The following is a 51,299-nucleotide window of genomic DNA, read 5'->3' as shown; positions in this document are numbered from 1 at the left end:
CGTTTTGCTGTTTGCTTTGAAGTTTTAACTAGCTCTGCAAACATATCATTAAGGAATTGTGTGACTACGGGTGGGGCTTTTTCTGGGGAGCCCGCATCGAAGGGTGGTTCTGGGTTATATTCAAGGTAAAGCTGAACAGCTTTTGCGTAATCTTCATTGCGTAACATGGCTACAATTTTTAAACCAAAATCAATGCCAGCAGTCACGCCGCCGCCAGTGATTCTGTTTCTATCAACAACCACTCGACCTTTTGTTGGAATTGCTCCAAGCTCAGCAAGTACATTTAACGTCACCCAATGGGAAGTTGCTTTGTAGCCATTTAACAACCCTGCTGCACCTAAGATGAGCGAGCCTGTGCAGACGCTAGTGATGTATTTTGCAGTTTTTCCTTGCTCTGCTAAGAATGCTAGCACTTCTGGATCTTCCATCATGGTAAGCGTGCCAGGAACGCCACCAGGCACAAACAATACATCTAGGTTTTTAGGACAATCTTTAAATGTGGATGTGGGTGTAACTGGAATGAGCGCTTTGTGCTCAGGCTTTTCATTCGCAATAGGTTCTAGATTTTTCCAAACCAAATGAATATCCCGATTCATCAATGCCTCAAACACCGCCAGCGGCCCGACTAAGTCTTGCAAAAACATGCCAGGGTACACCAGCATGCCAATGACCACCTTGCTGCCACCAGTCAAACTTGCGTAGCGTTGCATTGCATCTAAATGTTGTTGCTCGGCGGAATCGTTTGTCGCTAGATGCGTTTGTTGCTCTGCTTCATCCGCATGACTGACACTAAGTTTTGCAAGCGCAATAGCCGCGCTGGCGCTTGAAGTAAGCTTAATAAATTTTCTGCGGTCCATCTTAATATTTCATTGAGACTGACAGATAGGCTTGTGTGCCGTTATCTGGCGCAATGCGACCACCTAGATAATTATAGAACTGGTAGTAATCTTCATTGGTCAGGTTTTTTACCGTCAAGCCAACATTGTAGCGAGCTGTTTGATAATTAATTGCAGCATCAATCGTGTGGTAGCTATCAGCCTTAAAGGTATTGGCATTGTCTACATAGGCTTCTGATTGCCAATACGCACCTAAGCCTGCACTCAGGCCTGATACACCCAATGATGCAAAATTGTAATTTGCCCAAAGCCGGGCACTATTTTTCGGCACGCCTTGCAACTGGTTGCCGCTGACGACCGTGGTGCTGGCATTCTTGGTAAATTCCGCATCGGTGTAGGCATAGTTGCCAAGGAATTTAAGCGAGGGCGTCGCTTGCCATGTTAAATCGGTTTCAAACCCACGTGAGCGTTGCTCGCCATTGGTTAATGAACGCGTAAGGCTTGCTGGATCTGAAATAGCCACATTGCTTCTATCAATATGATAAATTGCCAATTGACCTGTTAAATTGCCTGTATCAACCTTAATGCCTGCTTCGCGCTGGCGAGTTTCTTCTGGTTTTGGTGTACCGCTAAATAATGCAAAAGGTTGTCCCCGCAAACCTTCACTATAGTTAGCAAATACAGAAATACTATCTGTAACATCAAAAACAGTACCAACTCTTGGTAGCAATTTATTCTTCTCGGTGTTGGCATTAGCTTGTTGATAAACGGATACAAAGTTACCTAGCAGCGCATTGTTAATGGTGGCCGTCATGTCCAGTTCCGGGCCAGTAAAATCAATTTCTACGTGAGCCTGGCGTAAACTGGCCAACAGGTGCAGCCTGTCTGCAATGGTGCTTTGCCATTGCGCGTAGGCACCATAGGTGGTGTTGGTCACAAAGTTGTTGTTCACGCCTGCACCCGGTTTGCTATAAGGTGTAAAACTGGGGTTGGTCAAATCCACTGGCGTTGAGCACGGAAAACTAAAGAGCGCCGCCGTGGCACAATCAGCTGGTGCCGGAAAAACTAATGCACCTGCGGCAAGCACTTTAAGCGTGTCAGCATCAAATGCCGCGTCCAGATCGATAAAGCCTTTGTCTTTGAATTTGCTGTAATCGGCACCAAGCAACACGGTATTTTTAGTGGCTCCCCAATCAAATTTGGCAGTGGCGTTAGCCAATATCGTTTTTTCGGTTTGCTCTTGAAATAACTGCGTGTTGTAGATTGAAAAGCTCGTGGGGCTAATATCAGCACGATCTGGGGAGTTACCACTAAGTGCCTGAGCCTTTTGATCAAACTCTGACTCTGCGTATCTGCCCTTTACATTAAAAGACCAAACATCATTGAGTTTATGGTCCAGCGTTGCCCAAATACCATCAAACTCTGTGGTACTGTCAGGTAAGCCTTTGTCTCCAATGAACAATTTTGACTTGAGTTTAAAATTGCCCGCAACCGTGCCTGTCGCCGGCAAACCTTGATAGTCTTGCTGCCTCCAGCGAGAAACCTTACCCTGCAAGGTCAAAGAAGTTGTTTCGTTATTGGTAAACGTAATGACTGGATTAATGTTGTAGCGTTTTTGCTCAACCACGTCCGTATTGCTATCGGCGCGTGTATATTCACCAGTAATGCGAAACAGCACATTATCATTGATGGGCTGATTAATATCGAAAAACGGCTGTACAAAGCTATCAGTTCCAACTTTAACTCCGAGCTCTCCAAACGCGTTTGCTTGAGGTAACTTTGAGGTAATGTTGACCACACCACCTACTGGCGAGCCAGAACCCCCACTAAATAGAACGGCATTCGACCCTTTTAACACTTCAATTTTTTGCACATTAACTAAACTTTCACGGTCACCTGAATTGTAGTACTGCGTAAAACCGTCGAGAAGTTGTTCAGCTTTGAATCCTCTAATTTTTGTAGCCTCAAATGAGGGGGTTGAGAATGCATCATTTGTTACCACACCACTAACATTTTTAAGTGCTTCACCCACTGTCACATTTTGCTGATCATCCATTAGTTGCCGTGGCAGAACTTGAATAGATTGTGGAATTTCTTTTATTGGAGTATCGGTTTTAGTAGCTGAAGACGAGTTTTTTACCGCATAGCCTGTCTCTTGTGTTGCACGTACTTGAATCGAATCAAGTTGCGTTGCGTTGGCTTCCGTTGCCCCATTCACTGTATCTTCTGCAAGGACTACCTGGCTACTACAAAGCAATAGCGTGCTTAAAGTTAACTTCTTTATCATGACTTTCCCCTTGATCATTATCAACTGGAATTGTATTTGATATAGCCACTTTACGGAATGCGTCAAATTGTCGCAGGGATACAGGTCAATAGTTGTGAATTACTGGCTTGGTTAGGATAAATCAGTGAGGCAAAATAATCTGAGTGATATGGTTAAACTATCTGTTCTTTTGCAGTTGCCGTTTCAGCTCTGTCGCCAAAGTAAAGCGGCCTTCCGTACTTAAATAACGCCCAACCTCAGTCTCACGGCCATGTGAGCGTAGAGCAAGGTACCGGCAATCGCCATGAGATTGGCATTCCATCACCACTTTTGCCCATAAAGGGTTCATTTCAACTTCTTTATTTTGTGCCAGCATTCGGCTTTTTATCTGTAAGGTGCTGTCTTTAATCATGATTTTCTCATAATTCTGCGATTGTTTTAAGGTGTGCTGAAACCCTGCACTTAATCCAAGCAATACCAAAACGGCATAAATTAAAACTGGCCAAGCGCCAATGAATGCGAAACACATCGCTACTACCATCATAACCAGCGCTATGACAGATAAAACATAGAGTGCCGTTTTCTTGGAAATCGAAGCGTGAGGTCTTGTAGTCATTGAAAATTGTTTGCCTAAATCCGTTTTCGCTGCTGCTATCAATGAAGCTTCATACCCCTGCCTAAAATCTTGTTCGTAATCAATATTGTGCATTTGTAAGTTTTGCCTAAATTACATAATGTTAAAATTATAAAGAATTAATACTCCCCAAGTAATATGACAAATTGTCGCGCGTCAATGTGACGCACCGTTGATTTTATTGAAAAAAAACCCAACACCGAGGTGCTGGGCAAAGGGGGAATTCAATAATTTTAATAAAAGTTGATTTATATCAAGAGCAAATTTGCTACGTAATTTAATTTCTAAACACGTACACCCTCACTTGTAAGTAGGTAAGGATATTAAAGCCCTTTACTTTAAGCCGTTAATCCATTCTGCAATCTGCTTAACATCTTCAGCAGGCACTTGCGGCATGGGTGGCATTGGCATGTAACCTGGCCAGTTTTCTGGTTTGGGTGTTTTAACCAATTCCACAATTTGGTCTGCCGTGTAAGCTTTAGCCGCTACGTCTTTGTAGGCTGGGCCAACCACTTTGATGTCTGCATTGTGACAAGCTAAACAACCATGTTTTTCTGCCAAAGATTGACCTGCGTGCACATTGGCTTGTGTTGCCACTGGCGTTGCAGGGGTATTTTTAGCTTCTTCAAACGCTGCGAGTGATTCTCTTTGAAAGCGTTCTGTTTTAGCGTGTGAGGCGTCTAACACAGGTTTAACCAAGCCCATACGCATACCGTGGCGTAAGCTAGCCATTGAAAGAATAGCAACAACCATTACTGCAACCACCGTCCACACACGTTTTGCAGGTAGGTCATCATTGAAAAAGTCTTTCAATAATAGGTATAGCGAAAATAGTGCTAAAGCTACGGTGAGGAGGATGCCCCAGAAATAACCATTTTCAAAAAAAGCTTCAATACCGTAATCAGGAAAGCTAAACAGCACCAATGGGCCTACAAAGAAGTTAAGCACAGTGGGGATAATGAACCATGTTTTACCTGTACGGGTAAGCACCACACCTGCTTCACGGTCTTCTGCATTATCACTTTTGCGTTTGTACATACCATACACCAACATAAACACGCCTGTTACTGCAAAAGTGGCTAAGTAAAAGTGCACCAAGCGGAAGAATGTATCCGCGCGTAGTAGCGCGTCCCAAAAATGAGTGGTGTATGTCCAAGTGCTTGGTGTCATAGCGAGTTGCACGTTAGCCATAAATGCCCATGGAAGGGTGTAGAACAACGCTACTCCAACTGTACCAATAAAAATGTGTAAGGTTTTGCGATGCTCTAGCGTATGCCAAGTATATTTATACAAATACGAGAGCAAGAACGCCACCACGTTACCGTATATGATATGCAACCAATGCGGCGAAATCATAATAGATGACGAGTAAAACAAAGGCGTAAGCAATATACTCACTAGCAAGAGCGGTGCCACCCCCCATAGCGCGCCCATGTTCTCTGAAATGGTTACAGGTGTGGTGAGCAAGTAGGCCACTCGGTCATAGATTGGATTTTTCTCTTTATGCCCTTTACTATTGAAATATACTGAGGCAAGCGACGCCCCCAGCAACACGTTAATAAACAGAATATGCACTACCCAAGCCACAATCAACAGACCGTGGAAAAATGGTTCCATGAACTCCAGCCCCATGGTGGGCAATGGCAACGGAATGTCACCAGGAATGATTCTAAAATCGGTCATTTTTTCACCTCATCTAATTGTTTTTGATAAGCGAGCGCAGGTTTATCGTGCGTTGCCAGTGAAGCTAAATAGGCAGCTAATGCCTTGCGTTCGGCATCAGTGCCTGTAAACGGCGGCATAAACGGCGTAGCGGGTGAGTTTAATGAACCGATACGAATATAGATTGCCTCTTCACTCAAGCCAGCGGTACGCGCTTTCACTGAGTTAATACCATTGGTCGTGTGGCAATAACGGCATTGCATTTGATAGAGATATTTACCTGCCACCAGTTTGTTTTGCTCGTTCACCTCACGGAACTCTGGCGGCACAAACGCAGCGTGTTTTAAGTAGCCCGTTTTGTTGAGGTAAGGTACATCGGCCACACGCACGCCATTGGCATACATGTAGTCGTAGATGATGTACGGCTTACGCACAAATTCGCGCACGCGCTCAAACTCACCAATCAAGCCCATTGAGCCGATTAACATCATCACCGCTAAAAACACAGGTGCGTGTTTTGGTTTGGTATATAAAGAAACCGCGCCAATTAATACCATGCTTGAAAGTGCAACTATTAAATATGTGGCATATTCAGGGTGTGCCGCTAAACGACGTGTAATCGCGCCCATCCAAAATAAGTCTTTGGCGGCTTGTGGAAACTGTGCGTAATACCAAGCGCCAAACAACACAAAAAATGGAATGCAGACCAACAACACCGTGCCGAATAAACGCATGGCTTTTTGGCGTAGTTCCAAATCTTTTTTAGTGAAAAACCAAGTCAGCAACATCGCCATAGCCGCTGCCCAAGCAATTGACCAGAACGTGCGGAAGCCAAGTGAAGGAATCCAAGACGGATTGAACAGCGCTGCCATGTAATCTGGCTCAGCTGGGAAGTATGATTTCAACCAATTACCTGGGGTCATCATAAAGCCTAAAATCGCTGTAATAATCGCCATGGTGAGCCATGAAGCAACCGCATAAGATAGAACCAAATTAAAGACTTTTTTCTTACCTTGTGTGCCAAGCGGATGTTTTTTCCATATCAGGAACAGCCACAGTAAGAGTATCATCTCAGCATTAAAGACAATCCACTCAATAAACCATTTCCAGAAGAATACGCGAAGTAGCGCACCAATCGCAGCAGGGTTGATGATATTAATGTGTATCCAAATACCGATACCCGTCAACGCACCAACGGCAGTAGCTAAAATAAAAAACGTAAATAAAATTTTGTAAGAAAGTGCATCTAGCTTATGGTCGTTATTTTTAATGGCGAGCCACTGGGTGAGTGCCAAAATAATACTGCCGCCCACTGCAGCACCATGCGAGATAAACACATGCAAAATCGCATCAAATGCAAATAGCAAACGATGTCCAATAAACGGCATTTCAAAAATCGGATAGTCAAACATGATATTCCTCCTGACAGCGCTTCATTTTTACTCCCCTTAAAATACAAAAATGGATTTGAACGTAAAACTGGCAGGATATTAAAACTAAAAAAAATGTTGCGGAAGTGACATGATGTCGCGCGGCTACTTGTCGCGCGGCCCCCTGACGCGCGACAATATGTCACATTCTAAAGCGATAAAATCTCTATATAATGCCTATTATGTCTGCCAAAAATCACTCACTATTGCTAGAATCTCTCCACCAACACGCGCTGGAAAATCCCTCACGCCGAAATATGCAGCGCTTGTTTTTACTACGCAATGTGATGATTACCTTCATGCTTGCAGCCACGTTGGCGCTGTTTTATCTGCGCATTCCACTGCCTAAACTACCAATTGCATTTGCAGTTGGCGGCATGTTATTGCTTAACCTCATCACCATGCTGCGCTTAAGGAGGCATAGCAATGTCAGCGATCGGGAGCTGTCATTTCAACTACTGGGAGATTTAATTGCACTTACTGTGCTGTTTTACTTTACGGGCGGCTACAGCAATCCGCTGGTGTGGATGTATTTATTACCGCTTACTGTGGCAGCGGTTGCATTGAGAAGAAAATATGCTTGGCTGCTTAGCGCAACAGCCGTCACGTTTTATTCTATTTTGGTGTTTTATTATGTTCCTCTTTCACACTTACACATGCATTATGTGGCAGGAAAATCGCTTGACATTCACCTGGTAGGTATGTGGCTAGGCTTTGTAGTCAGTGCGGGTATTATTGCGTTTTTTGTCACCCGCATCGGTCAAAGCCTACGTGATTACGACCGCATTGTGGCAACCATCCGAGAAAAATCTTTAGAAAGTGAACGTATGTTAGCACTTGGCACTCTCGCAACCAGTGCCGCACACGAACTAGGTACGCCATTGGCCACCATGGCTGTGATTAGCAAAGAACTATCGAATGACTTTCAAAACCATCCTGAAACATTAAATCAATTGCAAATGTTACGGAATCAAATATCTCGCTGTAAGGAAATTCTATCGTCAATTACGCGTAACGCGGGACAAGCTCGAGCGGACGAGGGGCAAGGCTTGCCACTCTCAGATTTTTTAGAGGATGCCATTCAACGCTGGCGAGATACGCGCCCTGCAACTGAGCTAGTGGTGAATCTTACAAAAAATCCACTTAATCCAATGATTCACATGGATAGAACATTGACTCAGGCCATCCAGAACTTACTTGATAACGCGGCAGACGAATCGCCCGAGCGCGTACTTTTGAACGCCAATTGGAATGAAAAAATGCTGAACATCGCTATCAGAGATTTTGGCAAGGGCTTGAGTGCTGAAATCGAAAAACAACTAGGCAAGCCTTTTTTTACCTCAAAAAATGAGCAAGGCATGGGTTTAGGGCTGTATTTAACTCAAACCACATTGGGACGTTATGAGGGCGAACTCAAATTAGTCAATCACGCGGAAGGCGGCGTGCTCACTACTGTAAAACTACCACTGGCCAAATTGATGGTGAAAAGTTAAAGGAAAATAAATGAATAAAATTATTATGAATTCATCTGACGAAAAACCGACCTTACTTTTGGTAGACGATGATAAAGAATTTTTAAGTGTACTTGCACCAGCGTTGCGTAAGCGCGGTTTTTTAGTGACTACTGCAACGAGTGCTGAAAATGCGTTCGCGCTTGCACAAAAAGATGCCCCTGAATATGCTTTAGTAGATTTGAAAATGGCAGGAAACTCTGGGTTAGTTTTGGTGCGCCAACTCAGCAGCCTTGACGCAGGCACTCGCATTGTAGTGTTGACAGGCTATGCCAGCATTACTACCGCAGTCGAGGCAATCAAACTTGGTGCAACACATTATTTAGCAAAGCCCGTAGATGCTGATGATATTGTTGCAGCCTTTGAAAGAAAGTCAGGGGATGATGCAGTTGAGTTGACGAGTAGCCCACTCACGATTGACCGATTAGAATGGGAACATTTACAGCGCGTGCTGGCCGAGAATGGTGGTAATATCTCGGCTACTGCACGTAGCTTAAACATGCATAGGCGTAGCTTACAAAGAAAATTAAGCAAGCCCCCAAGTAAAAATCAAACTGTAATTGACTAAAAATTAATTAGAAACAATAAAATATTATGGCCGCAGGTAGTTTACTCGCACTTTTAGACGACATCGCAACGATGCTTGATGATGTATCGGTGATGACACAAGTTGCCGCAAAAAAAACCGCTGGGGTACTGGGTGATGATCTGGCATTGAACGCACAACAGGTTTCTGGTGTGGATACCTCACGTGAACTACCTGTGGTTTGGGCTGTTGCAAAAGGTTCATTGCTCAATAAGCTGATTTTAGTGCCCGCCGCCTTAGCGATTAGTTATTTTCTGCCCAGTGCCATTCTCTATTTACTCATGATAGGTGGCGCGTATTTATGTTTTGAGGGTTTTGAAAAAATATTACACAAATTTTTACACAGTGGCAAAGAAGTGAAGCAGCACGAAACAGAAATAGCGCAGGCCATTTCAGACCCAAAAGTTGACTTAGTCGTGCTTGAAAAAGATAAAATTAAAGGGGCTATTCGCACAGACTTTATTTTATCCGCCGAGATTATTGTCATTGCACTTGGCACAGTCGCGGACCAAACCTTTAGTAAACAGGTTGCGGTTGTTTCGATTGTCGCCATCGTCATTACCATTGCCGTGTATGGCTTGGTAGCTGGCATTGTCAAGTTGGATGACCTCGGCCTGCATTTAATGCTAAAAAAAGGCAAAAGCGTCTACAAACAAGTATTGCGTAAAATCGGCAGTTTATTACTTGCCTTTGCACCAAAGCTCATGCGCGGCTTAACAATATTAGGAACGGCGGCGATGTTTTTGGTGGGTGGCAGCATTATCGGGCACGGCATTCCAGCCATACATCACGCCAGCGAGCATCTGGCTGAAACCTTACACCATTTGCCAACTTTTGGCGGATTTTTAGCTGCGATATCCCCCCTAGTGTTGGATGGCGTTATTGGTATATTGGTTGGTGCAGTTTGCGTTGGACTATTTGAAGTGGCAAACAGAATCTTACCTAAAAAGCAGTCTAATCAACCTGCAAACTAAGTAGAATGCACTGACTTTAGACTAAGACTTACTGCTAAATTATTTTGTTTAAATCACACTTTAATCTGAACTATTTTGATTTAATTTTTGCAATTGAAGCTCTAACGTTCGAATACGCTCAAGAAATAACAGTGTTAATGCAAAGGCATTCGGCTCGAGTTCAAAATCCTGTTTAAGCTTACAAAGTGTGCGTATCGAAACGATGCAATGACTATTAAAATGCCAATGATCCTCTGCTGGATTATTCGGTTTAAGCGCACCACTCGCCACCAAGTGTTGTATTTCTTGCAACGACAAGCCTGAAAGCGCGATAAGTTCATCTAACGAAACTTCGTGTTGATTGTCGAGCCACAGTATTTCAGAAAATTCAATATTCATGGCTTGCTCCTATTCAAAATGTGCGCGTGGATTAAATATTGAAGCTTCGGATAATGCTTTAAACAATTCACGCTCTTTATCACTTGGTTTTGCGGGCACCACAATTTGTGCAATAGCAAAAAGATCGCCGTTCTCTTGATTATGTTTTGGCAAGCCGCGTTTGCCAATTCGAAGTTTCTGCCCGCTCGCGATTCCAGCAGGCACTTTGAGATTAACAGCCCCTTCTAAGGTTGGCACTTCAACCGTCGCACCTAAAGCAGCCTCTGTCACTGTTAACGGCAAGTCAATAAAAATATCATGGTCAACCACACGGAATAATCGGTGTGGAATAAAACTGATATTCAAATAAAGATTTCCGTTTGCGCCTCCGTTCGCGCCTTTTCCACCTTTGCCTCGAAGCAACATTTTTTGGCCATCAGTCACGCCCTTGGGAATACGTGCCTTAAAGGTGTGTGGCACACGCTTCAATTGGCCTTGTGCATCATATTCAGGCACCGTAAAACTTAAATCAACGGTCGTTCCGTGATAGGCATCTTCAAGCGTAATCTGTATCGCTAATTCATAGTCTTGCCCAGGAATCGGCATTTTATGGCCTTGATGTTGGCCACCTTGCCGCGCTTTAGTAAAACTTGTGAATAAATCGGCTAAATCTACATCGTCGAACGAATATCCCTGACCACCTTGACTACCAGACCAGTTGGGAGGTGGTTTGAACTCTTGACCAGATGGATAGCGACCTAATTCATCGTAAGCCGCACGCTTCTCCAAGTCTTTCAAGGTGGCGTAAGCTTCTCCAATCTCCTTAAATTTCTCTTCACCTGCGGGGTCTTTTGAAACATCGGGGTGATATTGATGGGCAAGCTTTCGGTAAGCTTTTTTGATTTCATCTTGGCTTGCCGTTTTGGCAACACCTAAAATTTCGTAGTAGTCTTTATATTTCATCGTGCGTGCAAATCCAATCGTGGAAGCATACTTAAAACTGAAGACAAATTACTTATACTAAAATAGAAAAACCAACTGAAGCAAGTTCAGTTGGATCATCATACTACCAAATCAGAGCGAAAAACTTAATCTAGTTTCTCTATCCCCATTGCTTTAAGCACGTACTTTTCATATATAGGTTCTGTACTGCCTATTTTCATTTTGTAAATGAAGTATTTTTCAAAGGCAATTTTCGCTAAATGAACCCATTTACCTTTTTTAATCCAGTTAGCATTACGGGGCGGAATTTGTGGCAATGCAACAAACGCAGCGCCTGTATCGCCCATATCTGCTAAACAAATCGCGTTCCATGTACCTTTTGCATCGGCTACTTCACCGTTCAAATCAGCCACAATATTGTGCACTAGCGCTGTCACCATAGATTCAATCATATAGCCGGTTTTTGGCGCACCTGTTGGCACTGGCGTCACTTCAACAGGCGGAATAGCAACACAGACACCTGCAGAGAAAATGTTTTTATATTTTTTACTACGCTGATGCTCGTCAATAAATACGAAACCTCTTGGGTTGCATAAGCCTTCAACGGCCGCCACCGGGTCTACACCTTTAAAAGCGGGCAACATCATGGAGAATTTGAATGGCAACTCGTGTTCTTTAATCACATTGCCGCTCATGTCATGCTCGGCGACGAACATTTTGCCTTCTTCTACTTTGGTTACTTTGGCATTAGTAATCCATTTAACATCATTGTTACGATATTCAGATTCCAGCATGCCTTTTGAATCGCCCACGCCACCTAAACCTAAATGTCCGATATATGGCTCGCTGGTGATGTATGTGATTGGCACTTTGTTGCGGATCTTTTTCTTACGCAAATCTGTATTCATAATGAAGGTGAATTCGTAAGCAGGTCCAAAGCAGCTTGCCCCTGGCATCGCGCCGATAATCACTGGACCTGGATCTTTAATGAACTCTTGGTAAGCATCCCAAGTTTTTTCTGCATGATCAACAGAACAGATTGAATGGGTGAAGCCACCGTTGGGGCCTGAACCAGGCACTTCTTCAAATGACAATTTTGGGCCAGTGGCAATCACAAGGTAATCATAGGCGAGGTTTTGACCGTCAGCTAATTGCAAAGAGTTATTCTCAGCATCAATTTTAGTCACTGGTTGCGCGATGAAATTAATGCCTTTTTTCTCTAGGTATGGGCGAATCGGGAATGTGATTTTCTCACGAGTTCGCCAGCCCACGGCAAGCCAAGGATTAGACGGCACAAACTGAAAATAATCGACCGAGTTGACTACTGTGACTTGGTGCTTATTCCCAACTTTATCTTTCAATTCATACGCTGTGGGCATTCCACCAACGCCAGCTCCCATCACTACAATATGTGCCATTTCATTTCTCCACTTTTTAATACACCATTAATTTTTCACTAGGATTAACTTCCCTATTTATTGTTATAACTACTTTTCACTTACTACTTACCTACTTAAAACTTACAACTTAAGCGTCAAAAGCGAATTCACTTCCACTAAACGCTTTTCATCTAATGAACCAGCCACTGCGGCTAGATTCAAATAGGACAAAAGCATTTGATAACGCTCACGATACAAAGCAGTTCTCGTCATAAAGTAATCTTGTTCTGCATTAAGAATATCGAGTGTGGTTCTATCGCCAGCATCTTTGCCTAGCTCAGTCGCATCCAATTTCACTTTTGATGAATGCAAGGCTTGCTCGGTTGCTTTAATTTTACTTTTACCGACAGCTACTCCAAGCCAAGCAGCGCGTGCTTGTTGACCAGCGCGTAGTCGCGATGCTTCTGTTTCATCTTTAGCCTGCGCTTCTAGTGCAACGGCTTCTGCGTATTTGGCATCGCGCATACCGCCAGTAAATAAAGGGATGGTTAATTGCAGGCCAACACTCAAACTGTGATTACTCAAATCTGAACGATTACTGCCCACAACACCACGCATTTCTTCACCACCTGCTTGCGCAACCAAGTTCACTACTGGTGAAGTTGATGATCGATGTTTATTGATTTCATCATGTGCAATGCCTTGATGAAGTTGCTGCATATGCAGATATGGGCTGTTAGTTTGTGCTAAGGCTAACCAATCATTCAGTTGCCCTGCATCTAAACTCTGAAAACTGGCCTGCTCTGCAGGGCGAGCCAATGCTTGTTCTGTAGGGCCTGTTAAATCCGCCAGCGCTGCAACTGCAAGCTGATAATTACTATCTGCTTCTAACTCTTGTGAAACTAGCGCATCATCTCTTGCCTGTGCTTCGTGCGTATCAATAATCGCCACATCACCTTCAGCAAAACGGCCCTTGGCGACTTCTAGCGCCTTCGCCACTGCCGTACGCTGCCTTTTCACTGAAGCTAAAGTATCTTCAGCCAGCAACACATCAAAGTAGGCTTTAGAAACGCGTAACATTAATTGTTGCTCTTCCGCGCTAAACTTCACATCGGCTAATTGCGCTTGCTTATTCAACTGTTGCGCCATGCTGCTGCGCTCTGCGTTATAGAGCGATTTTTCAGCATTAATATTCCAACGTAAATCTGCGCCTAAATCTGTCTGCGTTTTGAAAGCCGCGCCACCTGAACTACCAAATCCAGGTGCAGAAAATTGTGCATCACTGATTTTATTGTAAGTATTTGCACCACCAACGCCAACTGATGCGGTCACTTGTGGCTGGCTTAGTGCTTTGGCTTGGTCATTCTTCTTTTTTCCTGCTTCAGCACCTGCACGCGCAGCACTGAAGGTAGGGTCTTTTGCCTGCGCTGCATGCCACGCATCTATTAAGTCCGCTGCTTGAGCGCTGTTTGCGCTGATCATAAACAGTGCGGCGAACAGAGGGCGGAAATGATTTTTTAGAGTTAAATTCAACATTTTCAGCAACTGATTAGCAACCACCACGAACACCAATTTTGCGCAGAATATTTTCCATCAAACACCAGTTGGTAAGGCCGCTTTGAAATAGATTAACACCAATAAAAGCGGTGAAATATAACCAATACTGACTAACGAATAATGGGCTTTCTGCCACACCTAGTGCGAGTGATAATAGAATCAACAAGCCAGCAATAATACGAACGAGTTTCCATGAAGTCATACTTAATTCTCCTAAAATGATGGATGATGTGGATGTTGATGTCGATACGCCACAAAATACAGCAGTGGGATAACGATTAATGTCAGCACCGTTGATACAAAAATACCGAATATCAGTGAAATTGCGAGGCCATTAAAAATGGGGTCGTCTAGTATGAAAAATGCACCTAACATCGCCGAGAATGCCGTGAGCATAATGGGTTGAGCGCGGGTAATGGCAGAGTTCACCACAGCCTCTTTAAATGGCTTACCAGATGCAACCTCTAAGTTAATAAAGTCGACGAGTAGAATCGAGTTTCTAACGATAATACCTGCCAGCGCAATCATGCCTATCATCGAGGTTGCCGTGAATTGTGAGTCTAACAAGGCATGACCTGGCATCACTCCAATGATGGTGAGAGGAATTGGTGCCATGATGATGAGTGGTGTTAAATATGAGCCGAATTGCGCAACCACTAAAAGGTAAATCAATATCAAGCCAACGGCATAGGCCGCACCCATATCACGGAAAGTTTCATAAGTTACCTGCCATTCACCATCCCATTTCAGTGCGTAACCGCGTTGGGTATCTTCTGGTTGCGAGATAAAGGTTTCACCTAATCGACCACCTGGCACTTGGATTTCACTCACCGCATCACGCATGCCAAACATGCCGTACAGTGGGCTATCTAGCTTGCCCGCCATATCGCCTACCACGTAATTCACTGGCAATAAATCTTTGTGATAAATAGGCTGTTCACGCAAGGTATCTTCTATCGTGACCAGTTCACGTATAGGCACTAATTTTCCAGTTGATGTATTGACCGATAATTTCAGTAAATCTTCTGTATCTGCCTGTGATTCAACTGGTAATCGCAAACGTGTACCCGCTGGATACTTGCTGGCATCGTGCATATAGGTCACATCTTCGCCCGCTAAAGCTGTACGCAAAGTGCTCACGATGGCCGCTTGCGTTACCCCCAATAAGGCTGCTTTCTTTTTATCGACAACTAATTCGATTTTTTTCGCGTCGGCTATGCCGCTATCATCGGTATCTACAATACCATCTGCCTTATCAAACACCTGATGAACTTGCCTAGCAATTCTCAATCTTTCAGCGTCATCTGGGCCGTAAATTTCTGCCACTATTGGTGAAATCACAGGCGGTCCAGGTGGAACTTCAACGACCTTCACTTTAACAATTTGTCCATTTTCACTCATCTTTTGAGCAATTTTTTGTAGTGCTGGACGTACGCGGCTAGCAATCACATGGCTCTTGTCGTTTCGATGATGTTTATCCACCAAATTCACTTGAATATCACCGACTTCACCACCGCTTCTTAAATAGTATTGACGCACCAAGCCATTAAAATTGATTGGAGCAGCTAAGCCTACATAAGCTTGGTAATTGGTCACTTCTGGCACGGTTGCCAAATATGCAGTCATGGCATGTAGTACGCTGGCTGTTTTTTCTGGAGGCGTGCCTACTGGCATATCCACCACCACTTGGAATTCAGATTTATTATCAAACGGCAACATCTTCATCACCACCAATTGACCAACAGGCAGGATAAGTGAAATAACGATTAAGCCCAACACGGCAAAGCTTAATTTCCGTCTATTTTTTTTACCGTTTCTATCGTCTAAAAATGGCGCAAATAAGCGCGTGAAGATTGGTGCAATCCGCTTAGTCACAGCATCTTCATGTTGGCTGTGACGCAACCATAGTCGTGATAACCAAGGGGTCACAATGAATGCTACCGCCAGTGAAATGAGCATGCCCATGCTGGCGTTAATTGGTATCGGGCTCATATACGGGCCCATCAAACCACTGACAAATGCCATCGGCAATAACGCAGCAATCACCGCCAGTGTGGCTAAAATGGTTGGGCCACCCACTTCATCAACCGCGGTCGGGATAATCTCAGTCAAACTTAATGAGGGATTAAGCTTCATATGACGGTGAATATTTTCAACCACCACAATGGCATCATCCACCAATATCCCGATTGAGAAAATTAAGGCGAATAATGAAACGCGATTTAGCGTGAAGCCCCAAGCCCATGAGGCAAAGAGCGTCGCCATTAAAGTGAGCACGACAGCAATACCGACGATTGCCGCTTCGCGCTTACCCAATGCAAAAAACACTAAAAGTATGACCGCAGAAGTAGCAAAAATGAGCTTCTGTATGAGTTTTTGCGCTTTTTCATTAGCTGTTTCGCCATAGTTTCTGGTGATTTTAACTTCCACACCTGAAGGAATTAACACGTTCTTTAAGCTATCAATTTGCTTAATCACCGCTTCCGCCACTGCCACTGCGTTTTGGCCTGGTTTTTTAGTGATGCTAATTGTGACGGCTGGCGATTCAACATTATCCTTACCCGCTTCACCATACCAAACATAGCGCTCAGCTGGAAGCGGGCCATCATGAATATCTGCCACTTCACCCAAATACACAGGATGTCCGTCATGCAATCCAACCACTAATTGAGCAATATCTTCAGCATCGGTAAAATATTTACCTACTTCAACCGCAATAGATTGGTTGTTATTCGTGACTTCGCCAAGTGGCGCACCAAGATTGGCTGATTGCAAGGCGCGACGCATATCGGCAATCGTAATATTCGCTGCCGCCATTCTATCTGGGTCAATATCAATATTTACTGCACGGCCTGGCCCCCCAAGCGTGACCACCTCACGCGTACCTTTTACATGCTTAATTTCCGCCTCTAGCGCATGTGCTACGCGCTCAAGCTCATATGCACCATCTTGGTTGTTTTTTGCATACAATGTAGCGGTAACAATCGGCACATCATCGATACCTTTTGGCTTAACAATCGGTGTGCCAACACCTAAATTTTTAGGCAACCAGTCTTGGTTGGATTGAATTGTGTTGTACAAGCGAACCAATGCTTCAGTCCGCGGCACACCGACTTGAAACTGCACGGTAATGATCGACATGCCAGGACGTGAGACTGAAGTAACATGCTCTATATCTGCAATTTGCGACAACACCTGCTCGGCTGGAATAGAGACCATTTGCTCGACATTTTTCGCAGAAGCACCTGGAAATGGAATCAATACATTCGCCATCGTCACATTGATTTGTGGCTCTTCTTCGCGTGGCGTCACCAACACTGCAAATAGCCCTAGCAGCATGGCGACTAGGGCTATTAATGGCGTAATTTGTGCTGTTTGAAAATACTTTGCGATGCGACCTGAGATACCCAAATTGGCGCTTACTAATTTGTCATCATTTGTTGCGGTGTTGTTCTGAATAGTCACAGACATCCCTACTTCAAGTTTGCCGCCGCAATTGGGTCAAGCGCCACAACATCTCCTGCCTTGAGTCCAGCTAACACTTGTACATTGTCACCTTGCTTACGGCCTAAACGCACCTGTCTTAACTGCGGCTTACCTTGCTGACTGAGCACGTACACTGCTAGCAATTCGCTACGCTTAATAACTGCTTTTGTAGGTACTGTAATTTTGCCTTGCGCCTTAACACCAATCACAGGCAACAGCGCTCTAGCAAACATACCTGGCCTCACACTCGTTAAATGCATAGGCAGGCTTAAACGCACTGCGGACATATTGCTGACAGCATCAGCTTTGGGTAACACTGTAAGTTGAGTACTGACCAACTCACGTTCTGCATCATTCGCTGATGAAACCAACACTTTCACACTAGCGCTATAATTAAGATTTTTTAGCTGACTTTGTGGCACATTCACCGTAGCACGCAAACCCCTTGGATCATACATCACTAACAATGGCTGGCCTGGCATCGCCATATCGCCTACTTCTGCTAGTACTTCAGCGACTACACCTGCGTAGGGTGCATTAATCGTATGCAAAGCTGTTTCCACATTCGCCATACCAGCTTGCGCTAACTGCGCTTTAGTTTGTGCTTCCGCTGTTTTAAAGTCAGATTCAGCACGCTCCATCGCAGCTTGGCTGATATATTGTTTTGCATACAGTCTGCTTTTTCGTTCAAACTCCTTACGTGCTACCGATAACTGCGCTTGCGCTACCGCAACCTGCGCCTGATTTGTGGCAGCTTGCTGGTTAGCCATACGGGTATCAATATGCGCCAACAGCTGACTAGCCTTTACCACATCACCTGCTTTTACTGTGAGCAAAGTAATACTGCCTGAAACCTGAGGTGCAATAGCGCTACTTTTAACAGCTTCAATGACACCTTCAGCAGTATAAGTGGCTTCAGCTTCCGTTTGCTTAATTGTGACCGTCGCCAAAGGCGCAGCACAGGATATCGCACTATAACTAGCACCAGTAAGACCAATCATCAACACCAATAAGTACTGGTTTAATTTAACACCTTGATTTATCAAGATAACTATCCCTTAAATTTAATAAAAATCATTGACTCTTTGGCTAATATTTAATTACTATATTACCATATAGCTATATAGTCAACATATAAATTCAGTGTATAATTTCATTAATTTCTAGAACTGTAGTGAGTACTAAATATGAGTAAACTTGATGACAGAGCACTTCAACATGTGGCCAAATACTTTAAGGCACTTGCAGAACCTATGCGCCTTAAGGTGCTTAACGCGTTACAAGATGGTGAAAAAAATGTCAGCCAGTTAACAGAAATGTCTGGCGGCACACAAGCCAACATTTCAAAGCACCTTTCCCTGCTTGATCAATATGGCTTAGTTAAAAGAGAATCACGCGGCACCTGTGTGTTCTACAGCATCGCAGACCCAAGTGTTTACGCGCTTTGTGAGCTAGTGTGCGGCCAAATAGGCGCAAGGTTGAATTCTGAAGCAGATATTAGCAAGTTGTTTACTTTTACTCAGCAGTCCGCTCAATAAGTTAAATGTAAGACTAGATTCTAATTTTTAGCATCACCACTACTTCATCTTCAGCCACGATTTTTTGTTTTCGTCGCACGTCAGCTTTTACGGGCAAGATATAGGAGTCTAGGCTACTTGATGGGAAAATCGAAGTTTCCCATTCAGTTCCACCGACATTCGCCGTCACACGTATCGAACCCCAGCCACGCCTTTTGCCAAAATGGTGATCACTAAAAAACTTAATTTCTTCAGATTTATCTTGCGGCAGAGTAATAAAATGCCAAGTGCCCTTGCCCTGCCACAGCCAGCATTTACCAGTAAACGTAAAATCGATATCAATCATGCAATAGGCCTGAAAATCGCCCTACCAATTTTCACTCGTCACTGAAGCGCTGCTCTAGCCAAGGATCTGCATCATTATGATAGCCGCGCACTTCCCAGAAGCCACATCTATCATGCTCGTGCAGTTCAATAGCTTTTAACCATTTTGTGCCCTTCCAAGCGTAGCGTTTTGGCACCACCATACGTACTGGGCCGCCATGGTCTTTAGTTAAGGTCTGCCCCAACACGCTATGCGCAATCAGCACGTCGTCATCCAGCAAGGCTTCAATCGGCAGATTTGTGGTGTAGCCATCATAGCCATGCATGGTGGCGAATTTAGCGCTACTTAATGGTTTTGCCAACGCAAGTACATCACGAACACGCACGCCTTGCCAATCCATATCGAGCTGACTCCAACGCGTTACACAGTGAAAATCTGAAATATCAGTGATTTGTGGCAAGGCCTTGTAGGCAGCCCAATCTAGATTAAGCTCATTTTCAACAAAGCCAAATACCCTTAATTGCCATTCTGCCGTACCTATCCACGGCTTGATACCTAAATCTAAAATGGGGAAATTACTGACTTGTTTTTGGCCGGCAGGTACGCGAATATTGGCGTTGGGCTTACCTGCTACGCTTCCTTGCACTTTTGATTTTTGGGCTATCGCAATTTTACCTGCAATTAATTTTGTCCAATCCGGCATATTGCACCTTTACAGTGAATTTCGTTTTAATTTGGTTTTTTAAAACTATCCAACAATAGCAGGCCTACGCCTACGCAAATTGCACTATCGGCAACATTGAACGCTGGCCAATATAAGTCTTGGTAGTGAAAATTTAAAAAATCGACCACATAACCCAATGTGAGGCGATCATACAAATTACCAATCGCACCACCTAACACTAGGGCCAATCCGAAACAGAAAAGTTTCTCAGTCCGATGCTTATGCAACAAATAGCTGATTACAAAAATTGCAATTAACGAAACCCCACTAAAGAACCATTTTTGCAGGCCACCAGCCTGTGCTAAAAAACCAAAAGCAGCGCCTTCATTATGATAATGCACCAAGTCAAAAAAGCTAGTGAAGGTAAGCATTTCACCGTAAGCAAAAGCGTCTTGTATCAAATGTTTGGTGTATAAATCAAGCGCAACTACAACGGCACTAATACCGAACCATTTATAAAGTAATCCCATTGTCAAATCCCGTCATTCCCGCGCAGGCGAGAATTCAGACAATTTTCCAAAATCGTCACATTTACAAACATTCCAGCACTCCTAGCCTGACTGGATTTTTGCCTGCGCGTGAATGACGCGGTATAAATATTTTCTTTAAGCATATTTACGCACCTCACCTTTGCCAAATAAGTTGCTTACACATCGACCACAAATATGCGGATGCTCAGCATCGGAACCTACGTCAGCGCGGTAATGCCAGCAACGGTCGCATTTTTTGTGCGCACTCGCTTTAACAACAATTTTCTGTTCAGATTCATTCACGGTTTTGTAAACTTTTGCACTGGAAGTAATCATCACAAAGCGCAGGTCATCATTTAAACTTTGCAACGCATTAAAACTTCCAGCCGCCACATAAAAATCCAACTCAGCTTGCAATGATGAGCCAACCTCACCCGCTGTGCGCAACACTTCAATCTCTTTTGCAGCTTGGCCACGGGTTAAAATAATGGCTTCCCAGTCATTAATACGCTCTGCACTCAGACCATGCTCAGGCAACACATACCAAACATCCTCAAACACAGTGCTATCTGCCTCAATACCTAAAATTTGCCATATCTCATTCGCGGTAAAACTCAAAATAGGTGCGATTAAACGCAACATGCTATGCGTGATGTGATGCAGGGCGCTTTGCGCAGCACGACGCGCATGCGAGCTTTCACCTGCGGTATAGAGTCTATCTTTAAGAATATCTAAATAGAAGCCGCCCAAATCTTCGGAGCAGAAGCTCACGAATTTTTGTACGGCCAAATGAAACTCATAGCGATCATAATCCGCCAGCACTTCTGTCTGCAGCTTTTGCGTTAAATGTAGCGCGTAACGGTCTATTTCTAGCCACTCGCTCACTGGCAACAAGTCTTTTTTTTCGTCAAAATCAGCGATATTTGCCAATAGAAACTTCATGGTGTTACGAATGCGGCGATAGCTTTCCGCAACGCGTTTCAAAATCTCGTCTGAAATGGTGAGTTCACCTGAATAATCCGTAGAGGCAACCCATAAACGTAAAATATCCGCGCCGTAGGTATCCATCACCTTTTGTGGCGCAACCACGTTGCCTTTGGATTTACTCATTTTATGGCCTGAGCCATCCACCACAAAACCGTGTGTAAGCAAGGCATCGTAAGGGGCACGACCATCAATGGCACAACCCGTTAACAATGAGCTCTGAAACCAGCCACGATGCTGGTCTGAGCCTTCTAAATACAAATCTGCAGGGAATTGCAGTTCAGGTCGACGTTTAAGTACAGCCGCGTGTGTTGCACCTGAATCAAACCAAACATCTAAGGTGTAAGTCACCTTTTTATAGTCATGATTAACCGCCCTGGAAGCCGCACTGGTATTGGCTTGCAGGAATGCCGTTTCATCTAGGCTAAACCAGGCTTCAACACCACTTTTCTCAACCAACAAGGCTGCTGCTTCCAATAAATCTGCGGTTTGTGGATGCGGCTCGCCGGATTCTTTGTGCACAAAAAATGGCATTGGCACGCCCCAGTTACGCTGACGCGATACGCACCAATCTGGGCGATTTTTAATCATCGCTTCTAATCGTGCACGACCCCAAGCCGGGAAGAACTCCGTCGCATCTACCGCTTTATTGGCGTATTCGCGCAAACTAATACCAACCGCATCTTGCTCGTACATACCAATAAACCACTGGTGTGTCGCCAATTGCATCAAGGGCGTTTTATGGCGCCAGCAGTGTGGAAAGCTATGATTTAAGCGTGCACTTGCAAGCAAAGCACCACTCTCGGTCATCGCCGCTAAAATCACTTTATTGGCTTCTTGGCGACTTAAACCACGAATCGCCTCAAACTCAACCAATTCACTATTAAAGAATTTGCCGTCACCACCCATTAACACACGTGGCTTTTCATTTGGGAAGTTAGCGCGCATCACCAACCAGTCATCGTTCCCGTGCGCAGCAGCGGTATGCACTAAGCCTGTACCTGCATCAGTTGTAACGTGGTCACCACAGATGATAGGCACTTGGCGGTTATCGAATGGGTGGTTTATTAGTAAACCTTTTAACGCAAGACCTTTACAAGAACCGAGGACTCTATAATTTTCTTCGCCATATCGTTTCAACGTGCTTGCAGCAAGCTCATGGGCAAGAATTAACAGCCCTTTGCTAGTTTGAATAAAATCATAATCAAACTCTGGATGTACGCTTACAGCTTGATTCGCGGGCAATGTCCATGGCGTAGTTGTCCAAATAACAGCATATACTGGACTACCAGAAAAGAAAGACGCGCCTCTTTCATAATCTCTTAATCGACCCGCCTGAATTTGTTCACGAATATCTTGCGCTCCAGTAACGGTAAGCAAATCAAATAATTTGTTAAGCCCTTCCGACTCCACTTTAAACCCCACATCAATCGCAGGCGAGTTCACATCTTCATACTCAACTTCCGCTTCTGCCAGCGCTGAACCGCAATCCACGCACCAATGTACGGGTTTGCTACCTTGATATAAGTAGCCGTTTTTATAGATCTCACCCAAAGCACGCATGATGTCGGCCTCGGTTTTAAAATCCATGGTCAGATAAGGATTATCCCAATCTCCCAGTACACCCAAACGAATGAAGTCTTTCTTTTGTTTTTCTACTTGTTCCGCTGCATAAGCGCGGCATAATTCGCGGAATTTAGCTGGGTCAATATTTTTACCGTGATTCTTTTCAACCACTAACTCAATCGGCAAGCCGTGACAATCCCATCCTGGAACATAAGGTGCATCAAAACCACTCAGAGTTTTAGATTTAATAATAATGTCTTTTAATATTTTATTAACGGCGTGACCAATGTGAATATCGCCGTTTGCATACGGTGGGCCATCGTGCAGAATGAATTTCTTAGCGCCATTACGGGCTTTGCGAATGCGCTCATATAACTTCTTATCTTGCCATTCTTTTAGCCAGGCAGGTTCGCGTTTGGCTAAATCACCCCGCATAGGGAATGTTGTTTCAGGCAAATTTAATTTGTACTTTGAATCTTTAGCTTCTTCAGTCATAGTTTATTTCTTAAGTTAGTTACTTCTCAATATTTTATTTCTTGTATTTTATTTCTTGAAAAAAATTCTAGCTGCTTCTACATCCAGCGCAATTTGTGCTTTTAAGGCATCTAATCCATCAAACTTTGCTTCATCACGTATTTTATGCAGAAACTCGACATGTACATGCTTTCCATATAAATCAGCATTAAAATCAAGTACATGCACCTCTAATTTCAGCTTAGAAATACCGGCTATTGTTGGCCTAATGCCTAAATTTGCCACCGCGTTTAATCCATCTAAATTCACTGCATACACACCAGTTAAGGCTGGCCGCTCGTGGCGCATCAGTACATTCGCCGTAGGAAAGCCCAACTGACGACCAAGTTTGGCGCCATGTACGACTTTTCCGCTGATGCTATAGGGTCGATTTAGCAATAATCTCGCTTCATTTAAATCGCCTGAAGCCAATGCTGAGCGTACACGAGTACTCGAAACCCGTGCATTTTCTAAATCCACTTGAGACAAACTTATCAGATTAAACTTAGCCTCTAAAAAGTCTAAAATAGAGCCAGCGCGCATTGCACCGAATCTAAAATCTTCACCAACTAGAATGGCCTGCGCATTAAGTGCATCTCGTAAAATATTTTGCATAAACGCTTGTGGAGTGAGTCCAGCAAGCCGTCGATTGAAACGACAGACATAGGCGACTTCTACACCCGCTTCAGCAAAATGCTCGAGCTTTTCTCGTAAGGAACTAAGTCGCGCAGGCGCAGTTTCTGGTGAAAAAAACTCGCGCGGATGCGGCTCAAATGTCATTACAGCAGAAGTTAAACCGAGTGATTTTGCTGTTTCAGTCAGTTGTTTCAATAAGGCTTGATGACCCAGATGCATGCCATCAAAATTACCAATCGCCAACGCACACGCTTGCTGTTGCTGGTTTGGAATATGACGGAAAATTTGCATCAGCGTACCACCCTACGAATATAATCACGCGGTCTAAACCCAAGTAACATCAGTGTTGCAAAGTAAGCCCCACCTCCTAAGAGTACCAATCCGCTTAGATACAATAGTCGTTTAGATAATCCAAATTGTAGCCAAGCATTGCCATCACCCATGGCAAAATGGAGCACTATCCCCATAACGCTTAGGCCGACGGCGAGTTTTAGTAAAAAAACAAACCAGCCTGGCTGCGGCTGATAGACATTCGCCTTGCGTAAATGGTAATAAAGCAGCGAGGCATTAATACAGGCCGCTAGGCCAATCGACAAGGCCAACCCTGCGTGTCTTAAATCCAACACAAATACAAATATAAAGTTCATTAGCTGCGTCGTTATTAGGGTAAATATGGCAATTTTAACTGGTGTTTTGATGTTTTGTCGCGCATAAAACCCTGGGGCCAGTATTTTTACAAGAATCAAGCCTAACAAACCTATACTATAAGCAATAAGCGCTTGCTGCGTCATGGCTACATCGTCTGCGGTAAACTTGCCGTAATGAAATAAGGCCGTTACCAAAGGTACCGCCAAAACCGCAAGCGCAACTGCGGCAGGAGCCGCAAGTATAAAGGTCAGGCGTAAGCCCCAATCCAATAATTGCGAATATTCATTCTGTTCTTTACCTGCATAAGCTTTCGATAAGCTTGGCAATAAAATCGTCCCCAAAGCAACGCCTAAGACCCCTGTTGGAAACTCCATCAATCGATCTGCATAATAAAGCCAACTCACACTACCCGTCACTAAAAACGAGGCGAAGACTGTATTAATAATCAGCGAAATCTGCGCGACAGAAACCCCTAAAACCGCAGGCCCCATCAGCTTCAAAATACGCCAAACTCCTTCATCGTTCAGGTGAAAATCAAGTTTCGGCAAGAGTCCAATTTGCCTTAAGAATGGAATCTGAAAAATTAACTGCAAAAATCCACCAAAAAATACCGCCCAAGCCAGCACTTTAATAGGTTCAGAAAAATGCTCGGCAAAAAATAAAACCGCTGCAATCATAGAAACGTTGAGCCAGACAGGCGTAAACGCTGGAATGCCAAATTTATTGTAGGTATTCAACACCCCGCCAGCCATTGAAACTAAGGAGATAAAGAAAATATAAGGAAAAGTAATCCGCAACAACTCAACGGTTAGTTGCATTTTTTCAGGGTTTGCTCGGAAACCAGGCGCAATCAGCGTGACGATCCAAGGTGCCGCCAACATGCCAAGCAAGGTAATAGCCACTAAAAGCACGCCCATCCAAGTAGCTACGCGATTGATGAGATTATGTGTTTCATCAAAGCTACGCTGTGTTTTATATTCGCCCAAAATTGGCACAAATGCTTGGCTAAAAGCACCTTCTGCCGAAATTCTACGTAATAAATTGGGGATTTTAAACGCAACGATGAAAGCATCGCTTAACATTCCCGCACCAAACACGCGTGCAATCAGCGTATCGCGCACAAAACCCAGTATCCGTGAGACAAAGGTCATACTACCAACTTTGGCCAAGGCTTTGAGTAGATTCATAATTGAATTTGAGAAAAATTGCTTATTAACAACATATTTAGGCGATTTTAACATGCTACTTAATAACATGCGGGAATTCGCTAGGATATTTACACGATTTAAACTTGCAATATATTCATAAAATAGCTATGATTATGGGCTTCGTATTTTTAATAGCTTTTAGCACCTTTTAGGAAAGAAACATAGATGGCAAATACCGCACAAGCAAGAAAACGTGCTCGTCAAGCAGTTAAGCAGCGCGCTCACAATGCAAGCTTGCGTTCTACTTTGCGTACCGCGATTAAGAAAATTATTAAAGCTGTAGAGTCTGGCGATAAAGTCGCTGCAGTAGCTGCGTATAGCGAAAATGTTAGCGTGATTGATCGCATTGCAGATAAAAACATTATTCACAAAAACAAAGCTTCACGTCATAAAAGTCGCTTGTATGCCGCAATTAAGGCGTTGCCAGGCGATGCTGTTTTAACTGTAGCGAAAGCTGCGCCAAAAGCCAAGGCTGCACCTAAAGCCGCTGTTGCTAAAAAAGCTAAAGTTGCAGATGCCGCAGCGCCGAAGGCAAAAGCCGCACCAAAAGCCAAGGCAGCCGCAAAAGCTAAATCTGAATAATTAGATTTACACGCAACTAGAAAAAAGCCGAACTTAAGTTCGGCTTTTTTATTTTGTATTTATTTTACTCTACTCAACTCAGTTGCCAATATTCAAATCGGCGCGCGCCTGCATTGCCTGCTTAATTGCTTCATCACGGCTAACATTAATCACCGTAAAGTGTCCCATTTTTCTGCCAGGCCGGGCTTGTTGTTTGCCGTAAAGGTGCATTTTAAGTTGCGCATTAGTTAAAGCTAGTTGCCATTGCGGAGCGGCTTTATCATCTTCAGGCCAGATATCACCCAATAAATTCACCATGACTGCCGAACTATGCTGTCTTGCACTACCTAAAGGTAAGCCTGTCATCGCACGCACCTGCTGTTCAAATTGATTTGTAACACAGGCATCTATGGTGTAATGGCCAGAATTATGCGGCCTTGGTGCTATCTCATTGACCAATAACTCGCCATCACATACAAAAAACTCCACACCCATCACACCTATGTAAGATAATTTTTCAGCCACTAAAATCGCCAACTTTTGCGCTTGATGGCTAATCGCATCACGACCGCGCGCAGGCGCAATGGAAATATCTAATATGCCGTTTAAATGGCTGTTTTCTGATGTCGGGTACGTTGCCACGTTACCGTGCACATCACGTGCCAGCACAACAGAAACTTCATAATCCAGTTTCAACATTTTTTCCAACACACACTCTTCACGCTCAAACTGGGCAAAGGCCGCTTGTGCTTCATGTTGATTTTTTACTCGGGCCTGACCTTTGCCGTCGTAGCCAAATCTCGCCACTTTTAGAATCGCAGGGTAAATATCACTGCCATCTTCTGGCAAGTCTTCAACTTGATTAATAACTTCAAACGGGGCAACTGGCAAACCCGCATGTTTAAGGAAGTTTTTCTCACTTACGCGATGTTGCGCGATGGCGACACTATAAGCTCCTGGTCGCACAGGCTTGGTTTCCGCCAGAAAGGACAAGGAATCTGCTGGCACATTTTCAAACTCGGTGCTGATTGCTTCACAAGTATTGGACAGCTTTAGCAATGCAGACTTATCATCAAAAGCTGCACAAATATGCACATCTGCAATTTTTCCAGCAGGACTATTGGCGTCCGGGTCTAACACCGTAACCTTATAACCCATCTCGTGTGCCGCAATGACAAAAAAACGACCGAGCTGACCACCGCCTAACATGCCTAGCATGGCGGGTGGCAAAATGACTGGAATTGGATCTTGAAAATTGTGGCTCATATAGTTTGTATGCTAATAAATTTAGATTTTTAACGAAATTTCACGCATGGAATAAGACATTAGGGCTTATCCGTAAGCTCCATCGCTTCAACTTTAGCAGCCTGCTTGGCACGAAACTCAATTAACTTCTGTGCCAAGGCAGCGTCATGATTGGCTAATATTGATGCTGCAAATAACCCTGCGTTGGCAGCGCCCGCCTCGCCTATCGCAAAGGTTGCGACAGGAATCCCTTTGGGCATCTGCACAATAGAAAGCAGTGAATCTTGTCCTTGCAAATGTTTAGAAGGCACTGGCACACCTAGCACTGGCAACGTGGTTTTGGCTGCCACCATACCTGGTAAATGTGCCGCTCCGCCAGCACCGGCAATAATCACCTGATAGCCTTTTTTTGCGGAAGTTTCTGCAAAAGTAAACATCAAGTCGGGGGTGCGGTGCGCAGAAACTACTTCCGCCGTGTAGGCAATGCCAAAATCTGCCAACATTTGCGCAGAAGCTTTCATAATTGGCCAATCGCTATCTGAACCCATAATAATTGCCACTAAAGGTTGTTTACTCATTGATGTTTTCCTTGCCATACTTTACTTATTAAAGTGACCAAAAATTCAAACTTAGCTATATTCAGTAAAAATTTTATAACAACACAAGATTATCGCGGTGTATCAATTCGGCTTCCTCGACATAGCCCAATATCTGTTCTATATCTCGACTAGATTTGCGCATAATTCGGCTAGCCTCAATCGCAGAATAGTTGACCAATCCACGCGCCAGTTCCACACCATCTTGGCCGAAGCAGGCAACCACTTCGCCACGCTCAAAATTACCCTCAACCGCAATCACACCAATAGGCAGCAAGCTTTTTCCATCCTGCTTGATTACCTTTACCGCACCTGCATCTAAAGTTAATTTTCCGCGCAATTGCAAATGATCGGCCAGCCATTGCTTACGTGCTGTTGTTTTCATCTCTGTGGTTTGTAAATGTGTACCAATCACCTCGCCAGCTGACAATCGAACAAGCACATTTTTTTCACGACCTGACGCGATAATCGTATTAGCACCACTGCGCGACGCCCTTTTTGCTGCCAGTATTTTAGTTAGCATACCGCCCGTACCCACACTAGTGCCTGCGCCACCCGCCATCTTTTCTAGTGCGACATCTCCTGCAGTAGCATGCTGTATGAATTTCGCATCGATATCTTTACGTGGATCAGCAGAATACAAGCCCTGTTGGTCCGTTAAAATCACCAATGTATCAGCTTCAATCAAATTAGCCACTAAGGAGCCTAGGGTATCGTTATCACCAAAACGAATTTCGTCAGTCACAACCGTATCATTTTCATTGATGATTGGAATAACCTTCAAGTCGAGCAAAGTGCGTAAAGTACTGCGTGCATTTAAGTACCGCTTTCTATCCGCCAAGTCATCGTGTGTCAGCAAGACTTGCGCCGTATGCAACTGATGTAGAGTAAAGCAACTTTCGTACATCTGCACTAGCCCCATTTGACCAACTGCTGCTGCCGCTTGCAATTCATTTACTGCAACTGGGCGCTTTTTCCAACCTAACCGCTGCATGCCTTCCGCTACTGCACCACTTGAAACTAACACAATCTGCTTACCTTGTTGCACCAAGGCGGCAATTTGCGCAGCCCAAGCAGCAATCGCCACTTTGTCGAGGCCGTTACCGTTATTGGTAACCAAGCTGGAACCAACTTTTACCACAATAACTTTTGCATCAAGCAGTAACGATTTCATTGCTATTCTTCTTTTTTACTCACAACTACAGTCGCCGCACCTTCATTGATTAGTCCGCTATTCTTTAAAGCGTCGTCTTCTAATGCTAACTGTTTGTTTTCTTCAATATGCTGCATGATGGCATAGGTTAGCTCTTTACAGCCAATGCCGCTGATAGCAGAAATGGCAAATACACGCCCTTTCCAGCCATACGCTTTTACGAATTCTTTTACGACATTTGCAGACTCTGGCAACATGTCAATTTTATTTAATACAAGCCAGCGCGGTTTATCATAAAGCGCCTCATCGTATTTCCGAAGCTCTTCGACAATCGCTTTCGCCTCATGCACCGGATCAACTGCCTCATCATAAGGCGCAATATCTACCAGATGTAATAATAATGAGGTGCGTTGCAAATGCCTTAAAAACTGATGCCCAAGACCAGCACCTTCGGCGGCACCTTCAATAATGCCGGGAATATCCGCAATCACAAAGCTACGCTCAGCATCTACTCGCACAACACCCAAATTGGGGTGCAATGTGGTAAATGGATAATCGGCTACTTTTGGTTTTGCCGCAGAAACTGAACGTATAAATGTAGATTTTCCAGCATTCGGCATTCCCAGCAAACCCACGTCAGCCAAGACTTTAAGCTCCAAATAAAGCTCAAACTCTTCGCCCGCATCGCCCTTGGTACATTGGCGTGGCGCACGGTTCAGGCTGGATTTAAAGTGCACATTTCCCAAGCCACCTTTGCCACCTGCAGCCATTTGCGCACGCTGGCCATGCTCACTTAAATCCACCAGCATTTGCCCACTGGCTTTATCAGAAATCACCGTACCCACAGGTACGCGCAAGAGCATGTCTTCACCCTTTGCGCCATAACACTCTGCACTACGGCCATTTTCGCCACGCTGCGCTCTAAAAGTGCGCGTGTAGCGATAATCAACCAGCGTATTGATATTGCGATCTGCCTCTATCACAATAGAACCGCCACGACCGCCATCGCCGCCACTCGGACCGCCTAATGGTTCGTATTTTTCACGACGAAACGTGGCAACGCCATTACCGCCATCGCCTGCGTAGATTTTAATCGTTGCTTCGTCTATAAATTTCATATGTTAGAGTTTACCAAATAAAAAAGCCCCATCAAACGATGAGGCTTTAATAAAGTTATATTAACTTAAGCTGCAACAATAATGCTTACAGTGTGGCGTTTTAAAGCGCCTTTAATTGCAAAAGATACTTTACCGTCTGCTTTAGCGTACAAAGTATGATCTTTACCCATGCCAACGTTTTCGCCTGCGTGCATTTTAGTGCCACGTTGACGGACAATAATACTGCCAGCTGTTACAACTGTTTCGCCAAAAGCTTTAACACCTAGTCGTTGTGAATGAGAATCGCGACCGTTACGTGAACTACCGCCTGCTTTTTTGTGTGCCATGATTTAATCCTTAAGTCTTATTGATTCAGTCAATTATGCTACAGCTTTAGTAGCTTTCGCTTTTGCTGGCTTTGCTGCTGTTTGTCCCGCAGCTAAAATCTCGCCGATTTGGATTTCAGTAAAACTTTGGCGATGACCTTGTGTTTTACGATAATGCTTACGACGACGGAATTTGAAAATCATCACTTTATCACCACGGCCATGTGAAAGCACGGTAGCTTTAACAGTGGCGCCGTTAATGATAGGCGCACCGATAGTTGTATTGTCGCCATCTGAAACCACTAGAATTTGATCTAGCGTTACTGTGCCGCCAACTTCAACTTCTAATTTTTCAACTTTTAATCTTTCGCCAGGAACTACGCGATATTGCTTACCACCAGTTTTAATTACAGCATACATGATTGAGCCTTAAATTACGCTTTCTAAAGAACTCGGCATTATACGCAAATAATCTAGCAAAGCAAATCATAATGTTCATCTAAATCAAAAAAATACAGCGATGCTACGACTGCGCCTAAAACCATGAAAAATAATCTTACTATTTATAAACTTGTTAGCAAACAGCAACACATACATAAAAATTGCCTGTGTTAAAATGTCCACTACTTTTTTAGGTTTATTATCGTGACGCAAAGCAACACTCTAACTAATTCTTCACCTTTAGACGCCATACAATCCTGCGTCTTGGCAGATATTCAGGCTGTCAATGCTGTCATACAACATTCGCTTCATTCTGACGTTACCCTAGTAAATCAGGTTGCGCATTACATTATCAATAGTGGCGGAAAACGCTTGCGCCCCATGCTGGTATTACTTTCCGCTGGCCTATTTGGCACAATTAAACCTGAGCATCACCAACTGGCAGCGGTTGTTGAATTTATTCACACTGCCACCTTGCTACACGATGATGTCGTGGATGAATCAGCCAAACGCCGCGGCCAAAATACCGCCAATGCTATATTTGGCAATGCCGCTAGTGTACTAGTGGGCGATTTTGTTTATTCGCGGGCTTTTCAGATGATGGTTGCAGTGCAAAATATGCGAGTGATGGAAGTGTTGAGCAACGCGACAAATATCATTGCAGAGGGTGAAGTGTTGCAACTGCTCAATGTGCATAATGCAGATATTACCGATGAAGCTTATCTACAGGTCATACACTACAAAACCGCCAAGTTATTCGAAGCCGCAACCCGACTTGGCGCTATTATTAGCAACGCCTCTGCCGCCGAGGAATCGGCTTTAAGCAAATATGGCATGCACATCGGCACGGCTTTTCAGCTCATTGATGACGTGTTGGACTTAAGTGGCAATGTAGTGGAAATCGGTAAAAATCTAGGTGACGATTTAAGTGAAGGAAAACCCACTTTACCCTTACTTTATGCCATGCGTCATGGCACAGCGAAAGAAACAAAAATCATTAAAAACGCCATTGAAAACGGTGGCCTCAATGATTTACCCTCTGTGCTAAGCGCGGTTGAGCGCACAGGGGCGCTACAACATGTGCGGACAATAGCAACAAAGGAATCTGCATTGGCTTGCGATTCAATCGCACACTTTAAAGATTCTAACTACAAACAAGCCCTCTACACATTAGCAGAATTTGCCGTATCGAGAAGCTATTAAGCTTGTAAATCAGAAATTAACTATTTTTTCTAGTAACTTAAACTACTCAATCTTGAATAATTAATTTAGCGTAATTTTTTCACCACTATCCGCATGAAAATAAGTTAAATGCGCGCAATCGTTAGCCCCTGAAGTCAAAGTGCCATCAAACAAAGATTTTCCATCCACGTCCACAATGGCGTAGCCGTTGTGATACAAGGTTACTTCAGCCAGTTTTGGCGTTTGTTTTGGGTTACGAGTAGAACCTTGGCGCATGGCAAAACTTACACAGTTTTCTTCCTCTGCTTCTGAATAAACTTCCCAATCTCGGCCACCCGCCAACTTTGAGAGCCAAGCAGGCAAATCCACCTCTACTCGGCAGACAATAGGCTCATCCCACTCAGGATGATTATGTTCAGCTTGCAAAAGCTCGATTATATTTTGTTGGTTCATTTCCATCATGTTGTTTCCTACTTACTGATGCTGCAATTATTACTTATGCACCTATTATAATATGACATTATACTTGTGGCAGTGAGTTGCAATTTCAAGAGGCTAGGTTTAAAAGCACGATTAAAATTGCTGCTTATATAATCTTTACGGCAATATTTCTGAAAATTTTACTCTATTTAGCTTTATACCAAATAGAGCTTTAAATTAAATGGAGCTTTAAATTTAATCGTCACTGTTTTAATCACCACTGTTGCCACAACCCTATTAACGATGCGATGATGCCTTTAGTTTACAAAATGATGATGTTCTAATTTTTAAGGATTGTTATGTTCAGCGGATTTTCAGATATTTCTAATATTTTGCAACAAAATACCACGTTATTTATTTCAGTTTCTGTTATTTTTGGTTTAATGGTCGGCAGTTTCTTAAATGTGGTTATTCATCGACTGCCAAAAATAATGGAGCGTGAATGGAATAACAACTGCCTTGAATTGCAAGGTCAACCCGTACCAGAATCTAGCAAATACACACTGGCACACCCACGCTCAGCCTGCCCAACTTGCGGTCACAAGATTACTGCACTGGAAAATATCCCTGTAATTAGTTACTTATTTCTTAGGGGAAAATGTAGCGGATGCAAGTCTCTTATCAGCCTGCGTTACCCACTGATAGAAGCCCTTACTGGTGCATTGATTGGCTTAGTAAGCTGGAAGTTTGGCTATACCAGCATCACCATTTACGCTTGGATTTTAACTTTTGCGCTGATATCGCTTACTTTCATTGACTTCGACACACAATTATTGCCTGACGACATCACGCTACCTTTGTTATGGCTAGGCCTGTTATTTAATCTAAATTATGGCTTTACCGACTTAAAATCTGCCGTAATAGGCGCAGTGGCTGGCTATCTCATTTTATGGACCATCTACTGGCTATTTAAGCTCGTCACGGGCAAAGAAGGCATGGGTTATGGTGACTTTAAATTATTGGCAGCCATTGGCGCTTGGTTTGGCTGGCAGTTATTGCCAGCGGTGATTTTACTCTCCTCCGTATTAGGCGCAGTGATTGGCATCAGCCTTATTGTGTTCACAAAGCGCGGGCGTGAAATACCCATGCCATTTGGCCCATTTTTAGCCATCGGGGGCATTGCGGCACTATTTTTTGGGCCACAACTTGCCAGCTATTACTTAACCTAAGTGCATGACGGTAATCGCATTAACAGGCGGCATTGGCTCGGGCAAAAGTGAAGCCACGAAAGAGTTTGCAGCCTTAGGCATACCCATTGTCGATGCCGATGTCATTGCACATGAATTAACCGCAACGAAACAGCCCTTGCTTAATGAAATCCGCCACATTTTTGGTGCAGACTTTATTGATGCTGAAGGTACTTTAAACCGCGCAAAATTACGCAAGCACATATTTGACAACCCAGCAGAGCGGATAAAGCTTGAGGCCTTGATGCATCCGGCTATTCACCAACGTGCGCTAGAACTGCTTGCAGACAACCACCAAAAATTTAATCCTCCCTACCAAATTCTGGCGATTCCACTGTTGTTTGAAAATAATCGCTACAACGATGTCATTGACCTCATTTTGGTAATAGATTGCGATGAAAATTTACAACTAAAGCGTGCACTAGCAAGAGGCAACATGACAGAAGCAGAAGTTCGGGCCATGATGCGCGCGCAAACCTCAAGAGCCACTCGCGTAAACGGCGCGGACGAGGTGATTTTAAACAACGAATCGATTACAGAATTTCATGAAAAAATACGTGAAATTCATAAAAAGTTCATTAAAACTTGCATAGTTAGCAAATACATTTGATAATTCAGCTCAACTTTAAAAGTCAGGCAATACTTCATGATGTATAATTTGCGATTTTGCTAAGAATTTGCTGATTCATGCCTAGCTACGATTATCCATTTAACGAGCGCATTCGCACATTTTTACGTGTAGAGGATTTGTTCGCCAAGGTTTTGTACAACGTCGACGCAAGTCATGAATATCAACACCACAGCGCACTTCTTACACTATTACAAATACTGGATATTGTTGATCGCTCCGAGTTAAGGTCCGATTTGTTGCAAGAATTAGTGCGTCAAAGAACCGTCATGGAAACTCTGCGAGGCAACCCTGCGATTGCTGCCTCCAAATTAGAAGCCATACTTAAAGAAATTGATGTAGCTACCGATGCTCTGCGTATCGAGACTACTAAACTCGGGCAAACGTTGCGTACCAACGAATGGTTAATGAGCATCAAACAGCGTGCTGGCATTCCTGGTGGCGTCTGTGAATTTGATGTGCCTTCTTACCATTACTGGCTTGGCTTAGGCGAAACTAGCCGAAGAAATGACCTGCAAAATTGGCTTAATCCTTTAATTCCGATGCATGATGCTATTATGATTATTTTACGCATATTGCGTGGCAGTGGCACTAGCACTAAATTAGTCGCGCCCAATGGCACGTATCAACAAATGTTAGGAGGGTCAAAACCAGCGCAAATGCTCAAAATTGACATCCCTGTTGGCGTTGCTTGCTTCCCTGAGGTTAGTGCCAATAAATACGCGATTAATATTCGATTTAACATACTCGATTTTATGCAAAAACCTCAAAAGTTCGATGAAGATGTCAACTTTACATTAACGCTTTGCAACTTATAAATCGCTTAAGTGACTAAACGCTAGACTCTGTTAAAACAGTCTACTAAATTGGCATTACTTTTGTTTTACATAACCGCTCCTACACATCATTTACAATTTTGATTCAAATGCTTACCACTAAAAAACGTCTAGTCGCTTGCCCTAACTGCAAAAATTTATCCGAGTTTTCTCCTAGTAATGCTTTTCGGCCATTTTGTAGCGAGCGTTGCAAACTAATCGACCTTGGGCTGTGGGCCAGTGAGCAATATGCAATTCCAGTAACGGCCAAACCAGATGACATTGGTAATGAAGATTTTTAATAATTAAGTGAATATTATGAATATTGATAACTTTCCGCAGCCAAAACAAGCAATGCGAAAGCTCAACCAGTACGCTGTATTTTTATTGCTTGCGATCAATAGCACATTCGCTTTTTCCTTAGGCAACACCGCTACCAATGATATTGTTGCAATAAGTGAGGCTTGGGTGCGCCCGACCAACCCTGGGCAAGAAGTTGGTGCGGCTTACATGACCTTAACCAGCAAAGAAAACCTTGACTTGGTCAGCGCCATCAGCGATGCGTCTGGAAGTGTTGAAATTCATAGCATGACCATGGAAAATGGCATCATGAAAATGCGCAATCTGGACAGCCTAGCGCTGGAAGCTGGTAAGCCCTACCGTTTGGCTCCTGGCGGATTCCATTTAATGCTATTCGACTTAAAAAAACCGCTGAATATTGGCGAACATGTAAATTTTGTACTGACTTTTAAAAACAAAAACAATGAACAGTTCAAACAAAATATAAAAGCAAATATACAAGCGCCTAAAGAGTCCGCCTCACACAAGCATTAACGCCACACACCGCGCAACATAGCAACCCCATGTGCGCCGTTTTGCTTAGCTTCATGTAAGTCTGCCAACTGCATTCCACCCAGTGCATACACTGGGAGCGAATACCCCTGGATTAATTTCGCGAAATTTTTCCAGCCCAACGGGGTTACTTCAGCATGACTCTGTGTTGCATGCACAGGTGAGAGCAGGACGTAATCCAAACCGAGTATTTCTGCCTGCGCTAAGTCTTGGCGATTATGACAAGAAGCCCCACAGAGTATGTTAGCGGGCTTTTGTTGTGCCCGCATTAAATCATTCGACGTCAAATGCAGCCCTGTAGCCCCTAAGCTCAAAAGAGTAGATTCTTCTAACAGATTTGCTGAGTTCAAAAAAACTTTAGCGCCATACGGCTCTGCCATTGAGATTACCTTCCTAGAAAATTCCAAGAAATCTTCTGCTGACAATTGCTTCTCACGAATTTGCATCATACGCAAACCGCCATTTAAGGCGGTTTTCAGGCGCGCAAAAAACATGGTTTCACCCAGTTCATGCAAGTTGGTAATCGCGTAAACTTGGGGAAGGCCCAAGGCAGATAGAATAGGTGCGTTTGCTGGCAGCATCGGCGAAACCGTTAACTTTTCTGGCGTCTGCCAGCTTAAGGTTTGATTCTCCAATCCTTGCGGCTCGCCGTCCCATTGTGTCACGATAAAAAAATGGAGTTTAACGATTTTTGCCGCCGACTCTAACCGGCCTTTTGCATCCAGTTTTTCGGGGTAATCAAAGGTGCGGGTCAGCCATGGCGAATGCGACTTAACCGTGATGCCGAGTTCTTCACGCAGCTCGCGCACTAAGGCCTGAATCGGCGTTTCATTGACTTCGACTTTACCCCCAGGAAATTCCCAGTAACCTGCCCATGGCTTGCCAATCGGCCGTTCACCCAACAGCACCGCACCATCGCCGCGTTGAATAACACCAACAGCTGCGTGTGTAACATTAAGCTTATTCATCTATCAAACTGATTGCGTAGCTTCAAACTGTTTTCTGCCTGCATAATCTCGCGCAAATTGGTACGCGATTCGACCACTACGCGAGCCGCGTGTATGCGACCACTGCAAGGCGGCGGTTCGAGCCGCTTCATCAAATGAAGCTAGGCCATAATAGCGCAACCATTGTGCGGCAATGGTCAGATATTCCTCTTGGTCAAACGCGTAAAATGCCAGCCACAGGCCAAAGCGGTCGGATAAGGAAGTTTTTTCTTCCACGGTATCCCCAGGCCTAACCTCACCGCCTAAATGCTGTGTTTCTAGACTTTCGGCCATAAACTCGGGTATCAAATGACGGCGATTCGACGTGGCGTAGACTAAAATATTATCAGCAGTGGTTGCCACCGAGCCGTCCAGCACCACCTTCAGCGCTTTATAGCCGCTATCTCCCGCCTCAAAAGACAAGTCATCGCAAAATACAATAAATCGTTCAGCACGCGCACGAAGCAAGGCAGTAATTTGTGGCAAATCGACTAAGTCTTGCTTATCAACCTCTACGATACGCAGGCCTTCGCTTGCAAACTGGCTTAACAAAGCTTTGACGATAGACGATTTACCTGTGCCACGCGCGCCTGTCAGCAAGACATTATTGGCAGTAAAGCCTTTAACGAATTGTGCGGTATTTCGTACGATTTCGGTTTTTTGCTGATCAATGTGATGCAAATCCGTCAGTTGAATCAGGTGTGGATGTGGTATCGCTTCTAAATAACCATAGCCCTTATTGTGTTGCCAGCGCCAAGCAATTGCAGACCAATCGGTTGCAATAAACGAGCTTTTCGCAAAGACTTCTAACTTAGCCAGTAAGCCCTCCGCATGTTGCAACAGTTGATTAAAATCACTCATTTAAGACCGATAATCTGCGTTAATTTTGACGTAATCGTAAGAAAAATCGCAAGTCCAAACGGTACAAGAAGCCTGACCCCGCGCTAAATCCACTCGTACTAAAATCTCAGACTCTTTCATCACTGCAGAACCTTGCTCTTCTAGATAAGCGGCTGCTCTTCCCCCATTTTCAGCCACCAACACATCACCCAAGTATAGCTTTAAAGCGTTCACATCCAGCTTATCAACACCTGCATAACCAATCGCAGCTAAGATTCGTCCTAGATTTGGGTCGGACGCAAAAAATGCCGTTTTAATTAAAGGCGAATGGGCAATCGCATAAGCCACTTTTCGACATTCGGCTTCATCTCGGCCACCTTCAATTTTAACGGTCATAAATTTAGTCGCACCCTCGCCATCGCGCACAATTGCTTGGGCCAGTTCAATTGCTACCGCGCTTAGCGCATCACGCAAAACAATATAGTCAGCACTCGCTTCAGTAATTTCAGCGTTTCCAGCAAGATTAGTCGCCATAAAAATCAAACTATCATTGGTTGAAGTGTCACCATCTACGGTAATACAATTAAAAGACTTATTCACTGCATATTGAATGATGCTTTCAAGTGCAGATTGGCTCACAGCCACATCCGTTGCCACATAACCCAACATGGTCGCCATGTTGGGATGAATCATGCCAGAACCCTTGCTGATGCCAGTAATTGTTATGGTTTTACCGCCAAGCTGAATTTGACGGGAAGTACCTTTGGCAACAATATCTGTTGTCATAATCGCTTCTGCGGCATTCAGCCAGTTGTCTTCTTTTAAATTGGCAATTGCTGCGGGTAAGCCTGCAATGACTTTATCTGCGGGCAACGGCTCTAAAATTACACCCGTAGAAAAAGGTAAGATTTGGTTTGCCTGCAAATTCAACAATCCACCCAAAGCCTCGCAAGTTTGTTTGGCGCGATTTAAACCATCTTCACCAGTACCCGCATTGGCACAGCCAGTATTCACAAGTAAAGCGCGAATTCCAGCTTTTTGCGCTAGAAAATCTTTACACAAAATGACGGGCGCAGCGCAAAACTGATTTAAGGTGAATACGCCAGCCACTTTACTGCCTTCTGCCAACGTTACCACCAACACATCTTTACGGTTTGGTTTGCGTACATGCGCCTCAGAAAATCCTAATTGAACACCCCTGACAGGCAATAGGGACGAGGCTTCTGGGGCAGTTAATTTTACTGGCATAACAAATTCCTTATTCAGTTCTTTTTGTTAATTAAAATCAGGCACGACGCCAGGTCGTTCCTTGTGGCGAATCTTCTAAAATAATACCCGCATCTGCGAGCTCCTTACGAATACGGTCTGCTTCTGCGAAGTTTTTTGCTTTTTTGGCAGCTAAACGCTGCTCAATAAATTGCTCAATACCTTTATTGCTAACAGTAAATTCGCCCACTGCATGTGTTGATTGCGCTTGGCTTGATGTTCCCGTGCCAGTTATTTTTGCAGGAAGCCCCTCTAAGTTTAATTGCCCTACACCTGCATTGATAATGACCTCACCCTGCAAAAACTCATTTGCATCACGCTGCAATAACCCCAAAACCCCAGCCAAATTTTTAAGCAAAGAAGCTGCTTCTACTGCTTTAGTTTTATTCACTTCATTAGCCAAATCAAACAGCACGGCCATTGCTTCTGGTGTGTTGAAGTCATCGTCCAGCGCCTCTTTAAAGCGTGCTGATTGAGGGTGTTGCCAATCAATTGCAGTGTCACTCACTACATGCCCACGCAAAGCCGTGTACAAGCGAGTGAGCGCTAACTTAGCATCGTCTAAATGTTTGTCTGAATAGTTGAGCGGGCTACGATAATGCGCACGTAAAATAAAGAAACGCACGACTTCCGCATCGTACTTTTCCAGCACTGTGCGAATGGTAAAAAAATTACCCAAAGATTTAGACATTTTCTCATCGTCCACACGCACAAAACCATTGTGCATCCAATAATTCACCATTTGGCATGCCTTACCATCATGGCTATGCGCAGCCTCAGATTGTGCGATTTCATTTTCGTGATGCGGAAATTGCAAATCCTGCCCGCCTCCGTGAATATCAAACTGCTCACCCAATAAATTTGAGCTCATCACCGAACATTCAATATGCCAACCTGGGCGCCCCTTACCGCCATTAGGCCCACCGAAGGGCGAATCCCAGCTTGGCTCGTTTGGCTTTACCGATTTCCACAACACAAAGTCCATCGGGTCTTTTTTATGCGTATCAACCTCTACGCGCTCTCCTGCACGCAAGTCTTCAAGCGACTTACCAGATAGTTTGCCGTAGCCTTCGAAGTTATTTACCGAATAAAACACATCGCCATTGGCGGCAACATAAGCAAAGCCTTTTTTAATTAAGGCCGAAATCATTTTTATCATGCCATCGACGTACTTTGTTGCCTTGGGTTCAATATTAGGCCGCAGTACGCCTAATTTAGCAGAGTCTTCATCCATCGCCTCAATAAAACGCTGCGTTAACTGACCAATCGTCTCATTATTCTCATTGGCGCGTTTAATGATTTTATCGTCAATATCGGTAATGTTACGTACATAAATCACCTCAAAACCAGAAGTTCGCAGCCATCGACTAACCATATCAAACACCACCATTACGCGCGCATGGCCTAAATGGCAGTAGTCATATACGGTCATACCGCAGACATACATACTGACTTTACCTGCAACAATGGGTGTGAAAATTTGCTTTTCACGCGCGAGGGTATTGTAAATTTTTAGCATGTTGTGAATTTGAAGATAAAATTTAAATGGAAGATTGGTTAAGATTTAAATGAAAAATAATGTTAAATATTACTTAAGTAAGTGAATTATCTAGAAATTATTACGAATATAGTACATAAATCCCAAATGAGCTATTGGATGTTAGCTAGGCTATTGATAGAATTATGCTTTGTCAGTTAATCAGAAAAAGTATATCACAATGAATAAATTAATTTCTTTGCTAAACTCTTTAATCACAAGGTCATTGTTCGTGTTCTCGGTAAGCCTGTTGGCACCCGTTGCGCATGCTGACGAGCTTAAAGACATTTCGCAAATGGCCGACCAAGGCCAGGCGGTGGCGGCGATTGACCGGTTAAACGTCTACATACAAGCCAACCCAAAAAATGCACAGGCATTGTTTATGAAGGGCGTATTACTAGCAGAACAAGGCCGCCGCGATGAAGCCATCAGAACATTTACCGATGTGACAGAAAAATTCCCTAATTTGCCTGAACCTTACAACAATTTAGCCGTACTTTATGCCGACCAAGGCCAGTTTGATAAAGCCAGAAAGGCGTTAGAAACCGCGATAAAGACGCATCCAAGCTATGCCACCGCACATGAAAACCTAGGGGACATCTATGCACGCATGGCTTCTGAAGCTTACGATAAGGCATTGCAGTTGGATACCAGCAACAGTCGTGCTGAAGGCAAGTTGTCATTGATTAAAGATTTGTTTGGCACTGGCAGCAAAACCTCACTTGCCTCTAAAGGGCAAGCCAAGACTGATGCAAAAGTAGCGGTTGCCAACCCGATTCGTCCAGCTGATAGCAAAACTGCTGACACTAAATTGGCTGACAGCAAACCAGTTGAAGTTAAAAAAGCTGACGCTACAGCGGCTAAACCAACTGCCGCAGCAATAAAACCCACGACTGAGACAGCAAAACCAACAGTGGATGCTTCCAAAAACAATGACGAAGCACTAACTTCTGCGGTCAACGCTTGGGCGCAGGCATGGTCATCCAAAAACTTGGAGCAGTATTTTGCCAGCTATGGCGCTAGCTTTAAGCCAGCCAAAGGTGAAAGCCGCAAGTCTTGGGAGCAGCAACGCCGTGAACGCATCAACCGACCCGCTAAAATCAATGTTGAAGTATCGAATATCAACATTAATGCCATCGACGAAAACAATGCTAAAGTACGTTTTAAGCAATCGTATCAAGCTGATGGCAAGCCGATTTACACCACCAAAACACTGGTGTTGAAAAAAGAAGGTAATAACTGGTTCATTCAACAAGAGATTGCAGGTAGCTAGACTAAAGCCTATAAACAGGAATTTTGAATTGCTAACTTTAGGGTTAGCAAGCGGTCTACCTGTTTATTACTAGTTTGTTTCTTTAGGATAATTTGTTGAAAATATGGTTTTAAATAGAACACTAAGCTATATCATATTGGCGGCGATTACACTCTTGCCGTGGAACGCTACGGCAGTCAATAGCTATAATTTAGGTAATTTACTGCCTAAGCCTAAATTGAACCAGTTGACTGGTTTAGCAGAAAACTTGCTGGTAAAAAGCTTGCTGGAAATTACCCAAGGTAAAAACCAGCAAGCGTTAAATACCATTGATGAACTAATCAACAAAATTCCAAACTTTAAATTAGCCTATTTAGTACGCGGTGACTTACTCATGGCGCAGGCACAGCACTTGCAGGCATTTGGTAATGCCAATATCAACAAATCCGATGAGGTAAAAGATTTACAAGCTGAAGCGCGTGTGCGCATTGAACGCTATCTTTCAAACGAAAATTTGGATAAGTTACCCAATCTTTTATTAGCACCTAGCGAGCAGCAAACACACATCATTGTGGTTGATACTGATAAATCACGTTTGTACCTGTACAAAAATAACGGCGATAGCCTCAGTTATATCGCTGATTACTATGTCACCGTAGGGAAAAATGGGGTAAACAAACAGGCTGAAGGCGACAAACGCACGCCGATTGGTGTTTATTTTGCTAAACCAAAACTAACACAGCCGCTGGCTGACATGTATGGTGATGGCGCTTACCCACTTAATTACCCCAATGAATGGGATTCTCGATTTAATAGAAGTGGCTCAGGCATATGGCTGCACGGAACGCCCAGCAACACTTACAGCCGCCCACCAAATGCTAGCGATGGATGCGTAGTACTGACCAATCAAGATATAAAAGCACTTTCTCCTGTTTTACAATCTGGCAAAACGCCAGTTGTCATTGCCAACAACTTAACTTGGAAAGATGCAGATAGTGCTGATAACGATGAACAAGCATTAAAGGCCGCCATGAGAGCCTGGCTCAATGACTGGAAAGCGCAAGATACGCCAAAATACCTTTCACATTACTCACAAGATTTTTCAAGTGACGGAATCGATTTACCAAAATGGTCAGCACATAAATTCAAAGTACAGGCCGCCAAACCTAAAGTCGATATTAGCTTGTCTAATATCAGTATGTTTGCCTACCCAACCACCGATAATCGTTCAGACAACGCCAGCGCTAAAAAAGTTGTAGTGGTTGATTTCACACAAGATTTCAAATCTCCCAGCTTAGCCAATAAAATGCAAAAACGGCAATACTGGATTCAGGAAGGCAATGCTTGGAAAATCATTTACGAAGGTGCAGCCTAATGACATTTAAGCGTTATTAAAAATTAGCCAAACCCTCGTAGCAAAATTTCAACTCTCTCAAATTAGCGCTTAAATTTTAAGGAAGCACATGCGTAAACTCTACTCTTTTTTAATGCTGGCAGTTTTTGCGACCTCTACCTTTGCAAGCCCCGCCGCACTGGCCGCTAACCCTCAAGTGGTTTTTGAGACCAACCACGGTAATTTTATTGTTGAACTTTATCCCGAAAAAGCGCCCAAAACCGTGGCTAATTTCTTACAGTATGTAAAATCCGGTTTCTACAAAGAGACAATTTTTCATCGTGTGATTGATCATTTTATGATTCAAGGTGGTGGCTTTAATGCTGACATGTCGGAAAAACAAACATTAGCGCCCATCGTCAACGAAGCTGGCAATGGCTTACGCAACGAGCCAGGTACCATTGCCATGGCAAGAACCAGTGACCCAGATTCCGCTACGGCGCAATTTTTTATCAACCTGGAAAATAACGTACCACTTAATTATCAAGGTCCTGACGCTGAATCTATCGGTTACTGCGTATTTGGTCGGGTATTAAAAGGTATGGATGTTGTGCGCGAAATCGGCATTAGCCCAACCATTAATGTGGGTCCATATTACAACGTACCAAAATCCACGATTCTGATTCATCAAGTTAAACTGAACACCCAGCCTTTATAGGCTACATTTACAACACTATTAATAAGGATATTTTGTGGTTAAATTACTAACAAACTTTGGCGAAATTACTTTAGATCTCGATGCCGAAAAGGCGCCGATTACTGTCGCAAACTTTTTACAATATGTCGACAATGGCTTTTATGACGGCACCATTTTCCATCGTGTCATTGATGGTTTTATGATTCAAGGCGGAGGCTTTGACGCGACCATGAACCAAAAAGAATCTGCAGATGAAATTAAGAATGAAGCGGATAATGGCCTAGCTAACGACCAATACACCATTGCCATGGCGCGCACCTCTGCCCCACACTCTGCCAGCAGCCAATTTTTTATCAATGTAGGCAATAATGACTTTTTAAACCACAGCGCACCTACTACTAGTGGCTGGGGTTACTGTGTATTTGGTAAGGTAACAGCAGGTACAGACGTTGTAGATAAAATCAAAAAAGTCAAAACTACCAGCCGTAAAGGCCATCAAGATGTCCCCGTAGATAATGTAGTCATTGAAAAAGCAACGCGAAGTTAATTAATGCTAGCGTTAAACAGTTCAGCCAATCCAATTCAAATTGATTGCTCGGTTTAACATGAAGAATATCGGAAATAAATTAGGACAGAGCTTGTACAAGCCCGACTTATTTATTTCCGATTTGCATTTATGCGCCAGCCGACCACATATCACTGCCGCGTTTTTAAGTTTTCTACAAACCATCGCCATACAGGCCAATGCGCTTTATATATTAGGTGATTTATTTGAATATTGGGCGGGCGATGACGATTTTGAAGACCACCAACTAATTGTGAATGCTTTTCGAGCGCTGGCCGATTTTGGCGTAAAAATCTATTTCATGCATGGCAACCGCGATTTTCTTATCTCACAACAATTTTGCGATGCCGCAAAAATGACTCTACTGGATGACCCTATTTTGATTGATTTACAGGGTGTTCGCACCTTGTTGAGTCATGGCGACCACTTATGTACGGATGATATCGATTATCAGGCTTTTCGCCTGCAAGTACGAGACCCGCAATGGCAAAATAATTTTCTAAATCAGTCATTACAATCCAGAAAAAAACAGATTGAAACGATTCGCCTACAAAGTGAACAAGAAAAATCTCAGAAATCCATGTTAATTATGGATGTGAATCAGCAAGCGGTAAATCAACTATTAAGAAAGACTCAATACCCAGAAATTTTGATACATGGTCATACCCACAGGCCAGATCAGCATCAAATTCAATTAGATGGTCACACTATTACAAGGTGGGTATTAGGCGATTGGTATGAACAAGGTAGTTACTTAAGGCGTGATGAAACGGGTTTTCACGCAATGAAGTTATAACGAAACAGATTAGCTGCATTATGGCTGATAGCCTGGTATCTTAGCTTCATCTACCTCGTCAATTTGCTCGGGTTCTAAAAATTGTTGCGCATACTTCAAATAAACCTTTTCGCGCACAAAAATATCAAACAAATCTGGATCAATGTGCTGATCTTCTTTCATTTTACCTAAAATATGCAATGACTCTGTGAGCGTTTTGGCTTTTTTATAAGGTCGATCTTTTGATGTCAAGGCCTCAAAGATGTCCGCAATACCCATTACGCGAGCCGGCACCGACATTTGCTCTCGCGTTAAGCCTTTCGGGTATCCGCGACCATCCATTCGCTCATGGTGGCCACAGGCATATTCCGGCACGCGTTTTAATCCATTCGGGTAGGGCAATGAATCCAACATATGAATAGTCACCACAATGTGGTTGTTGATGATTTCACGCTCTTCGTTGGTTAATGTACCCTTAGCAATATTTAAGTTATAAATCTCATTTTCACTTAATAAACTGCTCACATTGCCATGCGAATCCTGCAGTTGCGTTGCTGCAATATCAATGACGCGCTGCTGATCTTCAGGCGTCATTGATTCACTGCCGAAATTGGATTTTCGCAAAAAATCACGGTCTGCATCACACTTGGCATTAAATGCCTCGAGTTCTGATGCAGACTTGGCAAAGTCAACCAGTTGGCCGTTACGCAGCATTGCAAGTTGATTCTTAAGCGCAGTGCATTCTGCTTGACTCTTAAGCAACTCAAAACGCTGATCAACCAATTGAATGCGATCAAAGATACCAGAAAGCTTAGTTGGCTTATCCATCACTGATTCTGGCGTAGTGACTTTGCCGCAGTCGTGCAACCAACCTGCAATCTTTAACTCATAAAATTCTTTTTCGTTTAAGGTAAAGTCTTTCAGCGGCCCAACTTTGGTATCAATTGCAGCCTGTGCCAGCATCATAGTGAGTTCAGGCACACGTCTACAGTGCCCCCCAGTATAAGGTGATTTCTGGTCAATGGCTTCCGCCATCAGTTCGATGAAAGCCTCAAATAGACCCTTTAGGCCTTCAATCAAATCATGATTTGTCATCGCAACTGCGGCTTGCGAAGCCAAGGACTCAACTAAACTTTGATTGGCGAGGGAAAAAGGAATGATTTCATGGGTATCAACATCTATGGCATTGATTAGCTGCAACACACCAATGACTTCTTCCTCATGATTTTTCATCGGTATGGTCAAGAAAGATTGAGAGTGGTAGCCAGTTTTCTCGTCAAATTTACGCGTACCTGTAAAATCAAAATCCTGCGTTAAATAAGCATTCTCAATATTGACGGTTTTATCATTTAAAGTGGCATAAGCCGCTACTGTTGTTAAATTTTGACTGCCATCTTCTAAATACATTGGAATAGGTAAGAACGGGATTTCTTTACCTGTTGTACCGCCCAGCGAAATGCCAAGCGTTTTATTATTCATTATTTCAAACTTCAAATGTTTATCATCGGTGATGGTATATAAAGTGCCACCATCCGCATTGGTGATTTCTTGCGCGCCCAACAAAATCATTTCCAGCAAGCGTTTATTATCGCGCTCTGCAGAAAGTGCCACGCCAATGGAATTGAGGCGCTCAAGGCGTTTAAGCAAGTAGGGATGTTGTTGATCTATCATTCTAGGTAGCCGTATTCATTACAAGTGACATCAAAAATATACAAACGACTATATTTCGTATTGGAGAATTTATTAATTAAAGCAAAAACCTAAAGTTTCTCTAAATAAAATTCCATTTTTATCCCGGCAATTTCAATAACATCATGGTCACGTAAAGCATAGGCTTGCGCACCTGCAGATGTACCATTGATCGCCGGAAATACTTTACCTTCAACGTGCGTAATAAAATAACCGTGTGGGCGTTTGGTAATTACCGCAACTTGTACACCAGTTTTGCCCAATGTGGTTAAGGCTTTATTCAAAACCAACTCACGACCAACACTGGAGCCATTTAGCACTTGAACTCGACCAATTGCCAATGGCTTCTCACTTACAGAATTCACCGATTGGTCTGGTACTGATTGATTTGGCACTGTCTGATCTGGTAGTACCTGATCTGATGCTGCTTGCTGCTCTACTGAACTTAATTCGTCAGTTGAACTTTGGGAGGATTGGTTCTCGACAACTTGGTTTTCTGTAGTAACGTCTTGGCCTGTAATATCTGGCGTTTGCAGCAAGTGTTTAAAGTCGGAGGGTCGCATCATTATGGTTTTTTCAAATCCACCGTCGTTATTCGCGGCCTCTTTCACCTTGGGATCACTAACAAACTTTAATTGGTGCTTACCAAACTCGATTAAGTCTCCAGCTTGCAATAAATGACTTTTCACAAGCTTGGCGTTAACCTCGGTACCATTAGTACTGTCTTGGTCTTCAATATAATAATTGTCGCCAACTTTTAGAATAACGGCATGCTCACCACTCACCGCTAAATTATCAATTTGAATATCATTACTCGGCCTACGACCAATACTGGTGCGCTCTTTGCTGAGTTGGAATTCATTTAAAATTGTATTCTCTAAAGAAAAAATCAGCTTAGCCATTATCCACCCTGCTATTTTAACCAACCTAAGAAATTATCGACGCCCAAATTGCCCAGCCATGTTTCTTTACAGCCAAAAGACGCATTCACCCGAACGAGTATGACAGAAATGTTATCACTACCACCATTGTCATTCGCCATTTTTACCAGTGTTTTTGCAGCACTTTCTAAATCAGAGGATGCTAGATTCAACGTTGATTCTATTGCCTCATCTTCAACCAAATCAGTTAAACCGTCAGAACAAACTAGATACAAGTCATCTACCGCAACATCATACTCGTTTAGCTCCAACTCAACCGTTTCATCTACGCCCAAAGCTCGTGTAACTAAATTTTTATGCGCCGATTTTCTAGCTTGCTCAACTGTAATCAAGCCCAGTCGAATCTGCTCTTGCAATACCGAATGGTCTCGGGTAAGTAAGCTTAATTCACCCATTCTTAAGCGATACATACGCGAATCGCCAATGTGACCAACCAAAACTTTATTGTTAGTAAACAAGCCAACCACCAGTGTGGTTCCCATACCAGCGCAATGTGGCTGAGTTTGGGAAACGCTGTAAATCACCTCATTCGCGTTTTTTACGGCATTTATAATGAGTTGCGCTTCAGCCTGCTTACCCAGCGCCAAATCCACCCTGCCTGGTCGCTGATTATCTACCGTATCTTTCAGTTCTCCGGTCATGCTCAAGATGGCGATTTCACTCGCAACTTCACCAGCTTTATAGCCACCCATTCCATCTGCTAGTAAAACTAAACCAATGGTTTCATCGCTAGCAATGGTATCTTCGTTATGGTCGCGAAGCAAACCCACATCGGTTAACCGTACAATTTCTAACACGCCACTCAGGTTCATATTAGCTTGCCCGCATTAAGCAACGGTCCAATGTTTTGCTTAGTTTCAAATTTAGAGTTTTAAATTCAAATCTTTTTAAACTTTGCTTATTTAAAAGCCTTTTTGCTTAAATTCTAGCATTTTGAACTTCAGCACCCCGTACATCTGCAGCGAGTTTATCTAACACACCATTAATATATTTATGGCCATCGACACCACCATAAATTTTGGCCAACTCAACGCCTTCATTAATAACTACACGGTATGGAATACTCAAATCGAACATCAATTCACAGCCAGAAATCCTTAGAATCGCATGCTCAATCGGGCTTAATTCTATAACTTTTCGATCGATGAAATTTGCCAATTTTTCATCCAGCTCGACTACATGGCTACTTACAGCCTCGAGCAACTGTTTAAAATAAGCCTCGTCTGCCTTGTTGTAATCAGGATCATCCGCCATATCGCGAAATATTGGGCCTAATTCCGACTGATTTAACATGCCTCTATACACCGCTTTCAACACCAACTCGCGTGATTTTCTGCGGTTCTTTCCGTTATTTTTTTTAGCAGAAGGCTTTTTTGTAGGGGCTGTCTTACTTTCGTTATTACCTTCGCCTACTACTAGGCTACGAACAACTTGCTCTTTCGCCACCATCATAGCGCCCGAATCAAATTAGCCATTTCAACCGCCACTTGCGCGGCTTCTGCGCCTTTTACATGCATACGCGCAATTGCCTGATCATCATCTTCGGTGGTCAATACAGCATTAGCGACAGGGATTCCTGTATTGAATTGCACTTCAGAAATACCACGCGCAGATTCATTTGAAACCACTTCAAAATGGTAAGTTTCACCACGAATAATGGCACCCAAGGCAATCAGCGCATCAAATTTTTCACTAATCGCCATGTGTTGCAAAACCAATGGCGTTTCTAATGCGCCTGGAACAGTTGCAATGGTAATATCATCGCTCGCCACACCCAGATTTAACAACTCAGCCGTACATGCGCTAAGTAAACCATCACCAATATCACTATTAAATCTAGATAGCACCACGCCAATTTGCAGGCCTTTACCCTCTAAATTTTTCTCAATTTCTCTCACGTATATTCCTTAATCACTAATGCAAATTCACAAAAGTGTATTTTACCGCATATTCGCCGCTTACTTTAGTGAAATAAACTCCAAGCTTTTTGCACAGTGCTCCAAACGCCGTAACTAATCGGTATCAAAACTAAAGCCCAGGCAAAGACCACCAATATTGGGTGGCCATTGGCTTGTGGGCTACTACTTGCAGTTGCTTTTCCGCCATTTGTTGCGACAGATTTCTCATGGGCTAATTTACGCTCAGCCTCTAGCTCGGCATCCGTCATGTAATATTTTTCAGCCACTGGCTTAACCAATAGGTTCGCAATAAAACCAATCACCAGCATACCCGCTAATACAATAAAAATCGGCGCGTAAATCTTATCAAAAGGAACTCCAGCTTCCACGCGTGTATCGTGCAGATAATTCACAACAACCGGCCCCACAATACCAGCGGTAGACCACGCCGTAAGCAAACGCCCATGAATCGCCCCCACAAACTGGGTGCCAAACATATCGGCCAAATAGGCAGGAATCGTCGCAAACCCGCCGCCATACATAGAAGCAATGACGCAGAAAGCCGCCACAAACAATGCTAGGGATTTAAAGCCTGCCACGTAGGTCGCGGTGCAATACATAATCGCACCTAACACAAAGAATATATAGTAAGTGCGCTTACGGCCTAATTTGTCTGACGAAGTCGCCCAGACAAAGCGACCAAAAATATTAAATAATGAAATCAAGCCAACAAAACCAGCACCAAC

Annotated in this window: 51 protein-coding genes; 16 read left to right on the top strand and 35 right to left on the bottom strand. The window is 43.6% G+C overall.

The genetic code is table 11. The annotated features are described in order from the left end of the window. The 5 genes from HOO90_RS08715 to HOO90_RS08695 all read right to left on the bottom strand — a co-directional run. A partial coding sequence (locus tag HOO90_RS08715; protein ID WP_292842129.1) for a DJ-1/PfpI family protein occupies positions 1-857 on the bottom strand: 857 nt, incomplete at its 3' end. A 1-nt stretch (position 858) separates the two neighbouring features. Further along, complete coding sequence (locus HOO90_RS08710) at positions 859-3,123, bottom strand: TonB-dependent siderophore receptor (RefSeq protein WP_292842127.1); 2,265 nt, start codon at positions 3,121-3,123, stop codon at positions 859-861. 157 nt (positions 3,124-3,280) lie between these two features. Next, entirely contained in the window at positions 3,281-3,811 is a 531-nt protein-coding gene (locus HOO90_RS08705) for a DUF2244 domain-containing protein (protein ID WP_292842125.1), read from the bottom strand. 258 nt (positions 3,812-4,069) lie between these two features. Beyond that, positions 4,070-5,419 carry a c-type cytochrome gene (locus HOO90_RS08700; protein WP_292842123.1) on the bottom strand — a complete coding sequence of 450 codons (1,350 nt, stop codon included), beginning with the start codon at positions 5,417-5,419 and terminating at the stop codon, positions 4,070-4,072. Further along, on the bottom strand, positions 5,416-6,810 hold the full coding sequence (locus HOO90_RS08695) for a cytochrome c (RefSeq protein WP_292842121.1): 1,395 nt from the start codon (positions 6,808-6,810) through the stop codon (positions 5,416-5,418). Before HOO90_RS08695 ends, HOO90_RS08700 begins: the two co-directional genes overlap by 4 nt. Positions 6,811-7,010: 200 nt before the next feature. Between HOO90_RS08695 and HOO90_RS08690 the strand changes: the two genes are divergently transcribed. From HOO90_RS08690 to HOO90_RS08680, 3 genes are read left to right on the top strand one after another with little or no spacing between them, the layout of a single operon-like run. Further along, positions 7,011-8,321 (top strand): ATP-binding protein, encoded by a 1,311-nt coding sequence (locus tag HOO90_RS08690; RefSeq protein ID WP_292842120.1) that lies wholly within the window; start codon positions 7,011-7,013, stop codon positions 8,319-8,321. 10 nt (positions 8,322-8,331) lie between these two features. Further along, positions 8,332-8,907, top strand: coding sequence for a response regulator transcription factor (locus HOO90_RS08685; RefSeq protein WP_292842118.1), 576 nt, complete (start codon positions 8,332-8,334; stop codon positions 8,905-8,907). A 26-nt stretch (positions 8,908-8,933) separates the two neighbouring features. Further along, positions 8,934-9,899 carry a DUF808 domain-containing protein gene (locus HOO90_RS08680; protein WP_292842116.1) on the top strand — a complete coding sequence of 322 codons (966 nt, stop codon included), beginning with the start codon at positions 8,934-8,936 and terminating at the stop codon, positions 9,897-9,899. Positions 9,900-9,959: 60 nt separating this feature from the next. Here HOO90_RS08680 and HOO90_RS08675 read toward each other — a convergent pair whose 3' ends face one another. The 7 genes from HOO90_RS08675 to HOO90_RS08645 form a co-directional block, all read right to left on the bottom strand. Next, positions 9,960-10,277 carry a chaperone modulator CbpM gene (locus HOO90_RS08675; RefSeq protein WP_292842114.1) on the bottom strand — a complete coding sequence of 106 codons (318 nt, stop codon included), beginning with the start codon at positions 10,275-10,277 and terminating at the stop codon, positions 9,960-9,962. A gap of 9 nt (positions 10,278-10,286) precedes the next feature. Continuing rightward, a complete protein-coding gene (locus tag HOO90_RS08670; RefSeq protein ID WP_292842112.1) occupies positions 10,287-11,219 on the bottom strand; it encodes a DnaJ C-terminal domain-containing protein in 933 nt (310 codons plus the stop codon). 125 nt (positions 11,220-11,344) lie between these two features. Further along, positions 11,345-12,616, bottom strand: coding sequence for an FAD/NAD(P)-binding oxidoreductase (locus HOO90_RS08665; protein WP_292842110.1), 1,272 nt, complete (start codon positions 12,614-12,616; stop codon positions 11,345-11,347). 102 nt (positions 12,617-12,718) lie between these two features. After that, positions 12,719-14,113, bottom strand: a complete 1,395-nt coding sequence (locus HOO90_RS08660) for a TolC family outer membrane protein (protein WP_292842108.1) — start codon at positions 14,111-14,113, stop codon at positions 12,719-12,721. A gap of 13 nt (positions 14,114-14,126) precedes the next feature. Continuing rightward, positions 14,127-14,336, bottom strand: coding sequence for a DUF2892 domain-containing protein (locus tag HOO90_RS08655; RefSeq protein ID WP_292842106.1), 210 nt, complete (start codon positions 14,334-14,336; stop codon positions 14,127-14,129). Positions 14,337-14,347: 11 nt separating this feature from the next. Further along, positions 14,348-17,599 (bottom strand): efflux RND transporter permease subunit, encoded by a 3,252-nt coding sequence (locus HOO90_RS08650; protein WP_292842104.1) that lies wholly within the window; start codon positions 17,597-17,599, stop codon positions 14,348-14,350. A gap of 8 nt (positions 17,600-17,607) precedes the next feature. Further along, positions 17,608-18,666, bottom strand: coding sequence for an efflux RND transporter periplasmic adaptor subunit (locus tag HOO90_RS08645; protein WP_292842102.1), 1,059 nt, complete (start codon positions 18,664-18,666; stop codon positions 17,608-17,610). A 141-nt stretch (positions 18,667-18,807) separates the two neighbouring features. Between HOO90_RS08645 and HOO90_RS08640 the strand changes: the two genes are divergently transcribed. Continuing rightward, the gene (locus tag HOO90_RS08640) at positions 18,808-19,158 is read left to right on the top strand and encodes a metalloregulator ArsR/SmtB family transcription factor (protein WP_292842100.1); all 351 of its coding nucleotides are present in this window, start codon (positions 18,808-18,810) and stop codon (positions 19,156-19,158) included. Between the two features lie 13 nt (positions 19,159-19,171). Here the strand turns inward: HOO90_RS08640 and HOO90_RS08635 are convergent, their stop codons facing one another. From HOO90_RS08635 to murJ, 6 genes are all read right to left on the bottom strand, one after another. Next, positions 19,172-19,483, bottom strand: a complete 312-nt coding sequence (locus tag HOO90_RS08635) for a DUF1905 domain-containing protein (RefSeq protein ID WP_292842098.1) — start codon at positions 19,481-19,483, stop codon at positions 19,172-19,174. A gap of 31 nt (positions 19,484-19,514) precedes the next feature. After that, on the bottom strand, positions 19,515-20,165 hold the full coding sequence (locus HOO90_RS08630; RefSeq protein WP_292842096.1) for a sulfite oxidase-like oxidoreductase: 651 nt from the start codon (positions 20,163-20,165) through the stop codon (positions 19,515-19,517). A gap of 26 nt (positions 20,166-20,191) precedes the next feature. After that, a complete protein-coding gene (gene lspA, locus HOO90_RS08625) occupies positions 20,192-20,656 on the bottom strand; it encodes a signal peptidase II (protein WP_292842094.1) in 465 nt (154 codons plus the stop codon). Between the two features lie 135 nt (positions 20,657-20,791). Further along, positions 20,792-23,701, bottom strand: coding sequence for an isoleucine--tRNA ligase (gene ileS, locus HOO90_RS08620; protein ID WP_292842092.1), 2,910 nt, complete (start codon positions 23,699-23,701; stop codon positions 20,792-20,794). A 48-nt stretch (positions 23,702-23,749) separates the two neighbouring features. Next, on the bottom strand, positions 23,750-24,646 hold the full coding sequence (locus HOO90_RS08615) for a bifunctional riboflavin kinase/FAD synthetase (protein ID WP_292842090.1): 897 nt from the start codon (positions 24,644-24,646) through the stop codon (positions 23,750-23,752). Continuing rightward, positions 24,646-26,190 (bottom strand): murein biosynthesis integral membrane protein MurJ, encoded by a 1,545-nt coding sequence (murJ, locus tag HOO90_RS08610; protein ID WP_292842088.1) that lies wholly within the window; start codon positions 26,188-26,190, stop codon positions 24,646-24,648. Before murJ ends, HOO90_RS08615 begins: the two co-directional genes overlap by 1 nt. A 186-nt stretch (positions 26,191-26,376) precedes the next feature. Between murJ and rpsT the strand changes: the two genes are divergently transcribed. After that, a complete protein-coding gene (gene rpsT / locus HOO90_RS08605) occupies positions 26,377-26,793 on the top strand; it encodes a 30S ribosomal protein S20 (RefSeq protein WP_292842086.1) in 417 nt (138 codons plus the stop codon). Positions 26,794-26,871: 78 nt separating this feature from the next. Here the strand turns inward: rpsT and HOO90_RS08600 are convergent, their stop codons facing one another. The 6 genes from HOO90_RS08600 to rplU all read right to left on the bottom strand — a co-directional run bounded on the left by HOO90_RS08600 (position 26,872) and on the right by rplU (position 31,609). Beyond that, positions 26,872-28,038: a 5-(carboxyamino)imidazole ribonucleotide synthase gene (locus tag HOO90_RS08600; RefSeq protein ID WP_292842084.1), complete on the bottom strand. Its 1,167-nt coding sequence runs from the start codon at positions 28,036-28,038 to the stop codon at positions 26,872-26,874. 59 nt (positions 28,039-28,097) lie between these two features. Further along, positions 28,098-28,595 carry a 5-(carboxyamino)imidazole ribonucleotide mutase gene (gene purE, locus HOO90_RS08595; RefSeq protein ID WP_292842082.1) on the bottom strand — a complete coding sequence of 166 codons (498 nt, stop codon included), beginning with the start codon at positions 28,593-28,595 and terminating at the stop codon, positions 28,098-28,100. A gap of 73 nt (positions 28,596-28,668) precedes the next feature. Beyond that, positions 28,669-29,787: a glutamate 5-kinase gene (gene proB, locus HOO90_RS08590; protein WP_292842080.1), complete on the bottom strand. Its 1,119-nt coding sequence runs from the start codon at positions 29,785-29,787 to the stop codon at positions 28,669-28,671. A 2-nt stretch (positions 29,788-29,789) separates the two neighbouring features. Then, positions 29,790-30,884: an Obg family GTPase CgtA gene (gene cgtA, locus HOO90_RS08585; protein WP_292842078.1), complete on the bottom strand. Its 1,095-nt coding sequence runs from the start codon at positions 30,882-30,884 to the stop codon at positions 29,790-29,792. Positions 30,885-30,949: 65 nt separating this feature from the next. Then, a complete protein-coding gene (gene rpmA, locus HOO90_RS08580; protein ID WP_292842076.1) occupies positions 30,950-31,210 on the bottom strand; it encodes a 50S ribosomal protein L27 in 261 nt (86 codons plus the stop codon). Positions 31,211-31,243: 33 nt separating this feature from the next. After that, positions 31,244-31,609: a 50S ribosomal protein L21 gene (gene rplU / locus HOO90_RS08575; RefSeq protein ID WP_292842074.1), complete on the bottom strand. Its 366-nt coding sequence runs from the start codon at positions 31,607-31,609 to the stop codon at positions 31,244-31,246. Positions 31,610-31,834: 225 nt separating this feature from the next. Between rplU and HOO90_RS08570 the strand changes: the two genes are divergently transcribed. Continuing rightward, on the top strand, positions 31,835-32,833 hold the full coding sequence (locus tag HOO90_RS08570; protein WP_292842072.1) for a polyprenyl synthetase family protein: 999 nt from the start codon (positions 31,835-31,837) through the stop codon (positions 32,831-32,833). A 60-nt stretch (positions 32,834-32,893) separates the two neighbouring features. Here the strand turns inward: HOO90_RS08570 and HOO90_RS08565 are convergent, their stop codons facing one another. Further along, the gene (locus HOO90_RS08565; RefSeq protein ID WP_292842070.1) at positions 32,894-33,274 is read right to left on the bottom strand and encodes a hypothetical protein; all 381 of its coding nucleotides are present in this window, start codon (positions 33,272-33,274) and stop codon (positions 32,894-32,896) included. A gap of 317 nt (positions 33,275-33,591) precedes the next feature. On the opposite strand from HOO90_RS08565, the gene HOO90_RS08560 reads away from it, so the two are divergent. The 5 genes from HOO90_RS08560 (at position 33,592) to HOO90_RS08540 (ending at position 36,756) form a co-directional block, all read left to right on the top strand. Next, positions 33,592-34,461 carry an A24 family peptidase gene (locus HOO90_RS08560; RefSeq protein ID WP_292842068.1) on the top strand — a complete coding sequence of 290 codons (870 nt, stop codon included), beginning with the start codon at positions 33,592-33,594 and terminating at the stop codon, positions 34,459-34,461. A gap of 4 nt (positions 34,462-34,465) precedes the next feature. Continuing rightward, positions 34,466-35,089: a dephospho-CoA kinase gene (coaE, locus tag HOO90_RS08555; RefSeq protein WP_292842066.1), complete on the top strand. Its 624-nt coding sequence runs from the start codon at positions 34,466-34,468 to the stop codon at positions 35,087-35,089. Positions 35,090-35,166: 77 nt separating this feature from the next. Further along, positions 35,167-35,925 (top strand): cell division protein ZapD, encoded by a 759-nt coding sequence (zapD, locus tag HOO90_RS08550; protein ID WP_292842064.1) that lies wholly within the window; start codon positions 35,167-35,169, stop codon positions 35,923-35,925. A gap of 107 nt (positions 35,926-36,032) precedes the next feature. Beyond that, positions 36,033-36,224, top strand: a complete 192-nt coding sequence (locus HOO90_RS08545) for a DNA gyrase inhibitor YacG (protein ID WP_292842062.1) — start codon at positions 36,033-36,035, stop codon at positions 36,222-36,224. A gap of 16 nt (positions 36,225-36,240) precedes the next feature. After that, entirely contained in the window at positions 36,241-36,756 is a 516-nt protein-coding gene (locus tag HOO90_RS08540) for a copper chaperone PCu(A)C (protein WP_292842060.1), read from the top strand. Here the strand turns inward: HOO90_RS08540 and HOO90_RS08535 are convergent. The 4 genes from HOO90_RS08535 to cysS are packed head-to-tail and all read right to left on the bottom strand — an operon-like array spanning position 36,753 to position 41,385. Beyond that, positions 36,753-37,742 (bottom strand): Nudix family hydrolase, encoded by a 990-nt coding sequence (locus HOO90_RS08535; protein ID WP_292842059.1) that lies wholly within the window; start codon positions 37,740-37,742, stop codon positions 36,753-36,755. The two genes, HOO90_RS08540 and HOO90_RS08535, sit on opposite strands and share 4 nt — an antisense overlap. Positions 37,743-37,745: 3 nt before the next feature. Then, positions 37,746-38,621, bottom strand: a complete 876-nt coding sequence (locus tag HOO90_RS08530; RefSeq protein WP_292842057.1) for an ATP-binding protein — start codon at positions 38,619-38,621, stop codon at positions 37,746-37,748. Then, positions 38,622-39,848 (bottom strand): bifunctional glutamate N-acetyltransferase/amino-acid acetyltransferase ArgJ, encoded by a 1,227-nt coding sequence (gene argJ / locus HOO90_RS08525; protein WP_292842055.1) that lies wholly within the window; start codon positions 39,846-39,848, stop codon positions 38,622-38,624. 37 nt (positions 39,849-39,885) lie between these two features. Then, positions 39,886-41,385, bottom strand: coding sequence for a cysteine--tRNA ligase (gene cysS, locus HOO90_RS08520; RefSeq protein WP_292842053.1), 1,500 nt, complete (start codon positions 41,383-41,385; stop codon positions 39,886-39,888). Between the two features lie 199 nt (positions 41,386-41,584). On the opposite strand from cysS, the gene HOO90_RS08515 reads away from it, so the two are divergent. The 5 genes from HOO90_RS08515 (at position 41,585) to HOO90_RS08495 (ending at position 46,046) form a co-directional block, all read left to right on the top strand. Then, complete coding sequence (locus HOO90_RS08515) at positions 41,585-42,676, top strand: tetratricopeptide repeat protein (protein WP_292842051.1); 1,092 nt, start codon at positions 41,585-41,587, stop codon at positions 42,674-42,676. Positions 42,677-42,779: 103 nt separating this feature from the next. Further along, positions 42,780-44,030: a L,D-transpeptidase family protein gene (locus HOO90_RS08510; protein WP_292842049.1), complete on the top strand. Its 1,251-nt coding sequence runs from the start codon at positions 42,780-42,782 to the stop codon at positions 44,028-44,030. A gap of 88 nt (positions 44,031-44,118) precedes the next feature. After that, on the top strand, positions 44,119-44,706 hold the full coding sequence (locus tag HOO90_RS08505; RefSeq protein WP_292842047.1) for a peptidylprolyl isomerase: 588 nt from the start codon (positions 44,119-44,121) through the stop codon (positions 44,704-44,706). A gap of 34 nt (positions 44,707-44,740) precedes the next feature. Next, a complete protein-coding gene (locus tag HOO90_RS08500) occupies positions 44,741-45,232 on the top strand; it encodes a peptidylprolyl isomerase (RefSeq protein WP_292842045.1) in 492 nt (163 codons plus the stop codon). Positions 45,233-45,290: 58 nt separating this feature from the next. Next, a complete protein-coding gene (locus tag HOO90_RS08495; RefSeq protein WP_292842043.1) occupies positions 45,291-46,046 on the top strand; it encodes a UDP-2,3-diacylglucosamine diphosphatase in 756 nt (251 codons plus the stop codon). Between the two features lie 18 nt (positions 46,047-46,064). On the opposite strand, the gene HOO90_RS08490 is transcribed toward HOO90_RS08495, so the two are convergent. From HOO90_RS08490 to HOO90_RS08465, 6 genes are all read right to left on the bottom strand, one after another. Next, a complete protein-coding gene (locus tag HOO90_RS08490; protein WP_292842041.1) occupies positions 46,065-47,696 on the bottom strand; it encodes an HD family phosphohydrolase in 1,632 nt (543 codons plus the stop codon). Between the two features lie 89 nt (positions 47,697-47,785). Continuing rightward, positions 47,786-48,616, bottom strand: coding sequence for an FHA domain-containing protein (locus tag HOO90_RS08485; RefSeq protein WP_292842039.1), 831 nt, complete (start codon positions 48,614-48,616; stop codon positions 47,786-47,788). A gap of 11 nt (positions 48,617-48,627) precedes the next feature. After that, the gene (locus HOO90_RS08480; protein ID WP_292842037.1) at positions 48,628-49,467 is read right to left on the bottom strand and encodes a Stp1/IreP family PP2C-type Ser/Thr phosphatase; all 840 of its coding nucleotides are present in this window, start codon (positions 49,465-49,467) and stop codon (positions 48,628-48,630) included. Positions 49,468-49,573: 106 nt separating this feature from the next. Then, the gene (gene nusB, locus HOO90_RS08475; RefSeq protein ID WP_292842035.1) at positions 49,574-50,104 is read right to left on the bottom strand and encodes a transcription antitermination factor NusB; all 531 of its coding nucleotides are present in this window, start codon (positions 50,102-50,104) and stop codon (positions 49,574-49,576) included. Beyond that, positions 50,104-50,553 carry a 6,7-dimethyl-8-ribityllumazine synthase gene (ribH, locus tag HOO90_RS08470; RefSeq protein ID WP_292842033.1) on the bottom strand — a complete coding sequence of 150 codons (450 nt, stop codon included), beginning with the start codon at positions 50,551-50,553 and terminating at the stop codon, positions 50,104-50,106. The genes nusB and ribH overlap by 1 nt, the downstream gene beginning before the upstream one ends. A 65-nt stretch (positions 50,554-50,618) precedes the next feature. Beyond that, positions 50,619-51,299, bottom strand: a 681-nt coding sequence (locus HOO90_RS08465) for an MFS transporter (protein ID WP_292842031.1), incomplete at its 5' end; no start/stop codon positions are given.

The sequence above is a fragment of the Methylotenera sp. genome, assembly GCF_013141425.1.
Lineage (GTDB): Bacteria > Pseudomonadota > Gammaproteobacteria > Burkholderiales > Methylophilaceae > Methylotenera.
The sequence above is the reverse complement of the archived record's forward strand: the minus strand, read 5'-3'. Positions and strand labels throughout refer to the sequence as shown.

Bases quoted from the DNA above. Each gene is read 5' to 3' on its own strand.
- HOO90_RS08710 (WP_292842127.1), bottom strand. From the start codon at position 3,123: ATGATAAAGAAGTTAACTTTAAGCACGCTATTGCTTTGTAGTAGCCAG.
- HOO90_RS08705 (WP_292842125.1), bottom strand. From the start codon at position 3,811: ATGCACAATATTGATTACGAACAAGATTTTAGGCAGGGGTATGAAGCT.
- HOO90_RS08700 (WP_292842123.1), bottom strand. From the start codon at position 5,419: ATGACCGATTTTAGAATCATTCCTGGTGACATTCCGTTGCCATTGCCC.
- HOO90_RS08695 (WP_292842121.1), bottom strand. From the start codon at position 6,810: ATGTTTGACTATCCGATTTTTGAAATGCCGTTTATTGGACATCGTTTG.
- HOO90_RS08690 (WP_292842120.1), top strand. From the start codon at position 7,011: ATGTCTGCCAAAAATCACTCACTATTGCTAGAATCTCTCCACCAACAC.
- HOO90_RS08685 (WP_292842118.1), top strand. From the start codon at position 8,332: ATGAATAAAATTATTATGAATTCATCTGACGAAAAACCGACCTTACTT.
- HOO90_RS08680 (WP_292842116.1), top strand. From the start codon at position 8,934: ATGGCCGCAGGTAGTTTACTCGCACTTTTAGACGACATCGCAACGATG.
- HOO90_RS08675 (WP_292842114.1), bottom strand. From the start codon at position 10,277: ATGAATATTGAATTTTCTGAAATACTGTGGCTCGACAATCAACACGAA.
- HOO90_RS08670 (WP_292842112.1), bottom strand. From the start codon at position 11,219: ATGAAATATAAAGACTACTACGAAATTTTAGGTGTTGCCAAAACGGCA.
- HOO90_RS08665 (WP_292842110.1), bottom strand. From the start codon at position 12,616: ATGGCACATATTGTAGTGATGGGAGCTGGCGTTGGTGGAATGCCCACA.
- HOO90_RS08660 (WP_292842108.1), bottom strand. From the start codon at position 14,113: ATGTTGAATTTAACTCTAAAAAATCATTTCCGCCCTCTGTTCGCCGCA.
- HOO90_RS08655 (WP_292842106.1), bottom strand. From the start codon at position 14,336: ATGACTTCATGGAAACTCGTTCGTATTATTGCTGGCTTGTTGATTCTA.
- HOO90_RS08640 (WP_292842100.1), top strand. From the start codon at position 18,808: ATGAGTAAACTTGATGACAGAGCACTTCAACATGTGGCCAAATACTTT.
- HOO90_RS08635 (WP_292842098.1), bottom strand. From the start codon at position 19,483: ATGATTGATATCGATTTTACGTTTACTGGTAAATGCTGGCTGTGGCAG.
- HOO90_RS08630 (WP_292842096.1), bottom strand. From the start codon at position 20,165: ATGCCGGATTGGACAAAATTAATTGCAGGTAAAATTGCGATAGCCCAA.
- lspA (WP_292842094.1), bottom strand. From the start codon at position 20,656: ATGGGATTACTTTATAAATGGTTCGGTATTAGTGCCGTTGTAGTTGCG.
- ileS (WP_292842092.1), bottom strand. From the start codon at position 23,701: ATGACTGAAGAAGCTAAAGATTCAAAGTACAAATTAAATTTGCCTGAA.
- HOO90_RS08615 (WP_292842090.1), bottom strand. From the start codon at position 24,646: ATGCAAATTTTCCGTCATATTCCAAACCAGCAACAGCAAGCGTGTGCG.
- murJ (WP_292842088.1), bottom strand. From the start codon at position 26,190: ATGAATCTACTCAAAGCCTTGGCCAAAGTTGGTAGTATGACCTTTGTC.
- rpsT (WP_292842086.1), top strand. From the start codon at position 26,377: ATGGCAAATACCGCACAAGCAAGAAAACGTGCTCGTCAAGCAGTTAAG.
- HOO90_RS08600 (WP_292842084.1), bottom strand. From the start codon at position 28,038: ATGAGCCACAATTTTCAAGATCCAATTCCAGTCATTTTGCCACCCGCC.
- purE (WP_292842082.1), bottom strand. From the start codon at position 28,595: ATGAGTAAACAACCTTTAGTGGCAATTATTATGGGTTCAGATAGCGAT.
- proB (WP_292842080.1), bottom strand. From the start codon at position 29,787: ATGAAATCGTTACTGCTTGATGCAAAAGTTATTGTGGTAAAAGTTGGT.
- cgtA (WP_292842078.1), bottom strand. From the start codon at position 30,884: ATGAAATTTATAGACGAAGCAACGATTAAAATCTACGCAGGCGATGGC.
- rpmA (WP_292842076.1), bottom strand. From the start codon at position 31,210: ATGGCACACAAAAAAGCAGGCGGTAGTTCACGTAACGGTCGCGATTCT.
- rplU (WP_292842074.1), bottom strand. From the start codon at position 31,609: ATGTATGCTGTAATTAAAACTGGTGGTAAGCAATATCGCGTAGTTCCT.
- HOO90_RS08565 (WP_292842070.1), bottom strand. From the start codon at position 33,274: ATGATGGAAATGAACCAACAAAATATAATCGAGCTTTTGCAAGCTGAA.
- HOO90_RS08560 (WP_292842068.1), top strand. From the start codon at position 33,592: ATGTTCAGCGGATTTTCAGATATTTCTAATATTTTGCAACAAAATACC.
- coaE (WP_292842066.1), top strand. From the start codon at position 34,466: ATGACGGTAATCGCATTAACAGGCGGCATTGGCTCGGGCAAAAGTGAA.
- zapD (WP_292842064.1), top strand. From the start codon at position 35,167: ATGCCTAGCTACGATTATCCATTTAACGAGCGCATTCGCACATTTTTA.
- HOO90_RS08545 (WP_292842062.1), top strand. From the start codon at position 36,033: ATGCTTACCACTAAAAAACGTCTAGTCGCTTGCCCTAACTGCAAAAAT.
- HOO90_RS08540 (WP_292842060.1), top strand. From the start codon at position 36,241: ATGAATATTGATAACTTTCCGCAGCCAAAACAAGCAATGCGAAAGCTC.
- HOO90_RS08535 (WP_292842059.1), bottom strand. From the start codon at position 37,742: ATGAATAAGCTTAATGTTACACACGCAGCTGTTGGTGTTATTCAACGC.
- HOO90_RS08530 (WP_292842057.1), bottom strand. From the start codon at position 38,621: ATGAGTGATTTTAATCAACTGTTGCAACATGCGGAGGGCTTACTGGCT.
- argJ (WP_292842055.1), bottom strand. From the start codon at position 39,848: ATGCCAGTAAAATTAACTGCCCCAGAAGCCTCGTCCCTATTGCCTGTC.
- cysS (WP_292842053.1), bottom strand. From the start codon at position 41,385: ATGCTAAAAATTTACAATACCCTCGCGCGTGAAAAGCAAATTTTCACA.
- HOO90_RS08515 (WP_292842051.1), top strand. From the start codon at position 41,585: ATGAATAAATTAATTTCTTTGCTAAACTCTTTAATCACAAGGTCATTG.
- HOO90_RS08510 (WP_292842049.1), top strand. From the start codon at position 42,780: ATGGTTTTAAATAGAACACTAAGCTATATCATATTGGCGGCGATTACA.
- HOO90_RS08505 (WP_292842047.1), top strand. From the start codon at position 44,119: ATGCGTAAACTCTACTCTTTTTTAATGCTGGCAGTTTTTGCGACCTCT.
- HOO90_RS08495 (WP_292842043.1), top strand. From the start codon at position 45,291: ATGAAGAATATCGGAAATAAATTAGGACAGAGCTTGTACAAGCCCGAC.
- HOO90_RS08490 (WP_292842041.1), bottom strand. From the start codon at position 47,696: ATGATAGATCAACAACATCCCTACTTGCTTAAACGCCTTGAGCGCCTC.
- HOO90_RS08485 (WP_292842039.1), bottom strand. From the start codon at position 48,616: ATGGCTAAGCTGATTTTTTCTTTAGAGAATACAATTTTAAATGAATTC.
- HOO90_RS08480 (WP_292842037.1), bottom strand. From the start codon at position 49,467: ATGAACCTGAGTGGCGTGTTAGAAATTGTACGGTTAACCGATGTGGGT.
- nusB (WP_292842035.1), bottom strand. From the start codon at position 50,104: ATGGTGGCGAAAGAGCAAGTTGTTCGTAGCCTAGTAGTAGGCGAAGGT.